General features: G+C 57.8%; 48 protein-coding genes, 3 tRNA genes and 2 pseudogenes. 15 read left to right on the top strand and 38 right to left on the bottom strand.

The features are described 5' to 3' along the window. Positions 1 to 148 precede the first annotated feature (148 nt). Positions 149 to 514 carry a helix-turn-helix domain-containing protein gene (locus tag AAAU26_RS07105; RefSeq protein ID WP_113993110.1) on the top strand — a complete coding sequence of 122 codons (366 nt, stop codon included), beginning with the start codon at positions 149 to 151 and terminating at the stop codon, positions 512 to 514. Between the two features lie 2 nt (positions 515 to 516). Next, positions 517 to 2004 carry a tyrosine-type recombinase/integrase gene (locus AAAU26_RS07100; protein ID WP_227619289.1) on the top strand — a complete coding sequence of 496 codons (1488 nt, stop codon included), beginning with the start codon at positions 517 to 519 and terminating at the stop codon, positions 2002 to 2004. A gap of 62 nt (positions 2005 to 2066) precedes the next feature. Here AAAU26_RS07100 and AAAU26_RS07095 read toward each other — a convergent pair. Beyond that, positions 2067 to 2145 (bottom strand) — tRNA-Leu (locus AAAU26_RS07095). A 533-nt stretch (positions 2146 to 2678) separates the two neighbouring features. Between AAAU26_RS07095 and AAAU26_RS07090 the strand changes: the two genes are divergently transcribed. Further along, a complete protein-coding gene (locus AAAU26_RS07090) occupies positions 2679 to 3158 on the top strand; it encodes a hypothetical protein (protein ID WP_227619288.1) in 480 nt (159 codons plus the stop codon). 322 nt (positions 3159 to 3480) lie between these two features. Further along, positions 3481 to 3783, top strand: a complete 303-nt coding sequence (locus AAAU26_RS07085; RefSeq protein WP_158394958.1) for a DUF6465 family protein — start codon at positions 3481 to 3483, stop codon at positions 3781 to 3783. Between the two features lie 59 nt (positions 3784 to 3842). Here the strand turns inward: AAAU26_RS07085 and AAAU26_RS07080 are convergent, their stop codons facing one another. Genes AAAU26_RS07080 through AAAU26_RS07070 form a run of 3 tightly spaced genes read right to left on the bottom strand, consistent with a single transcriptional unit; the run spans position 3843 to position 7969 of the window. Next, a complete protein-coding gene (locus AAAU26_RS07080) occupies positions 3843 to 5339 on the bottom strand; it encodes a carboxypeptidase M32 (RefSeq protein ID WP_227619287.1) in 1497 nt (498 codons plus the stop codon). Positions 5340 to 5364: 25 nt separating this feature from the next. Further along, on the bottom strand, positions 5365 to 6003 hold the full coding sequence (locus AAAU26_RS07075) for a metallophosphoesterase family protein (RefSeq protein WP_227619286.1): 639 nt from the start codon (positions 6001 to 6003) through the stop codon (positions 5365 to 5367). Positions 6004 to 6046: 43 nt separating this feature from the next. After that, the gene (locus AAAU26_RS07070; RefSeq protein ID WP_227619285.1) at positions 6047 to 7969 is read right to left on the bottom strand and encodes a BMP family ABC transporter substrate-binding protein; all 1923 of its coding nucleotides are present in this window, start codon (positions 7967 to 7969) and stop codon (positions 6047 to 6049) included. 168 nt (positions 7970 to 8137) lie between these two features. On the opposite strand from AAAU26_RS07070, the gene AAAU26_RS07065 reads away from it, so the two are divergent. From AAAU26_RS07065 to AAAU26_RS07050, 4 genes are all read left to right on the top strand, one after another. Then, the gene (locus tag AAAU26_RS07065; protein WP_227619284.1) at positions 8138 to 8704 is read left to right on the top strand and encodes a DUF1643 domain-containing protein; all 567 of its coding nucleotides are present in this window, start codon (positions 8138 to 8140) and stop codon (positions 8702 to 8704) included. Between the two features lie 21 nt (positions 8705 to 8725). Then, positions 8726 to 9265 (top strand): phosphatase PAP2 family protein, encoded by a 540-nt coding sequence (locus tag AAAU26_RS07060; protein WP_227619283.1) that lies wholly within the window; start codon positions 8726 to 8728, stop codon positions 9263 to 9265. Between the two features lie 135 nt (positions 9266 to 9400). Continuing rightward, positions 9401 to 9474 (top strand) — tRNA-Arg (locus AAAU26_RS07055). Positions 9475 to 9482: 8 nt separating this feature from the next. Beyond that, positions 9483 to 9559, top strand: a tRNA-His gene (locus AAAU26_RS07050). A gap of 266 nt (positions 9560 to 9825) precedes the next feature. On the opposite strand, the gene AAAU26_RS07045 is transcribed toward AAAU26_RS07050, so the two are convergent. The 14 genes from AAAU26_RS07045 to AAAU26_RS06980 form a co-directional block, all read right to left on the bottom strand. Further along, positions 9826 to 11136, bottom strand: coding sequence for a cell envelope biogenesis protein TolA (locus AAAU26_RS07045; protein WP_227619282.1), 1311 nt, complete (start codon positions 11134 to 11136; stop codon positions 9826 to 9828). 13 nt (positions 11137 to 11149) lie between these two features. Next, entirely contained in the window at positions 11150 to 11338 is a 189-nt protein-coding gene (locus AAAU26_RS07040; protein WP_149794530.1) for a hypothetical protein, read from the bottom strand. Between the two features lie 2 nt (positions 11339 to 11340). Continuing rightward, positions 11341 to 13224, bottom strand: a complete 1884-nt coding sequence (locus AAAU26_RS07035) for a hypothetical protein (protein WP_227619281.1) — start codon at positions 13222 to 13224, stop codon at positions 11341 to 11343. 12 nt (positions 13225 to 13236) lie between these two features. Continuing rightward, on the bottom strand, positions 13237 to 13620 hold the full coding sequence (locus AAAU26_RS07030) for a hypothetical protein (protein ID WP_227619280.1): 384 nt from the start codon (positions 13618 to 13620) through the stop codon (positions 13237 to 13239). An 83-nt stretch (positions 13621 to 13703) separates the two neighbouring features. Further along, positions 13704 to 13919: a hypothetical protein gene (locus AAAU26_RS07025; RefSeq protein WP_015565805.1), complete on the bottom strand. Its 216-nt coding sequence runs from the start codon at positions 13917 to 13919 to the stop codon at positions 13704 to 13706. A gap of 21 nt (positions 13920 to 13940) precedes the next feature. Then, a complete protein-coding gene (locus AAAU26_RS07020; RefSeq protein WP_227619279.1) occupies positions 13941 to 14960 on the bottom strand; it encodes a N4-gp56 family major capsid protein in 1020 nt (339 codons plus the stop codon). Between the two features lie 28 nt (positions 14961 to 14988). Next, a complete protein-coding gene (locus AAAU26_RS07015; RefSeq protein WP_227619278.1) occupies positions 14989 to 15942 on the bottom strand; it encodes a ribosomal-processing cysteine protease Prp in 954 nt (317 codons plus the stop codon). After that, the gene (locus tag AAAU26_RS07010) at positions 15939 to 17711 is read right to left on the bottom strand and encodes a portal protein (protein WP_227619277.1); all 1773 of its coding nucleotides are present in this window, start codon (positions 17709 to 17711) and stop codon (positions 15939 to 15941) included. Before AAAU26_RS07010 ends, AAAU26_RS07015 begins: the two co-directional genes overlap by 4 nt. An 84-nt stretch (positions 17712 to 17795) precedes the next feature. Then, positions 17796 to 19244, bottom strand: coding sequence for a phage terminase large subunit (locus AAAU26_RS07005; protein ID WP_227619276.1), 1449 nt, complete (start codon positions 19242 to 19244; stop codon positions 17796 to 17798). After that, positions 19241 to 19525, bottom strand: coding sequence for a chemotaxis protein (locus AAAU26_RS07000; RefSeq protein WP_227619275.1), 285 nt, complete (start codon positions 19523 to 19525; stop codon positions 19241 to 19243). Before AAAU26_RS07000 ends, AAAU26_RS07005 begins: the two co-directional genes overlap by 4 nt. Before the next feature lie 228 nt (positions 19526 to 19753). After that, entirely contained in the window at positions 19754 to 22510 is a 2757-nt protein-coding gene (locus AAAU26_RS06995) for an insulinase family protein (protein ID WP_227619274.1), read from the bottom strand. Positions 22511 to 22654: 144 nt separating this feature from the next. Continuing rightward, entirely contained in the window at positions 22655 to 23908 is a 1254-nt protein-coding gene (locus tag AAAU26_RS06990) for an MFS transporter (RefSeq protein ID WP_227619273.1), read from the bottom strand. A gap of 12 nt (positions 23909 to 23920) precedes the next feature. Then, a complete protein-coding gene (locus AAAU26_RS06985) occupies positions 23921 to 24706 on the bottom strand; it encodes a zinc dependent phospholipase C family protein (RefSeq protein WP_227619272.1) in 786 nt (261 codons plus the stop codon). Positions 24707 to 24724: 18 nt separating this feature from the next. Next, positions 24725 to 25750 carry an NAD(P)H-dependent glycerol-3-phosphate dehydrogenase gene (locus AAAU26_RS06980; RefSeq protein WP_158394974.1) on the bottom strand — a complete coding sequence of 342 codons (1026 nt, stop codon included), beginning with the start codon at positions 25748 to 25750 and terminating at the stop codon, positions 24725 to 24727. A 338-nt stretch (positions 25751 to 26088) separates the two neighbouring features. Here AAAU26_RS06980 and AAAU26_RS06975 point away from each other — a divergent pair, with 338 nt between their 5' ends. Genes AAAU26_RS06975 through AAAU26_RS06965 form a run of 3 tightly spaced genes read left to right on the top strand, consistent with a single transcriptional unit; the run spans position 26089 to position 28459 of the window. Then, the gene (locus AAAU26_RS06975) at positions 26089 to 26772 is read left to right on the top strand and encodes an amino acid ABC transporter permease (protein WP_217212142.1); all 684 of its coding nucleotides are present in this window, start codon (positions 26089 to 26091) and stop codon (positions 26770 to 26772) included. Between the two features lie 18 nt (positions 26773 to 26790). Then, a complete protein-coding gene (locus AAAU26_RS06970) occupies positions 26791 to 27597 on the top strand; it encodes an amino acid ABC transporter ATP-binding protein (RefSeq protein ID WP_227619271.1) in 807 nt (268 codons plus the stop codon). A gap of 16 nt (positions 27598 to 27613) precedes the next feature. Continuing rightward, the gene (locus AAAU26_RS06965; RefSeq protein WP_227619270.1) at positions 27614 to 28459 is read left to right on the top strand and encodes a transporter substrate-binding domain-containing protein; all 846 of its coding nucleotides are present in this window, start codon (positions 27614 to 27616) and stop codon (positions 28457 to 28459) included. 206 nt (positions 28460 to 28665) lie between these two features. Here the strand turns inward: AAAU26_RS06965 and AAAU26_RS06960 are convergent, their stop codons facing one another. Further along, positions 28666 to 31143, bottom strand: coding sequence for an excinuclease ABC subunit UvrA (locus AAAU26_RS06960; protein WP_227619269.1), 2478 nt, complete (start codon positions 31141 to 31143; stop codon positions 28666 to 28668). Positions 31144 to 31346: 203 nt separating this feature from the next. On the opposite strand from AAAU26_RS06960, the gene AAAU26_RS06955 reads away from it, so the two are divergent. Next, positions 31347 to 32708 (top strand): GH1 family beta-glucosidase, encoded by a 1362-nt coding sequence (locus tag AAAU26_RS06955; RefSeq protein ID WP_207677501.1) that lies wholly within the window; start codon positions 31347 to 31349, stop codon positions 32706 to 32708. A gap of 177 nt (positions 32709 to 32885) precedes the next feature. On the opposite strand, the gene AAAU26_RS06950 is transcribed toward AAAU26_RS06955, so the two are convergent. The 3 genes from AAAU26_RS06950 to AAAU26_RS06940 form a co-directional block, all read right to left on the bottom strand. After that, positions 32886 to 33830: a LysR family transcriptional regulator gene (locus AAAU26_RS06950; protein ID WP_227619268.1), complete on the bottom strand. Its 945-nt coding sequence runs from the start codon at positions 33828 to 33830 to the stop codon at positions 32886 to 32888. A 35-nt stretch (positions 33831 to 33865) separates the two neighbouring features. Then, positions 33866 to 35101, bottom strand: coding sequence for a glycerate kinase type-2 family protein (locus AAAU26_RS06945; protein ID WP_227619267.1), 1236 nt, complete (start codon positions 35099 to 35101; stop codon positions 33866 to 33868). Positions 35102 to 35339: 238 nt separating this feature from the next. Further along, positions 35340 to 35855 carry a succinylglutamate desuccinylase/aspartoacylase family protein gene (locus AAAU26_RS06940; protein ID WP_227619266.1) on the bottom strand — a complete coding sequence of 172 codons (516 nt, stop codon included), beginning with the start codon at positions 35853 to 35855 and terminating at the stop codon, positions 35340 to 35342. Positions 35856 to 35935: 80 nt separating this feature from the next. Between AAAU26_RS06940 and AAAU26_RS06935 the strand changes: the two genes are divergently transcribed. Continuing rightward, positions 35936 to 36118 (top strand): hypothetical protein, encoded by a 183-nt coding sequence (locus AAAU26_RS06935; RefSeq protein ID WP_227619265.1) that lies wholly within the window; start codon positions 35936 to 35938, stop codon positions 36116 to 36118. 12 nt (positions 36119 to 36130) lie between these two features. Here the strand turns inward: AAAU26_RS06935 and AAAU26_RS14540 are convergent. The 16 genes and pseudogenes from AAAU26_RS14540 to AAAU26_RS06850 form a co-directional block, all read right to left on the bottom strand. Continuing rightward, positions 36131 to 37844: pseudogene (locus AAAU26_RS14540) on the bottom strand (recombinase family protein). A 130-nt stretch (positions 37845 to 37974) separates the two neighbouring features. After that, entirely contained in the window at positions 37975 to 39702 is a 1728-nt protein-coding gene (locus AAAU26_RS06920; RefSeq protein WP_227619264.1) for an ABC transporter ATP-binding protein, read from the bottom strand. 3 nt (positions 39703 to 39705) lie between these two features. After that, positions 39706 to 41475: an ABC transporter ATP-binding protein gene (locus AAAU26_RS06915; RefSeq protein ID WP_227619263.1), complete on the bottom strand. Its 1770-nt coding sequence runs from the start codon at positions 41473 to 41475 to the stop codon at positions 39706 to 39708. A gap of 74 nt (positions 41476 to 41549) precedes the next feature. Next, positions 41550 to 42326, bottom strand: coding sequence for a hypothetical protein (locus AAAU26_RS06910; RefSeq protein WP_227619262.1), 777 nt, complete (start codon positions 42324 to 42326; stop codon positions 41550 to 41552). 106 nt (positions 42327 to 42432) lie between these two features. Then, positions 42433 to 43389 (bottom strand): helix-turn-helix domain-containing protein, encoded by a 957-nt coding sequence (locus AAAU26_RS06905; RefSeq protein ID WP_217212157.1) that lies wholly within the window; start codon positions 43387 to 43389, stop codon positions 42433 to 42435. Between the two features lie 467 nt (positions 43390 to 43856). Next, positions 43857 to 44603 carry an alpha/beta fold hydrolase gene (locus AAAU26_RS06900; protein WP_217212161.1) on the bottom strand — a complete coding sequence of 249 codons (747 nt, stop codon included), beginning with the start codon at positions 44601 to 44603 and terminating at the stop codon, positions 43857 to 43859. 20 nt (positions 44604 to 44623) lie between these two features. Then, complete coding sequence (locus AAAU26_RS06895; protein ID WP_217212163.1) at positions 44624 to 45226, bottom strand: L-2-amino-thiazoline-4-carboxylic acid hydrolase; 603 nt, start codon at positions 45224 to 45226, stop codon at positions 44624 to 44626. Positions 45227 to 45232: 6 nt separating this feature from the next. After that, positions 45233 to 45865 carry an L-2-amino-thiazoline-4-carboxylic acid hydrolase gene (locus AAAU26_RS06890; protein ID WP_158394986.1) on the bottom strand — a complete coding sequence of 211 codons (633 nt, stop codon included), beginning with the start codon at positions 45863 to 45865 and terminating at the stop codon, positions 45233 to 45235. Next, on the bottom strand, positions 45862 to 46575 hold the full coding sequence (locus tag AAAU26_RS06885; protein ID WP_227619261.1) for a ketopantoate reductase family protein: 714 nt from the start codon (positions 46573 to 46575) through the stop codon (positions 45862 to 45864). Before AAAU26_RS06885 ends, AAAU26_RS06890 begins: the two co-directional genes overlap by 4 nt. 3 nt (positions 46576 to 46578) lie before the next feature. Continuing rightward, positions 46579 to 46788 carry a ketopantoate reductase family protein gene (locus AAAU26_RS06880; protein WP_227619260.1) on the bottom strand — a complete coding sequence of 70 codons (210 nt, stop codon included), beginning with the start codon at positions 46786 to 46788 and terminating at the stop codon, positions 46579 to 46581. Beyond that, positions 46785 to 46898: pseudogene (locus AAAU26_RS06875) on the bottom strand (class I SAM-dependent methyltransferase); the annotation flags it as partial. The gene AAAU26_RS06880 and the pseudogene AAAU26_RS06875, both read right to left, overlap by 4 nt. Continuing rightward, positions 46891 to 47376 (bottom strand): hypothetical protein, encoded by a 486-nt coding sequence (locus AAAU26_RS06870; RefSeq protein WP_217212165.1) that lies wholly within the window; start codon positions 47374 to 47376, stop codon positions 46891 to 46893. The gene AAAU26_RS06870 and the pseudogene AAAU26_RS06875, both read right to left, overlap by 8 nt. Then, positions 47361 to 48077: an L-2-amino-thiazoline-4-carboxylic acid hydrolase gene (locus AAAU26_RS06865; protein WP_217212167.1), complete on the bottom strand. Its 717-nt coding sequence runs from the start codon at positions 48075 to 48077 to the stop codon at positions 47361 to 47363. Before AAAU26_RS06865 ends, AAAU26_RS06870 begins: the two co-directional genes overlap by 16 nt. Then, the gene (locus tag AAAU26_RS06860) at positions 48074 to 48937 is read right to left on the bottom strand and encodes an MBL fold metallo-hydrolase (protein ID WP_217212169.1); all 864 of its coding nucleotides are present in this window, start codon (positions 48935 to 48937) and stop codon (positions 48074 to 48076) included. The genes AAAU26_RS06865 and AAAU26_RS06860 overlap by 4 nt, the downstream gene beginning before the upstream one ends. A 101-nt stretch (positions 48938 to 49038) precedes the next feature. Continuing rightward, positions 49039 to 49806, bottom strand: coding sequence for an alpha/beta fold hydrolase (locus AAAU26_RS06855; protein ID WP_217212171.1), 768 nt, complete (start codon positions 49804 to 49806; stop codon positions 49039 to 49041). Between the two features lie 475 nt (positions 49807 to 50281). Then, positions 50282 to 50437, bottom strand: a complete 156-nt coding sequence (locus AAAU26_RS06850) for a hypothetical protein (RefSeq protein WP_217212173.1) — start codon at positions 50435 to 50437, stop codon at positions 50282 to 50284. A gap of 759 nt (positions 50438 to 51196) precedes the next feature. Here AAAU26_RS06850 and AAAU26_RS06845 point away from each other — a divergent pair. Together AAAU26_RS06845 and AAAU26_RS06840 are read left to right on the top strand one after the other, a co-directional pair. Continuing rightward, positions 51197 to 51631: a plasmid mobilization protein gene (locus tag AAAU26_RS06845; RefSeq protein WP_227619259.1), complete on the top strand. Its 435-nt coding sequence runs from the start codon at positions 51197 to 51199 to the stop codon at positions 51629 to 51631. Continuing rightward, on the top strand, positions 51603 to 52060 hold a 458-nt coding region (locus AAAU26_RS06840; RefSeq protein ID WP_349180976.1), incomplete at its 3' end, for a relaxase/mobilization nuclease domain-containing protein. The genes AAAU26_RS06845 and AAAU26_RS06840, both read left to right, overlap by 29 nt.

The following is a 52060-nucleotide window of genomic DNA, read 5'->3' as shown; positions in this document are numbered from 1 at the left end:
GTGCAGGAAAGACGCACTGCCGATGAAGTTCTAAGCTCAAATATCTCCTTTGGCAAGGGCGATGGTACCCGAAAAAGACCATTTGCTCTTTACATATAGTATTTTCTGCTGAATAATCGACATATTGAACTAGAAAGAGAGGACAGGAATGAGCGAGATCGCAGCCTGCACTTTGATTCAGGAAGAGCCTGACCGAAAGACGGAGAGGTATCTGACGATGTTCAAGGACTACCCGGATGTGGTGACGGTGGAGCATCTTCAGGAAATGCTTGGCATCTGCCGGAAGAATGCGTATCTGTTGGTCAAGCAGAATAAGATCCACTCGGCGCGTGTAGGACGCAGCTATAAGATACCAAAACTCTGCGTGGTAGAGTACCTGCTCGATCAGGATCGGCAACTTGGAGGGATGCACCTTTCAAACTCCCTTGTGCCATCCTTGCAAAACACTCCAGAATCTTCTAAACTTATGATGCCTAAGCAAAGGACGTTTGGCTGCGAACAGAAAGGAGCATAACTATGACAAATGTGGCCGGACATTTAAGAGAACAAAACGGTATGTATCAGATGATTCTGAGCTGGAAAGACACAGATGGAAAGCGCAGAACCAAATCCATCAGCACAGGACTTCCTGTTAAAGGAAACAAAAAAAGAGCTGAATCTCTGTTGCGTAAAACACAAAAAGAGTTTAACCCTGAAACGATGCAGCAGGTTTCCGACCTGCCGGTATCGGAATATCTGAACCGCTGGCTTCGAGAAAGCGTGATGAACCTTCCGCCCGAAACCTATGGCAGTGATCTGGGAAGAGTAGTTGTCCCATACTTTGAAAAGAAGCGGCTGTCTTTGAAAGCACTCTCTCCGCGCGATCTGGAAACGTTCTTCCGCTATGAGCGTCAGCAGGAGGAGGCCAGTGTACAGCAGCTTCTGGATTGGCACAAGGAGTTGACCGATGCCCTACAATATGCCGTTGACAATAATTGGCTGAAGGTCAGCCCCATCAAAGAAGTTGACCCCTGCCTTGATAACTCCCCGGTACTTTTCACCGACTTCATCACGGACTGGTTGAAAATGATGAAGTCACGAGTGGAAATCACAACCTATACCAGCTATGAAAGAGCAATCGTTCACAAGATCGTCCCATATTTTGAACCGCTCCACTATACATTGCAGGATATGGAACAGCATCCCAAATACATCCAAGACTTCTACCAGCATGAGTTGGATCGTGGCCTTACGGCAAACACCGTCATTCACTATCACGCCAACATCCGCAAATGCTTGCAGTACGCTTTTCAAATCGGCATGATCCGTTCCAACCCGGCAGATCGCGTTGAACGTCCTCGTAAGGAAAAGTTCAAGTCGGAGATTTACAGCGGTGAAGAACTGGAGCAGCTTTTCAAAGCGATTCAAGGTGACCCTTCGGAGTTTGGCGTTATCATGGCTGCATTCTACGGCCTGCGGCGCAGTGAAGTTGTTGGCTTGAAATGGGATGCCATTGACTTTGAAAACAAGAAAATCAGCATTCAGCATACGGTTGTGACCGCAAAGGTCAACGGAACGCTAACAGAAATCGCACGAGATAAGACAAAAACAAAGTCGAGCTGCCGGACACTTCCCCTAATCCCTGCCTGTGAGCAGATGCTCAATAAAATGAAAAAGGAGCAGGAGCAGAATCGGAAGGTCTGCGGCAAAAGCTATTGCACCGATTATCTTGACTATATCTATGTAGACCCGATGGGAAAACGGATTCGGCCCGATTTCCTGAGCCAACATTTCCCGGATTTTCTGGTCGCACACCAGATGAAGCGTATCCGCTTTCACGATCTGCGCCATAGCTGCGCCAGTCTGCTCTATGCCAATGGCGTGAGCCTGAAGGAGATTCAGGAGTGGCTGGGGCACAGCGACATCAGCACGACAAGCAACATTTATACACATCTGGATTTCTCCAGTAAGGTATCTTCGGCGAATGCAATCGTCAATATCTTCCCAGAAAACGCCAAAGTATAAAAAATGGGCAAAAAAGAAAAACAGCCTAAAATCTTTCGATCCTAAGCTGTTTTATGATGAAGTGCCGATGGTGGGACTCGAACCCACATGGTTTCCCGAACGATTTTGAGTCGTTTGCGTCTGCCATTCCGCCACATCGGCTGATATTCAATTTTGAGACATTCGTACCGGTTTCTGAAGATTGGAGGGATGTTCAGGAGGGATGTAAGAAATCCTGCTTCGACAAACCTTCAAAATTCAACGCACAATCGTGAATTTCTCGTACAGACAAGAAAAATCACGAAGCGGATTTTGAGTCGTTTGCGTCTGCCATTCCGCCACATCGGCTTATATTCAATTTTGGGACATTAGTACCGGTTTCTGAAGATTGGAGGGATGTTCAGGAGGGATGTAAGAAATCCTGCTTCGACAAACTTTCAAAATTTAACGAGCACTCGTGAATTTCTCGCACAGACACGAAAAATCACGAAGCGGATTTTGAGTCCCCCTCGTCTGCCATTCCGACACACCGGCGTATTCTGTTTTACAGACAACATAGTTATTATAGCGGATTTTTCTCTCAAAATCAAGATGCAGCTCACAACTCATCAAATTTCTGCAGATTTCCTCTCCCTTTTTGGGCCGCGGGCGTGTATACTGAGAGAGACAACATCGTACCCAAAGGAGTACTCTCTATGAATCATTTTCTTTCTGCCCCCGTTACCGACGCCCAGCGCCAGCGCGACGCGCTGTTAGGGGCGCTGGTGGGACTGGCCCGCTCCACCGTCAACGAGCCGAAGACCGAGGATACCGACCGTGTGCTGGCCTCCGGTCTCCGGCTGGCTGCAGACCCGGACGCTGCCGAAGACGCGCTGCGCCGGATGTACAGCATCGTCGAGACAGAAAAGCACCGCGTCGCCCCCAACTGCGCCACCTGCACCATGCGCTGCGGCAACACCGACAACTACGACTTCGCCCGGCTCTGGGCCGCGCCGGAGGACATCCGCGCCCTCAAACTGCGGCTGCTGGCAGCAGTATTCCGGCTGGCACAGGGCTGCCCGGACGCTTGCGCACAGGAGGTCATTGATCAGGCCCTTTTTGTCCTCGCCGAAGACTGGGACGAGGAACTTCTCGCCCCCGTCGTGAAGCGGGCCGAGGACTGCTGTGCCGGGTAATTCCCCGGAAATTTCTGCTTTTCCCCGTGCGCTGCATTTCTTTTCTCTCCGCTGCGCCGCACACAAATCCGGACAGTTTCTTTTTTCTAGGGCATTCTTCCCCCTTTTTGTCAGAATTTAGTGCTCCGGGCGCAGAAATATGGGGATGATTTTTCCAAAAAATACTTTACAAACGTCAAAGAAATAACTATTATATAAGTATAGTGCTCCAAATCGTTGGCACGAACAGAAAGCGGTCGGACTGACCGGTAATACAGCTTCCGGCCCGGAAATCATCCACGTTTCCAATTTGCAGTGGAATACAGGAAAGAAGGTATAAGCTATGTCTGAGAAAAAGTCTGCTGCCCCTGCAGCTGTCGCTGCTCCTGAGGCTCCTGCGGCAGAGCCGAAGAAGCGCAAATCTTCTGGTGCTGCACAGCGGCGCGGTCGTCCCCCGCTCTCCCCGGAGGTTTATGTCGAGTTCGGCACCAACCAGTACAACATCACCGATGTCATCGAGCGCGCCAAGGCCGACTACCGCGCCACTCATAAGGTGGGCGTCCAGTCCTGCAAGGTCTACGTCAAGCCTGAAGAGGGTATGGCCTACTATGTCATCAACAAAGTCTCCGGCAAGCTGGAGCTGTGATGTTCCTCAACACGAACAAAGGCGTCTGCACAGTCATTTGTGCAGACGCCTTTTCTTTTTTATAAGCCGTACAGTTCGGTGTACTTTCGGGTAAGGTACTGGATATAATCCTCAGCACTGAAATCACCGCAGGCGTTCTTCACCACGTCGGCAGGCTCCATCAGCCCGCCGTACTGGTGGACTTTTTCCCGCAGCCACGCCGTGATGGGTGTGAGGTCGCCCTTTGCCGCCGCGCCCCAGACGTCCACGTCCTGTTCCATCCGGCGGAGCATCTGAGCGCCGTAGGCACTGCCCAGCGCGTAAGACGGGAAGTAGCCGAACGCGCCGCCCGACCAGTGGCTGTCCTGTAAACAGCCATCCCGGTCATTCGGCACCTCGATGCCCAGATATTCCTTATAAAGCTTCGCCCAGACAGCCGGCACATCTTTTGCTTCCAGCGTGCCGCCGATGAGCTGCTTTTCGATCTCATACCGTACCATGACGTGGAGGCAGTAGGTCAGCTCGTCGGCCTCGGTGCGGATGAGGCTGGGCTGAGCCTTATTGACAGCGCGGTAAAACTGCTCTGCACTCACGCCGCCCAGCTGCTGGGGAAAGAACTCCTGCACCTTGGGATAGATAGCTTCCACGAAGGGCCGCGACCGCCCAATGAGGTTCTCATAGAAACGGGACTGGCTCTCGTGGACGCCCATTGAGACTCCGCCCGCAAGACAGGTGTACTGCAGGTCATCCCGGATGCCCAGTTCATACAGAGCATGGCCGCCCTCGTGAAGGACAGAGTACATCGAGGATGCCACATTGTGCTCGTCGTAGTTGGTGGTGATGCGGACATCCTTATTGTTGAATTCCAGCGTAAAGGGATGCTCCGTCTCACCCAGACCACAATGGCTGCGGTCGAGGCCCATCACCTCCATCAGATAGTCGGCGAAGGCCTTCTGCTGTGCTGCCGGATACTCCTGATGGAGGAAGCTGTCGTCGATCTGCGGCTTCTCGCCGATTTTGTGGATGAGCGGCACCAGCCCCTCCCGCAGCGTCGCAAAGAAGCTGTCCAGCATCTTCCTATCCACGCCGCGCTCATACTCGTTCAGCAGAGCGTCATAGGGCGCTTTCGAGGCGTCATAATAACCGGCAAAGCGGCGATTGTAATCTACAAGCTCCTGCAAGACGGGGCAGAACAGGGCGAAATCGTCCTGTGCCTTGGCCTTGTGCCAGACGTCGTCCGCCCGGTTGCACAGCTCTTTGTAGGCCATATATTCGTCCGCCGGGATGCGGGTCAGCTGCTCACAGCTGCGGCGCAGCTCCTCCACTTCGCGGTGGTGGACGAGGTCCAGCTCCCCGGCCCGGGCGCTCAGCTCATCCAGCAGCGCTTTCGTCTCGGGGCAGGTCATCAGTTTCTGGCTTTCTCCCGCCAGAATGCTCATGGCCACGCCCCGGCCCTCGGAGGTATCGCTGGGCGCGGTGGTCACAGCGTCCAGATAAAGGGAGCTGTCCGCACAGTGGTAGGCGTACAGCTTCTTTTGCAGCAATTCCAGCTGCTGCAAGGCGCGTTCTATCTCCATTGTCGTTCTCCTTTTTCTTTGATTTTTATCCCCGCCCGAACAGCTTCCGCTTCGGCACCTGAACGGGGTCGGGTATCTCAAACTCGTACCGCTCGGTAGCGTTGATGACCGTCGTGCCGCCCCGGGTGCAGACACGGGGCAGGTTTGCCCCATAATTCAGATGCATATGCCCGTGGATGAACCACTTGGGCTGATACAGGTCCATCAGATCGTTGAACACCTGAAACCCCTTGTGGGCCTTGTCGGTGCCGTCGTTGAGGCCGGATGCCGGGGCATGGGTCAGCAGGATGTCGATGCCGCCCGCCCGCCGGGCCGCGAGCCAGAGCTTCCGGGCGCGCCGCCGCATTTCAGCCTCAGTGTACTGGAAGGTATCGTCCCTGTTGTACCGATTGCACCCGCCCAGGCCCATGATGCGCAGTCCCTTCCAGACATAGACCGCATCGTCCACACAGATACAGCCACCCGGTTCTGACTCCTTGTAACTGCCGTCGTGGTTGCCGTGGACGTACAGGATGGGGACGGTGGTGAAGTTTGTGAGGTATTCGAGATATTTTTTCGGCAGATCACCGCAGGAGAGGATAAGGTCGATGCCTTCCAGCCGCTTGCGGACGCTCTCGTCCCAGAGCAGTTTGGACGGCACATCCGAAATCGCAAGTATTTTCACGATGCTTTTGCTCCATTCTTTTCTATCCTTGGGTCTTTGCCTGTTACTGCGGCGTTCCCTTTACGTTGTCCAGACCATTGATGTTCAAAAGGCTGCGGGTCTTGGCGTCCAGTTCGTCGTAGCTGGGCAGTTCGCCCTCCACGCACTCTTCCAGCCAGTCCATCTCCATCAGTTCCTTGGGCGTATAAATGCCGGAAGCCGCATGGTGAAGGGCATGGCCCTGACTGTAGCTCTCGGTCGGGAAAACCTGTATCTCCCCATCGCAGAGCTGGCGCTCTGCCATCTTGAGCAGCTGCATGGTGCCGTCGTTCAGCCGGGTGGGGTATTCCACCCGCTCGGCACCGCTCTTGAGGCCCCACCAGTAGTTGATCGCCCTGCCGCCGGGGGCGCTGTCCCATGTTCCGGCAAACACGGAGCGGACGATCTCGGTGAAGAACACGTCCCACCGCCACTCCGGCAGGCCCAGCGGCTGCAGAACGCCGTCGGGCAGGCGGCGGCAGAGGCCGTAATCGCGGTAGGTGCCTTCCGGCTCCCGGAAGTCCTGACTGTAGAAGACTTCGATGTCTTTCCTGTCAGAGAAATCCTGCGGGTGTGCCGCATCGCACAGACAGGCCCAGCGCAGCACCACCCGGCTGTCGGGCCGGACGGCACGCACGCCCTGAGCAAAGGCATTGATGGCCGCAGGCACACCGTACACCGGGTTTGCAGCCACATAGCCCACCTTGTCGCTGTGGGAGACGATGCCCGCCAGCATTCCCAGCAGATAGGTCACCTCATAGGTGCGGGGGTAGTAGGTGCGCACCAGCGGATGAGGCGCATTGAGGGAACAGTTCAAGAAACGGGTCTTGGGGTGCTGGGCCGCGACCTTCAGGCAGGCGGTGTGCATCCGGGCGCTGGTGGTGAAGACGATGTCCGCATGGTCATGGGCCACCTCTTCCAGCACCTGCTCTGCATCCACCTCGGGGTTGACGTTCTCCCGGCAGCTGACATAGAGCTTATCCGGGAAAGCTTTCACCAGCGCGGCGCGGCCCTTGTCCTGTCCGCGCACCCATGCGCTGGTCTGGGCGTTGTGCTCGTGGAGGAACACCACCCGCAGCTCGCTGGGGCGGGAGCTGAAAATGTTCAGCTTGCTCAGCAGCGGCTCAGAGCTTTGCTTCGGCTCCAGCAGCAGTTCCACAGCGTGGGGCTCTGCCAGAATTTTCACCTCGTCCCAGAGGCGGGCCAGATTCTCCCGCACCTTGGTCGGGGTGGACTCGCAGGCGTCGGCGTAACGGTACACCGACAGGTACACCAAAAGCGCGTCGCCCGGCGTCAGGCCCAGTGAGCCGCCGCCCAGCGCATAGAACTGCTGGCTGAACATGGTGTAGAGGGACGAAAAATTCAGCCGGTCGTCGTCCGTCCACGCCTCGCCCGTGGCCTTACAGGCCAGCGTCTGCAGCTTTGCATAGCCCCCCAGCCGGGAGAAGCTGACGTAGTTGATGCGGGAAAACTTGTAAAAATCAAGGAACTCGTAATAGAGCTTATTCTCCAGCGTGTCATTCTTTGCCGGGATGAGCCGGGTGACAGTGCCGGGAATTTTCACGGCCTCATAGTATTTGAGGACGGAGACACGCTTATTGCCCTCCTGCACATAGAATTTGTTCAGGTATTCGAAGGCAATAATAGGGGTGTGGATGCCCTCTTCCAGATGGGCGTCACAGAGGTTCGACCACTTGACTGCAAACTCGGTGTCGTCTTCGAGAAGAGGCATGAAATTGGAGGCAAAGGCGGTGTGGCGTCCGGCGGTCTTGGTACCCACGATGCTCTCGGCCGGGATGTCCACCAGCCCCAGAGGCTCCTGCGCCACGATGTCCACATCGGTGAGGATGTCGTCCAGCACCGCGAGATAAGGCGACTGTCCCCGGGCCACATTGGCCCGATAGGCACGCTGGCCTGCACGCTGGGCGCTGCGGTAATCTTCTATCATAAACAAAACTCCTTCTGCTTTTTCAGCAAGCGAAGAGGGATACTTTCCTCTAAGGGATAGTATAGCATGAAAATCGAAATTATGGGAGACTTTCTCGCCGCAAGGTGTTGCTTTCACACAAATTTTAAGGTACGATAAAAGAAACACACGTTTCTTGTGAGGTAAGCTATGCTTTGTGAAACTCTTCCCCGGCTGGAAGCCGACGAATATCCCGGCGGTCTGTGGTACTACGAGCCCCACACCTACCAGCCCTACCGCTATGTGCTGGGGCGGGTGGGCCGCCGCCCGCTGGTGTGCATCGGCATCAACCCCAGCACCGCCCAGCCCGGTGCGCTGGACCCCACTCTGAAGAGCGTCGAGCGTCTGGCCAACGCCAACGGCTTCGACAGCTGGATCATGTTCAACGTCTACCCCCAGCGGGCCACCAACCCCAACGACATGGACAAAACGCCTGACCGCACCCTCTGCGACGAAAATCTCCGCTGGCTGCAGGCCGTGCTGGCCCAGACCGAGCCCACCATGTGGGCCGCATGGGGTACTCTTATTGAAAAGCGGGACTATCTGCCCGGCCTGATGCGGGAGATGGTTGCCCTGACGCGGGAAAAGAACATCCCCTGGGTGACCTTCGGCCCCCGCAGCAAAAAGGGCCACCCCCACCATCCCCTCTACCTGCGCAAGGACTCCACGCCGGAGCCTTTCGATGTAGAAAACTATCTCAACACCTGTTTTGACTGAATCTCTCAGGGAGGGAATTGCATGACACCGGAACGATATAAAAAACTAACAGACTGGCTCGAGGGACATCCCGCCCTGCGGGAGGGCATCATTCTGCTCAACCGCTGGCTCCCCCTCGTGCCTTTCGTCTGCTATCCGGTGCTTCTGGTACTGCTCAACCTCCGGTGGTTCACGATGCTCACCATCGGACGGGGCGGCGGCGCTCTTGATTTTATGCAGGTCATTGCCCGGGCCATTCTCGTTCCGGGTCTGGCTTTCGGGCTGGGAACCATCCTGCGGGCGAGGCTCAACTTTCCCCGCCCTTATGAGCAGCCGGGCTTCGTGCCGCTGGTATCTAAGGAGACCCACGGCAATTCCTGCCCTTCCCGCCACGCACTCAGTGCCGCCGTCCTCGGGATGGTGTGGCTCTACTTCTACCCTGCCGTCGGCGTCGTGATGCTGGCCATCGCCGCCCTCATCTGTCTGCTGCGGGTGCTTTCTGGGGCGCACTTCGTCCGGGATGTGCTGGCAGGCGCAGCCTTCGGGCTTACGTTCGGCTTTGTGGGGATGTGGCTGCTGTGAGAAGCCTTTTGCAAAAAGCGCAAAAAAGTTTCAAATTTCTCTTGACAGAACCCCGGGGCTATGGTATTATACTTCTCGCAGCGTGCTTCGACTTACAGCTGCGAACCATATCAGAACCCAATGGGATAACAACGTGCGCCCGTAGCTCAGGTGGATAGAGCAACTGCCTTCTAAGCAGTGGGCCGGGGGTTCGAGTCCCTTCGGGCGCATTGATGTGGTGCCCATAGCGTAGTCGGTTAACGCGCCAGATTGTGGATCTGGAGACCGTGGGTTCGAGTCCCACTGGGCACCCCACTAAAAAGACCCGCGAGCATATGCTTGCGGGTCTTTTTCTATTGTGGGGATGCCCAGTGCAGCCGAACCGACCGCCGCCTGCGGCGGAAACAGGGAGGTGAGGCTGGGGCCGCGCTCTGATTTTTCAAGGCCCCGCCAAGGGGCTGCGGAAAAATCAGCAAGCGCAACTCGTGAGCTACTCTCCCTCCTCTTCTACTTTATAAACAAACCAAGGCCGCAGCCCAGAGCACCTTTCCGTGTTCTACGCTGCGGCCTTTTCGTATTTTTCAGCTTCCCAACTGCTTTAGGATATTGGCGACCTCATCGTTGGAGTAGCCCTCCTTCAGCAGTTCGCTGCGGATGGCCGTGTCGCTCCTGCCCTGCCGGTAGAGGCGGGCTGCGCTGTAAGGTACGATGGTGCCGCCTCCGGACGACAGCACCGACCCGCTGCCCGAGCCTCCCGAACTGCCCGCACTCTTTGCCCCGGCGTTTGCCGCAGCCTGCTGGGCGCTCTGGGCTGCCTTGGACTGCTTGAGCGCCCATTCGCCCTTGGCGATATTCAGCTTTTCGCTGGTCACATTGTTGTTGAACTCCTGCTGGCGCAGGGTGTCCTGATACTGCCGCTCCGCCTGCTCGTTCTTGTACTTCTGCTGGGCAAGGCTGTCCTGCCGCTGGGTCTCCTGCATCTGTTGGTCCCACGCAGCGTCAGCACGCTCGGCCGCGTAGGCGCGGTCTTTGGCATACATATTATACCCGGTGTTGGCCAGCGTACCCACCAGCGAGCCGATGCCGGTGGTCCCGGTGATGGCCAGCTGCACCGCGTCGCCGATAACGCCCAGAATGCTCAGCACATTATTGAACGTCTGCTGGCGCTTGGCGATGGCCTGCTGCTCCTGATTGGAATAGTAGCCGTACAGGGTGTCCAGCCGGCCCAGATAGTCCTGATAGCGACCATAGTCCTGCTCGTAGGCAGCATTGTAGGCGCTGCCCTTCCGGTCGAGCTGACTGTAATAGTCCGACAGCTCCGCGTTATACTGCGCCTGTGCGTTCTGCTCCTGCGTGTTGAGCTGGTCGATTCGGGTCACGACATCGTCGCCCTCACTGTTGTAGGTGTCCAACGCCAGCCGGTAGAGGGACGGCAGGGCGTCGTTCAGCGCGCCCATCTGCTGCTGGTACGCCTGCTGGGCCACACTGGCCGCATAGCTGGAGCCGTAGCCGCCGGTGAGGGCCGCAGCCTGTGCGGCGGCGTCCGCGCTGGCGTTGCGGGCGTTCTGGGTGTACTGCTGGGCATACTGGCGGTAGAGCGGGTCCTGTGCATAGCTGTACTGGAAGCTGTTCCGCTCCAGCAGCTGACCGATGAGGTCTTCGATGCGGCCCTGATAGGTGCTCTCATACTTGCCCGGACGGTTCTGCTGCCAGTTTTTCAGGTCCGCTGCTGCGTCGGTGACGCTCTGGCCGGGGGTGTACACCGCATTTGTCAGTGCATTCTCCACCTCTTTGCGGCTGTTCAGTCCCGCCGTGCTGTAGGAGGACTGGACTGCAGGCTGGGCAGTCACATCTTCCAGCAGCTGCTGTTCTTTCTTTTTCTCGGTGCTCATAAATTCTCCTTTCTCACTGGATGCTGTTCAGCCGGGCGCGCAGCGGCTCCGACATATTTTCCACGTCCAGATTGCAGAGCACATATTGTAATTGCTCCTGCATCTGGTATAAGTAGTTACGGATGGCGCGGGCATCCTCCGCGTCCATGTTCTCGCTCAGATGGGGCAGTCCGATCTTCGAAAGTCCCGTGACACTTGCCATGTTCAGTTCACCTCCTGTGCCAGAATGCCGCCCTTCGCGGCGGCGCTCGTCCGGGTCAGGCTGCGCAGGGTGAGCTGACCTCTGCCCTTCAGCCGGAACCGCAGGCTCCCGCACCGCCTCGGCACAAACGGAACATCGAAGCAGCGCCGCCCGTCGGCGGTCAGCTGGGCCAGTGTCTCCCACGCTCCGCTGTCGTAACTCACAGCCACCTCGATGCGGCTCTTCACCTCGGCCTCGAGCCGGAGCGTCAGCCGGGAGAGATACAGCTCTTCCGGGCTGTCCAGCCCGATGTTCCCGCTGACGAGCTCGAAGCTCACGCCGTCCTCGATACCGCCCGCCTGCTGCCAGTTCTCCTCCCGGTCTGCATCTGCGGCCCAGATGGCCTTTCCGTCCCAGAGATAGAGCTGCCCGCCGCTTCCGGCCATCTCGTAGGAGCAGACATCTTCCTCCTGCCAGAGCCCCCGCTCGGTGTCGTAGACCAGCAGCCGCACGGCCTGGGCTTCGCCGCTGCCCCGCACGAGGTGCAGATAATACCGCCCGTCCAGCGCGCCGCCCAGCGCCGACTTCACGTTCCGCAGCCGGGCCGGGTCGAGGGCCGTCGAGACTTTGGTGGGGATGCTGCCGTCCCAGGCCATCACGCCGTCGGGCGAGAGATAATAAAGTGTCTCGTTGATGACGCAGAGGCTCCGGGCAGCGCCCTTTGCCACTCCCCGGCAGCGCAGGCTGCTGAGCTGGAAATCCGAGGGCTTGGAGCCGTAAAGCTTGTGAAGGGTGTTTTCCTTGAAGAAAAGCGCGTATCCCATACAGGTAGCCGCGCCGGTAAATGCCCCGTCGCTGCCCACGGTCACAGCATAGCTGTCGGCGGCAATACCCCGGTAGGAGAACCAGTTGGTGGGGTCGCCCAGCTTGCAGGCGTAGATGACGTTCTCCTTGTTGGAGCATCCCCACACCCGGTTGTCGCACTCGGTCAGGTAGTCCATATCCGGCACCCGGCGTTCCAGCTCCACCACCTCTGCCGAGACGAACTCCCGGCTGACGCTGCCGTCCAGACTCACCCATCTTACCGCTGCGCCGGTGCGGGTCAGACGGCCATAGAACCACTCGCCGCCCGGGTCGGCCTTGACGCGCAGAGCATCTGCGCCGGCGTCGTAGACGATGCGGTCGCCGTCCAGCTCGTTCCACTGCCCGGCCTGTTCTGCTGCAGAGCCGGTGAGGGTCACGGTGTCCTCTGCTGCAAAGTCTGTTCCCACCCCCTTTGCCGAGATGCGGCAGTAGTCCAGCACCACCGCCGACCAGTTGCCGGACGCCTCACTATATACTTCCAGCGTGCTCTCGCTGCTCCATGGCTTTTCCGGGTCTTCCACCCGCAGGAAAAGCTGGCCGTCCGTCGGCTTGTCGGGTTCAGCAGGGCCGCAGCCACTCACCTCGTAGACCTTGCCTTCCGCGTCGCAGGGTGCAAACTCTACGCTGGTGTTTTTGCCCGACCACACCGCGCCCAGAGCGCTCACCTTCCGGCTGGCAGTGTCGAAAGCCAGCTTGTCCGGGAAGATCAGGATCTTCGTTCCGATGCCCACCAGCGTTTTCCTGCCGTTCTCCACGGTGTCTTTCAGGGTCACTTCCATCTCATCAGCATCATCCGGCGTGTAGACGAGGTCTCTGCCGCAGACGGTCAACAGGCCGTTCAGGTGATACATCCCGTTCAGGTCTGCTTCCTCCCGCAGCTTCCGCCGGGGCAGACGGGTGCTCAGGGCCGGGAAATTCCGGGCCGAAAAGTTGATGCCCGCGCTGTACTCTGCCTCGGTGCAGCTGTACGTCTCGTTCAGCCCGCCGAACACCCGCAGCATGTTCCGTGTGTTTTTCAGGCCGTTCCGGTTCGAAAGTATCATCTTTCTCCCTCCTTACCAACGCCAGCTGCAGCCCCGGGTGGGCAGATTCTTCCGCCGCAGCCACGCGGCCAGTTCGGCTAAGATGCCGTTGTACTGAGCCTGCTCACCGGCGTACCGGTCGTTCTCGCCCAGCGCGGCGTCCGTCATGGCGCACAGATAGTGCGGGTACAGGCTGTCGAAGGGCGGCGGCACCAGCAGCACGTCGTCATCCCGCAGGCCGTTGTCCCACGCAATGTCCGCGCCCACGCCCTCCCGGCTGTCGGCGCTGCTGGGCCGGAAAAATTTCTCCCGCAGCATCCCGTCCACCTCGCACAGCCAGCGCTGCCGGGTGCGGGCCGCGACACGGCTGCCCGGGCGCAGCTCTTCGGCTCGCTCCATCGCTTCTCCTACCGTCATAAAAAGCCTCCTTTCGCTTTTTCCAAAAAGGCCCGGCAGAAGCGGCCTTCTCCGCCGTTTCTGCCGGGCCGCGTTGTCTTATTTTACTGGGCCGCAGTCTCTGCCGCAGCGATGCGGGCGGCGGTGTACTCGTCCTGCTGCTGGCTGTGTTCCAGCACCTCGGCCACTTCAGGCGGCACTTCCACCTCCACGCCCCGGCGGATCTTGTAGTTCACGCCGTTGACGCTCACGAACAGATCGCCCTTGTACCGGCTGTTGTCCTTGAACAGCCGGATGCGGACATTCTTCTTTTCTGCCATAGCTTCTCCTTTCCGGCCGGCTCAGTTTGCCGCCGCAGTGGTGGAATAGCTGGACACGCTCTCGATGCGCACCATGTACTGCTCCACCAGACGCTCGGCGGCGCGCATACCCTTCCAGCCCACAGAGGCGCGCTGGTTCAGCGGATCGTCGCCGTAGCCCAGCTGCTTGACGATGTGCTCCAGGCCGCCGCCTTCCAGCTCGGTGACGCCGTAGGCGTGGGCGCCCAGCACGAGGGTGCCAAAGACGGCCAGACCCTCCGGACAGGTAGCGTCCTTCCAGATCTTCGCCTCGCTGGTCTCGATGAAGCGGATGTTGCCCAGCTTGCCGATCTCGCCGCGGTACATGGTGTCGGGGTCGGCGTACTTGTGGGCCTCGATGAACTCCTTGCAGGTCTTGAGGTCGTAGGCGGCGTAGGGATGGATGATGGCGATGTAGCTGTCGCCGATGGGGTCAGCGTTCATCGCGCCCAGCTGTGCCGCAGCCTGGAAGAACAGCTTCGGGGTCAGGGTGCAGCTCTTGTCCAGCGCCTTGCGGCTGGTGACGGCAGTCTCGGTGCCGTCTGCGGAAAGCTTCGGCGCATAGATGACGTTGGTGCCGCCGGCCAGCACATCGCGGGTGATGCTGTCCATGGTGCGGCCCGCCTGGCTTGCCAGAACGCGGGTGGCCTGTACCACATTGTTGTCGATGGCCGTCATCTGCAGCACATCGGTGAGCGGAGTCCAGCCGCCGTACTGGTGCAGGTCGCTGGTGATGGTGGTCACATTCAGGGTTTGGCCGTTGGGAGTCACGCCCTCGGTCAGCGGGGTATCGGCCTTGGGCAGGCTGTCGTACTTGCGGAACTCAATGGTCTTGCCGCCGTTCTGGGGTACGGGATAGTAGTCCGCGAACTGGTCATGCACCAGACGGGGCTCTGCCTGGTCGATAAGACGCTTCTCGTAGAAGGTCTTCATCTCGTTGGTCATGGTGCCGGTGGTGTTCTGCAGGCTGGCAGAAGGGTCGGCAAAGAGCTGGAGGTCCATCTTCAGGTTGTAGTTTTTCATGTCATTTGTCCTTTCTGTATCAAAATTTTCAAAAACTGATCTTCACCCCGTGCATCGCACGGCGTTCCAGTGCCTCACGCTGGGCGCGGGTCATGCTGGCCACATCGGCCCGGGTGATGGCCGCACCACCGGGGCTGGTACCGTTTTCCGCCGGGCGGGCCGAACGCTGGCGGATGCGCTCCACAACGCCCTGCTCCACGGTCTGGGCGGTCTGACGCAGAGCGTCGTTGTAGTGGGCCAGACGGTAGGCGTCACCCATCCGCATCCCGGGCAGCTCCATCAGGCGGCGCATCTCGGGGTTCGCCAGCTCCTGCTTGAGCGAAAAATCCGGCATATCCCGGCGAAGCATCGCCTCTTCCGCCGCCCAGCGGGCGTGGAGGGCGCGGACGGTGTTCGCGCCCTCTCTCAGGCCCGGGATGGGCGGGAGCGGCAGCGGCGCAGGGCGTTCGGGCGGTGCAGGACGCTCTTCCGGCTCCTGCACTGCCGCCGGTGTCGGCACATCCGAAGCTTCCCGGCCCTCATCCGCCTTCATAGTCCCGGAGGCGATGGCCTGCTGAGCCTGTGCATGGCTGAGGGCAGGAGCGGAGGGGGCGGCGGCATCGCCGCCCTCCGAGGCAAAGAGCTGCAGATCCACCATCGACTGTTCTCCCCGTCCGCTCAAATCGGCGAAGCGGACATTGTCCGGGTAGCGTTCTGCCAGCAGAGCAAAGCCCGCCTTTGCAAATTCGAACGCCCCCTCCACCCACGGCTTCTGGGGTGCTGCCGCCGTCACGGCCAGACGCGGGCCGTCCGGCTCATCCCACACGCCGCTCCTGGTGCCTTCCTCGCCCGCCAGCAGGGCGCAGAGGGTCTGCATCAGGGTGCTGGCCCCCGCACACACGATGTCCTGCCCGGCGGGGGCATAGCCCGCATGGCCCGAAGCTTCCAGCCGACAGGTGGGGCCTGCCGGGCCATCCAGCTCGGTGTAGTTTACTTTTATCATCTCATTTCTCCTTTCTGCGTCTTCATCGCCCTCGCCATTGCAGCCGTGCTCAGCTCCTGTGCCGGGCCGCTGAGCTTGGGGGCTTTGGACTTTTTCTGCACTTCCAGCAGACCCGTCAGCTGGGCCATCTGGGCCTGCATCTGCGCCAGCTGCTGGGCAAGGGTGCCGTTCTGACGCACCCTCTGGCGCACCTTTTCGATGCCCTCAAAGTCCATCATTTCCAGCGCCGCCAGCGCGGCGTCGGCGTTGGCCGGGGCGAAAAAGCCCAGCTGATAGCACTCCTTGGCCGTCTCGTTCTGCGACAGGCGGGAGAAGGTGGACTTTTTCTCCGCACTCACCACGATGTCGAACACCGGCTCATGACTGCCCAGCTCCACGCCGCCCACGACTCTTGCAGGCTGGGCGCGGAGCACCTGGCCCGAAAAGCGGACGAACTCGCTCTCGCCGCTCTTGCCGGTGATGCGGAAGATGCGCTCCTCGTCGTAGAACTGCCTCATCAGCTCGATGATAAGGTAGCACTCTTTGGCAAATGCCCTGTAAGCGCTCTTGAGCATATCCCGGCTGAGCTTCGAACCCGCCTCCTGCAAGGCCGCGATGGCCGAAGCTGCCGTCACGCCGCCTGCGGTGCCGCCCTGGGTCATGTCACGGTTTCCGCTGATCTCCTTCAGCTCCTCGATGCGGCTGTTGCGGTAGCTCAGGCTGTTGCCCTGCAGACCCGCCGTCTGCAACGGCCGGAAACTGTCGTCGTTCAGGCGCCCCACCACATGGATGATGTCCCGCGACAGGTCAGTCAGCTCTTCCTCATTGACGCCCGCCGTGTCGCTCAGCACATACCGCTGGCGGGACGAGAGCAGGACGTTCTCGTCCATGGCGTGGTTCATCTTGTCGATGGCGGTCTGGCACTCCTTCATCACATCGATGTACCCGAAGCCCGCCGGGCTGTCCTCTTCCATGAACAGCGCGTCGAACACAAAGGGATACTTGCCGTGGTCGTAGAAGCCTCTTTCGGCCAGCGCCGGGTCGTTCTCGCTGGCGTAGAGCACCACGCCATTGCAGAACTTGCAGTAGTGCAGGACGCTCCTGCCCTCGGGGGAAAGCTTTTTGTAGTACCAGTCCACCACGACGCTCTTGTCGCTGGTATCAAGGCCGCCGTCGTGGATGTAATGCGGCACGTCCAGCACGCTGGCAGTATGTCCGGCCAGCTGGGGCCAGCGGCTTTCCAGCTGAGCCGTGTCGGCCAGACTCAGCGAGAAAAAGTGGGGCGACGCCTGAATATTGTCCACGCCCGGCTCCCAGTAGAGCATCAGCAGGTTCATGGGCCGGATGGCGATCTCGCCCACACCGCCCCGCTGCTCCGAATCCCAGAACACGCCTTTGACTCCGGTTCCCTGCTTGAGCTTGCGCCACCAGGTGTCGCTGTACACCCGCTCATAGTCAGCCTGTTCCAGCACCACGGGCAGCACGCTGGAAAGCGCCTGTGCCGCTGCCTCGTCGTCCTCGGCACGGGGCAGGACGTTGGGACTGGGGTAGTTGTCCATCGCGTCGGCATGCTTGTTGGCGATGGAGTTGAACAACCAGCCGCTGGACGGCTGGGGTTTGCCCTCCATCATGGGGTTCTGGTAGTTCTTCCAGTGTCCCATCCGGAACCACAGTTCGTTGTCCACCAGGCGCTTGTCCAGCGCGGCCTTGCCCGCCTTGTACCGCTGCAAGATCTGCGCAGCCTCAGCCACCTCTTCCGGCCCGATGGGCAGTTTTGTTGCTTCATCCATAGTATTTGTTTTTCTCCTTCCTGCCCTCTGTTGCAGGGCGCTATCGTTTTTCTCCGCCCCCAGCCTCTCCCAAAGGGAGAGCCTTTACACCCTCAGAAATTTCGCCTTCCGATGCAGCTCCAGCGGGTCATCCAGCACCGGCGGGGCCGATGTATGCCGGGGCGGCGAGATGGGATTTTCCATCAGCACATAGCGGCACTCATCGTAGATGTGGTCTTCCTGCCGGGTGTCGATGTCCTCCACATTGCTCTCGTCGTACACGAGGTTCGGGATGGTGCGGATGAAGTGCTTGCAGGTATTGAACACCTGCAGCATCGGCCTGCCCTCGCCGTCAAAATTCAGCCGGTAGTGCATCTGCATCTTGCCCGCCAGACGGGTGTGGTCGCCGGGCATCCAGTGCAGAAAGTTCGGCCCCCGCTCCATCATGGCGGCGATGCTCTCGCCCCGGCTCTCGTCGAAGATGGCCGGGTCGGCGATGCCCTGAATGACTCTGCCCCGGAGCACCGGGTCGTTCTGCTCGGCCTCCCGGATGCGCCGTGCCTGCTCCACCGGGTCGATGCGCAGACCCTCGTTGGGGCGTCCGGTGCAGCCGTACAGCTCCTTGATGCGGTAGAGCCGCCCTTCCTCGTCCGCCGCGTACCACCCCACCGAGAACGGCTTCGAAAAGCCGAAATCGTAGCCCCGGTAGATTTTCCAGTGCTTCGGGATGGTGAACGGCGCGATGACGTGGGTCCAGCGCTGGTCTTCGTAGTGGTTCGGGTCATTCCGCCACTCGGTGAACACCTGCCCCGAAAAGCTGTCCCAGCTGCCGTAGAGCAGCGCCTGCTTTTCGGCCTCCGGCATGGCCGCGAGGCTGGCCAGATAGTCCGGGTCATTTTCCAGAAGGGCTGGGTTATCGAAGATGCTGGACGGGATGAACACCCGCGCCCGCCGCAGCACCTTTTCGGTGCCGTCCGGCATCCGCACCGGGTATTCCTCCACGATGGGGGTGCCGGGCGGAGCGGGCGTGATGAACCGCGCCTTCACCCAGCCGTGGCCCACCCCGCCGGGGTTGGTGGTGGCCCGCAGATACACCCGGGTGCCGGGGCCGGTGGGGCGGTTGCGGCTCATCATGTAGCTGTACTCCTCCCACTCGAAGTGGGTCAGCTCGTCGAACCCGATGAAATCGAAAGCTTTGCCCTGATAGTTCGTCCGGTCCTTGGTGTACTGCATCGAGCCGAAGTAAATTTTCGCCCCGCTGGGGAAGACCCACACATGGCTCGTGGCGTTGTACTGCGCCTCCGGAAAGGCCCGGCGGTAATAGCTTTGACTCTTGTCCACGAGGTCGGAAAGCTGCGGATAGGTCTTGCGGAGGATGAGCGCCCGGTAGTGCGGAATGTGTACCTGCCGCAGCGCCTCGATGACGAGGGCGTCGCTCTTACCGCCGCCGGCCGCGCCGCCGTAAAGTGCTTCCGGCTCCGGCCTCCGCATAAATTCCATCTGCCTCGGCTGAGGCCTCCACACGACGCCCGCATTCTTGTTTTCTGCCATCATACATCCTCCACCGGCGGCAGCAGCACCACGCCGCACTCCCGCCCTTCTGCGTCCACGCCCTGGTCGTTCAGGGTCTTCGACACGCCCGCCAGGTCTTTCAGCACAGCAGTCGCTTCTTTCAGTCCCTTCATGATTCCGGGGTCGGTGCTGTTCTCTCGGCGGGCCGTGCGCTGGCGGGCATTCAAATCTTTCACCTCCTGCGCCAGCATGGTGCTCAGGGTGTCGGTGGCTTTCCGGAGACTTTCCTGTCCCTTGGCCGCAGTCTGCTTTTCCTGCCCCATCCTGTGTTCTCACTTCCTTTCGTTCTGTCGCTGGCAAAAGGATACCACGCTTTTCTCCGCCGCAGGAGTACATACTTTTTGCCCTCAGATTTGTATTTTACTGTATATTTTATCCTGTAAGTAATATTTCAAAGTGACAAAAATCCCCTGCCTGTGTTCTTTTCCACAGACAGGGGATCTTTCACTCAATTTTCTGCGCAAAGTCTCCGGGAGACTCTCTGCGTATTTTTACAGGGTTTCCACCCGGTCAAACAGCTCCTTTGCGGCCTCCACAGCCTCCTTGCTGCCGAAGACCACCCTCACGCCCTTCTCCATCCGGGCCGACAGGTCCGCCGCCTCGGCCTTGAGGGCGGCAGCATCCACACTGCACAGGCTCTTGCGCTCGGCGGCAGTCATCTCGTCGGTGATGCCGCAAAAATATTTGCAGTCGGTAGACGCAGCCTCTTCCCGGGGCTTGCGCGGGGTGTCCAGCTTTGCTGCCGCGCCCACGATGAACTCGTTCATGTCCTTCTCGGTGTAGTCGCGGCCTGCCAGTTCTGCCGGCCCCTTTGCGAAAGTCTCATAGCTTTCTTTCAGGTGCGGGTCGCGGTAGGTGTAGAGATATTCGGTGTCGTCGTTCTGGGTCACCATGCCGGTGCCGTACGCGCCGCCCACCTCGCGGATATTGTGCCACAGATACTCGTAGCTCATCACCCGGGCCAGCACCTTCCGCTCCAACCGCCGCTCCATGGGCCAGACCAGCACATCGTAGTTCACGCCGCCGTCGATGATGAAGGCCTCGTTCACCGGAGCTGTCAGCTCCTCAGTGTAGGGCTTTGCCTCGCCGCGCTTTTCTGCCGCGAAGGCACTGCCCGGCAAAAGCTTTTTCAGGGTATCCAGCGCCGCGTCGCTGCCGTGGAGGCTGACGGTCAGGGCGTTCTTTTTCAGCACGCTCTTCCACACCTCTTCCATCTTTTTGCCCAGAGCGGTCCAGTCGGCCTTTTCCAGCAGCTCACAGAGATAGTGGTAGTAGCTCACGCCGTTGCAGCGCTCACTCAGTGCGGATTCCACCGAGAAATGTGCCGCCGCCCGCATGGCGGCGAAGGCGTGGCCCTCCCGCAGGAACTTCTGCTCCATGAGCAGCTTCTGCTGGCTTGCCACCCGCTCCATAGCAGCTTCGGCCTGCGGGCCGCTGAACTTTGTCTCATACAGCCACTCACTGCCCAGCTCCACAGCCTTTTCGAGGCTGCGTTCCAGCATACTCATCCCCACGATGAGCTTTGCGTGGCAGGGCCTGCCTTCCTGCCGTCCCGTCCAGCAGTCCATCCACGCACCACTGCTTCCCAGCCAGGTGTTCCGCAGAGTGTTCAGTTCCTGGGCCGTGTGCTTTTCGGTGTCCAGCTCATCCATGACATCCGTGAGCAGATGCAGGCAGGACATATCTTCCGGTGCCATGCCGCCCAGATCATAGTAAAGGTACAGGTAGGTATTGCCCGCCGAGGGGTGGTGCAGCAGTTCTGCACCCGCCAGCAGCTCCTTGCTGCCCGGTGTCTGCTTTTTGCCCTCGCCGAGGTCGGCGGCTGTCAGCGGATGGTCCAGCACCAGCTTGCCGTCGGTGCGGGCGGCGCGCCCCTCTTCCTCTTTCTTGGGCAGGGTCGGCACCTGGATGATCTCCACCGGCGCAGGCGCGAACAGCTCCCGCAGCAGCTCATTGAACCAGCCCTGTTCCAGCTTCTCCCGCAGGGAAGCGAACAGAGCGTTCGTGTGGAGCAGCAGGGCCGGGTCGCCGGTGTGGAGCCATCCGGTAGATGCATTAATGGCGTCCAGCACGCCGTCCGGGATGCTGCCCGGCCGCTCAAGGGAAGCGAACTCGGTGGAGTTGAGGCTTGCCATCAGCAGCTCCTCGGGGATGCCCTTCTCGAGGATGCCGTCCACGGCTTTGCGCACTGCAGCGGCAAACTTGCCCGCCGACTCTTCCGTCGCGCCCCGCAGCACAAGCTCCAAGGTCGGCTGCAGCGTGCTGTCATCGAAGCCCACGTCGATGTCCGCGCCCAGTTTTTCTTCCAGCAGAGCGGCTTTCAGAGGCGCCTGGTTCGTTCCCAGCAGGGCGTCCAGCAGGATCTCCACGCCCAGCTGGCGCTCCCGGTCGCTGAACGCACCGGTGTACCACGCCAGCGCACACTGAGCCTCGTCCGGCTCCGGCTTCTCGGTATAGTACGGGATATTCCGCTTCGCACCGGCCTGCTCGTCCTGCACCGTCAGGCGGGGGCGGCTGGCGCTCTTGGGCATACGGCTCAGATACTGCTCGTCGAGGAAGGCCAGCTTCTCGGCCATGTCCATCTTGCCGTAGAGGGTGATGCAGCAGTTATCGGCGCTGTAGTGGCGGCGGTAGACCCGCACATACTTCTCATAGGTCAGCGCCGGAATGGACGCCGGGTCGCCGCCGGAGACGAAGCCGTAAGCCGTATCCGGGAACATTGCCCGGCTCAGAGCGTTCTGCAGCTGTGCGTCCGGCGTCGCCAGCGCCCCCTGCATCTCGTTGTAGACGACGCCGCTCACCGTGCCGTCTTCGTCCCGGTGCCAGCCCTCCTGCTCGAACACGCCCTTGTCCACCATGGCCAGCGGGCAGAACACCGCGTTGAGATAGACGTCCATCAGGTTCTTGAAGTCCGTCTCGTTGGGGGTAGCGAAGGGATACACCGTCTTGTCCGGGAAGGTCATGGCGTTCAGGAAGGACGCCATGCTGCTCTTGAGCAGCTGCAAAAACGGCGACTTCACCGGGTACTTCTCGCTGCCTGCCAGCACCGAGTGCTCGAGGATGTGGAACACGCCGGTGTCGTCGGAAGGGAAGGTGCCGAAGCCGATGCCGAAGGCCTTGTTGTCGTCGTCGTTTTCCACCAGCAGGACAGCCGCCCCGCTGACGTCATGGGTCAGCACGGTCAGCGTTCCGTGCTGTTCGGGGCAGTCCTCGCGCTTGACGAGGGTGTAGCCGGGATATTGTTTCATGGTCTTGCTCCTTTGTATTTTCTGGATTTTGATTCTATTGTATCATCCTACCCGCCAAAACACAATGAATGGTTTGTGAATCATAACTCGCTGGTAAACAAAAAACTCTGCCCTGTCCGAAGACAAAGCAGAGGTCAAAACGATTTACACTGTCTCACCCTGACGGAACGACACTCTGAACAGCACGAATCCCACGATGAACAGCACGATGAGGGAGCCGACACCCACATTGGCGCTGCCGGTGAGCTGGCTTCCCACACTGACGATCATGGTGCCAAGGAAGGACGCGCCCTTGCCGCAGATGTCGAAGAGGCCAAAGTATTCGCCCGACTTTTCCGGCGGGGTGATCTTTGCAAAGTGGGAGCGGCTGAGCGCCTGCACGCCGCCCTGGAACATGCCCACGATGACGGCCAGCACCCAGAACTGCCACTGCTGGGTCAGGAAAAACGCAAACACTGCGATGCCCGCGTAGGCCGCGATGCACACCGGGATGAGTTTTGCCGAGGGGTACTTGTTCGACAACCGCCCAAAGATGAGGGCCGACGGGAACGCCACGATCTGGGTCACAAGAAGTGCCAGCAAAAGGCCGGTGGTGTCCAAACCCAGCGCCGTGCCGTAGGCCGTCGCCATGTCGATAATGGTGTACACGCCGTCGATGTAGCAGAAGAACGCCAGCAAAAACCAGAACACCTGTTTATCCTCCGGCAGATGCCGCAGGGTATGGCCGATGCGGGCAAAACTCTGCCGGACAGCGTGCTTTTCCACCTCCACATAGTGGAGCTGTTTATAACTTTTCAGCAGCGGCAGGGTCGTGAGCAGCCACCACGCCGCCGTCAGCAGGAGTGCCAGGTTCAGCGCCGTCATCTGGCTGATGCCGATGCTCCCCGCCCCCAGCACAAGACCGAGGCAGACCACGAAGGGTACACAGCTGCCGATGTATCCCCACGCATAGCCCCGGCTGGACACTTCGTCCATCCGCTCGGGAGTGGTCACATCCCCGAGCATGGAGTCGTAGAACACCAGGCTGCCCGAAAAGCCCACCTTCGCGATGACGAAGATGACCAGAAACGGCAGCCACGCCGACGCCGCGCCCATGGCGCAGCAGCCCACGATGCCCACGAAAACGCAGAGTATGAAGATAGGCTTCTTGAAGCCCTTCGTATCAGCCACTGTCCCCAAAATGGGGCTCAAAACAGCCGTGATGACGGTCACAGCCGAGCTGGCATAGCCCCAGTAAGCCAGATACTCCACCGAGCTCAGGCCCCCGGCCTCCGCCAGCGCATTGAAGAAAATGGGGATAAGGGTGGCCACCATCAGCACAAAGGCCGAGTTGCCCACGTCGTACAGGATCCAGTTCCGCTCCAAGCTCGTCAGGCGGAATTTACCGCTCTTTTCCATCCGGTGCTCCTCTCAGTTCTCCCCAAACGTATGCTGATACTCCGCCCCAAGCGGCTTGTTCTCTGCATACTCTTCGATGAGCCTTACCGCCAGCGGCACAGCCGTTTTATACAGCTCTTCGAGCTTCTGGCTGCTCTGGACGCATTTGGGGTTCAGCTGCGGATTCGCCACAAGGCCGTGCATGAACTCATACTTGCCCGCGACGCGCATCCCGGTCAGCACCACCCAGCGCTTGACGGGGTTCGCCGCCTGCAAAAAATGATGCACCGTTATCATCCCCTTCATCGCCGCCAGCGTCTCGTCCACCGTGACGCCTTCGTAGAAGGGCGCGATGACCTCGGCCCGCTCCCGGCTGGGTTTGATGTGGCTGGCCGTGAAGAACTTTATGGGGTCGAGGCCGTCTTCCCGCATCAGGGCGTTGTCAAACTCCGTCTCGATCTCGCAGTGTCCCACACCGCTCTCCCGGACATAGGCCTCCACATAAGGGTGACAGGTGCTGTCCAGCGCGAAGTGACAGACAAAGCCCAGCGCATAGGCCAGAGCAGCATCTTTGTCCGGCGCATTTTCCACCACGGTGCGGGCACGGGTGAAAAACACCTCGCCCTTCTGCTCGTGCATGGTATTACCCAGACGGTTCACCGGGTTCGACTGCAAGGCCTTGTAATAAAACATCAGGTCCGGCCCGTGGAGACCTATGTCGTAAAGCTCCCGGTGCTGTTCCAGCGTCGCGCGCAGACCGTCCGGCAGCAGGGCCAGAACATCCGCACCAAAGCGGCGGTGTGCGTAGGTAGAAGGCATGATACCGCCCCTTTTCGTTTATTTTTCGTAGCCCTGCGGCAGCTCGTTCTTCAGGCCGCGCTCCATCAGGGACTTGACAGCCTCTGCCGCACTCATGCCCTTGTTGACGATGGCGTTGACGGTCTGGACGATGGGCATTTCCACCTGATACCGCTCGGCCAGTTCCAGCGCAGCGGGCAGGGCGTTCATGCCCTCGACCACCATGCCGACTTCCTTGACGGCATTTTCCGGGGTCTCGCCCTTGCCGATGAGGATACCGGCGCGGTTGTTGCGGCTGTGCATACTGGTGGCGGTCACGATGAGGTCGCCGATACCGGCCAGACCTGCGAAAGTGTGGACATTGCAGCCCATCGCCACGCCCAGACGGGCGATCTCGGCGATGCCGCGGGTGATGAGGGCAGCGCGGGCATTATCGCCGTAGCCGAGGCCGGTGGAGATGCCGACGCCCAGCGCGATGACGTTCTTCATGGCGCCGCTCAGCTCTACACCCTTGATGTCCTCGTTGGTGTAGACGCGCATGACATTGTTGGTGAAGACCTCCTGCACATAGGCAGCGGCCTCCATATCCTTGCTGGCCGACACGATGGTGGTGGGCAGGTCGATGGCCACTTCCTCGGCGTGGGTGGGGCCGGACAGGGCCACAAGACGCACGCCCTTCGGGCCGCCTTCCTTGCCCAGCTCATCGGCCAGGATTTCGGTCATGGTGTACAGGGTGTCGGGCTCGATGCCCTTTGCCACGTCCACGATGATCTGGCCGTCGGCCACATAGGGCCGGGCCTTCGCCGCCGTGGAGCGGACGAACACCGACGGCACTGCGAACAGCAGGATGTCCTTGTCTTTGCAGACTTCCTCGATGCTCTTGGTGAACCGCAGCTCGTCGGGGATCTTCATCTGCGGCAGATTGGGGTGCTTGCGGGTGGTGGAAAGGCTGTCGATTTCCTTCTCGATGGCCGACCACACCAGCACATCATTCCCGCTCACAGTCAGCATCCGTGCAAGGGCCATGCCCCAGGTGCCAGCGCCCAGAATACCAATACGTTTCATCACGTTTGTCCTCCGTATCCGCCGCGCTCCCGTCTGGCGGGGCGTGCGGCCTGTTTGTACCTTTACAGGTCTATACAGTTCTATTGTACCCGAAAGCTTCTGCCGCGTCAACTACTCTGCCGTTCTGCACAAAGTCAGCACCTGTTTTTCATCCATTTCGTCTATACCATGCAATTTTTCGAAACCATTTGCGTTCATTTCCAAATCATGTTATAGTATTCTGGTAGGTTTTGTAGGATTTTCATTTTTTCCTCTTGACTTCGACCCTGCTTTAAGGTATATAATATGTCCACCCACTTGTCCTGTCTGTTTATTCAAATTTTGAAAAAGGAGTATCCATGCTGGAAACACTCTTATCCAACCGCACCGTCAGCGTGCTCTGGGAGGCTCTTCCCCGCATCCTCTCGGCGGGCCTCACCATGACCATCCCCCTCACCCTCGTCTCGTTCACCTTGGCAATGGTGCTGGCGGTGGCTGTGGCGCTGGTGCAGTACGCCCGGGTGCCGGTGCTGAGCCAGCTGGCCCGGTTCTACATCTGGGTCATCCGCGGCACGCCGCTGCTGGTGCAGCTTTTCATCATCTTTTACGGCCTGCCCAGCGTGGGCATCATGCTGGACGCTTTCCCGGCGGCAGTCATCGCCTTCGCCTTCAACGAGGGTGCATACTGTGCCGAGACCATGCGCGGCGCACTCGAGAGCGTGCCGCAGGGCCAGCTGGAAGCCGGCTACTGCGTCGGCATGAGCTGGTGGCAGATCATGCGCCGCATCGTGCTGCCGCAGGCCCTGCGCACCGCCGTGCCTGCCCTCTCCAACTCCCTCATCGGCATGATAAAGGACACCTCTCTGGCCTCCAACATCACGGTAGCGGAGCTGTTCATGGCCGGCCAGCGCGTCGCCGCCCGCACCTACATCTTCCTGCCCATTTACTGTGAGGTGGCCGTGGTGTATCTGCTGTTCTGTACCGTCATCACCAAGCTGCAAGGGCTGCTGGAGCGCCAGCTCAACGCCCACGGCTTCCAGTAAGAAAGGAGTGTGGCTGTTATGGCAATGTTAGAGATACGCGGCGTCCACAAATCCTTCCATACTTACGCAAAGCCCGGCGTCCATCCCGGCATCTTTGGCCGCGCCCCCAAGCCGACCAGCAGTCTGGACGTACTGCGCGGCGTCGATTTGACGGTGGAAAAGGGCGACGTCGTGGCCATCCTCGGCCCTTCCGGCTCAGGCAAGACCACCCTGCTGCGTTGTCTCAACTTCCTTGAGACGGCGGACGCAGGCCAGCTCACCTTCGACGGTGAGACCTTCGACCTCGCCCACGCCGATCGCGCCAGCATCGCGCGGCTGCGCCGCAAGACGGCTTTCGTCTTCCAGAACTACAACCTCTTCCGCAACAAAACGGCCCTGCAGAACGTCACCGAGGGCCTCATCGTCGCCCGGAAGATGCCCAAAGCGGAGGCTGATGCCGTCGGCATGAAGATGCTGGAAAAGGTCGGCCTCGCCGACCGTGCCGACTACTACCCCCGTCAGCTGTCGGGCGGTCAGCAGCAGCGCGTGGCCATCGCCCGCGCTCTTGCCTCCGGCCCGGAGATCATCTATTTCGACGAACCCACCAGCGCCCTCGACCCGGAATTGACCGGCGAGGTGCTGGCCGTCATGCGGCAGCTGGCACAGGAGGGCATGACCATGCTGGTCGTCACCCATGAGATGGGCTTTGCCCGCAACGTCTCGTCCCGCACCGTCTTTATGGAAAACGGCGTCGTGGTCGAGGAAGCCCCCTCGCAGGAGTTCTTCGCCCATCCCAAAGAGGCAAGGACCCGTGAGTTCCTTCAGAAAATTTCCCATACTGAATAAGAAAGGATCATCACCTATGAAACGCAGAACCTTTATTTCTCTCATGAGCGTCATGGCCGCTGCCGGTGTTCTCTCGCTGGCTGGCTGCTCTTCCAACACTTCCGCCTCCACTGCTTCCAACATCGCTGCTTCTGCTTCCGCTGCTGCCGCCAACAAGCTGGAGACCATCCAGTCCAACGGCAAGCTGGTCATCGCGCTGGAAGGCGCATGGCAGCCCTGGAGCTTCCACGATGAGAGCGACACCCTCGTGGGCTACGACGTCGAAGTCTCCCGTGCCATTGCCGAGAAGCTGGGCGTCGAGCCCGAGTACGTCGAGAGCGACTGGGACAGCCTGTTTGCCGGTCTGGACGCTGGTCGCTACGATCTCGTCTGCAACGGCGTCGAAGTCACCGAAGAGCGCGCCAAGACCTACGACTTCACCACTCCCTACGGCTACATCCACACCGCCCTCGCCGTCCGCAAGGACAACGACGACATCAAGAGCTTCGAGGACCTCGCCGGCAAGACCACGGCCAACAGCCTCGCTTCCACCTACATGGAGCTGGCCGAGAGCTACGGCGCGACCGTGCAGGGCATCGACACGCTGGAAGAGACCATCCAGCTGCTGACTGCTGGCCGCATCGACGCCACCCTGAACGCCAACGTCTCCTTCTACGACTACCTGAACGTCCATCCGGACGCCGACTTCAAGCTGGTCGCCCAGACCGAAGATGCTTCTCACGTTGCGATCCCTATTGTCAAGAGCGAAGACTCTTCCTTCCTCGACGCCCTCAACAGTGCCATCGACGAACTGCGCGCTGACGGCACCCTCAAGGAGCTGGGCGAGAAGTATTTCGGTCAGGATATTTCTTCCGAGAATTAACTTTTTGTTTTGATCGTCAGCAAAGCATCAGAAGTGCATCATGGTCTATCCCGTAGGTGAAACCGCAAAGCTTCCGGGAGTCGTCAAAAATATCCGGGAAGAAGATCTTCCCGAGCGTTTCCGTGCCGAACTGCGCGGTGTCCCGGAAAGCAAATAAGAATATTGACGAAGGGGGCAGGTGCCATGCAGCACCTGCCCCCTTTTTGTTATAAATATCTTCCGGTAATACTCTCCGGGTTTCCCTGGATCTCCTCCGGCGTGCCTGTTGCCACGACGCGGCCGCCGCTCTCGCCGCCGCCCGGCCCCATGTCGATGACATAGTCCGCGTTGCGGATGACATCAAGGTCGTGTTCGATGACAACGACCGTTGCGCCGTTGTCCAGCAGGGCTTGGAACACCCGCAGCAGCACCTGCACGTCCAGCGGGTGGAGGCCGATGCTGGGCTCATCGAAAACGAACACCGAGTCGGTCTGGGTGCGGCCGATCTCGCTGGCCAGCTTGAGGCGCTGGGCCTCGCCGCCGGAGAGGCTGGGCGTCTCTTCGCCCAGTGTCAGGTAGCCCAGACCCAGCTGCTGCAATGTCTGCAGGCGCTGGCTCACTGTCTTCATCCCGCCGCAGAACTCAAGAGCGGAGTTGACGTCCATATCCATCAGTTCCGGCAGGGAGACGGCCTGCTCCGCCTTGTTCATCAGCTTCACGCCGTAAGCCACCCGCGCGTAGCGGGAACCCCGGCAGTCGGGGCAAACGATGTTCACATCCGGCAGGAACTGCACGTCCAGGCTCACCTCACCGGTGCCGTCGCAGCCGGGGCAGCGCAGACTGCCCGTATTGTAGGAAAAATCGCTGGCCTTGAAGCCCTTTTGCCTGGCGTCCGGAGATCTGGCATAGAGCTTCCGCAGCTCGTCGTGGACGCCCGCGTAGGTTGCCACGGTAGAGCGCACATTGATGCCGATGGGCGTCGCGTCGATGAGCTTGACGTGCGCGATGCCCTCGGCGCAAATCTCCCGGATATGTGCCGGGAGGGCGCTGCCGTTTATCTTTGCTTCCAGCGCCGGCACGAGGCTTTCCAGCACCATCGTCGTTTTGCCGGAGCCGGACACGCCCGTTACCACGGTGAGCCGCCCCTTGGGAATGTCCAGCTCCAAAGGCTTGACCGTGTGGATGCTGCCGGTGGAGAGATGGATCCCCCCCTCTGCGAACAGCTCTCCTTCCCTGGCACACCGGCGCAATTTCGTCTCAGCTTTTCCGGAGAGGAACGGCCCGATCTGGGACTCCGGCTTTGCCTCCAAATCAGCTATCGTCCCTTCGGCAATGACATGTCCGCCCTTAGCTCCCGCTTCCGGCCCCATCTCGATCACCCAGTCGGCCTCTTTCAGGATCTGGGTGTCGTGGTCCACCAGAATGACCGAGTTGCCGTCGGCCACGAGGTCGTGCATCACGCCGGTCAGGCCCACGATGTTCGACGGATGCAGGCCGATGGACGGCTCATCCAGCACATAGAGCACGCCGGTGGTGCGGTTGCGGACGGCCCGGGCCAGCTGCATCCGCTGGCGCTCACCGGTGGAAAGGGTCGAGGCCGAGCGGTCAAGCGTCAGATAGCCCAGACCTAAGTCCATCAGCCGCTTGGCGGTACTTTCGAATGCCTCGCAGATGCTCTCCGCCATCGGGCGCATCTCTTCCGGCAGGCTGCCCGGCACGCCCTTCACCCACTCCACGAGGGCTTCCAGCGTCATCTGGCAGGCTTCGTCCAGCGAGATGCCTCGCAGCTTCGGCGCACGCGCCGCCGCTGAGAGCCGTGAGCCGTGACACTCGGGGCAGACATCTTCCCGCAGGAACTTTTCCACCCGCTTCATGCCCTTGTCATCCTTGACCTTTGCAAGAGCATTTTCTACAGTGTAGACGGCATTGTAATAGGTAAAGTCCAGCTCGCCGGCCTGATTCGAGTTCCTGGCGTGGTAGAAGATATGCTTTTTCTCTGCTGGACCGTGGTAGACGATGTCCTTTTCCTGTTCGGTCAGGTCGCGGAACGGCACATCCGTCCTCACACCCATCTCCCGGCAGACATCTGTCATCAGCGACCACATCAGGCTGTTCCACGGGGCCACTGCGCCGCCGTCGATGGTCAGCGAGTCGTCCGGCACCAGCGACGCCATGTCCACCGTCCGGACGCTGCCTGTGCCGCTGCACTTCTGGCAGGCCCCTTGAGAGTTGAAAGCCAGCTCCTCCGCCGACGGCGCATAGAAATGCGCACCGCACTCCGGGCAGACTAGCTCCTTGCCCGCCGCAACAGCCAGCGTCGGCGGGATGTAATGCCCGTTCGGGCAGCGGTGGCTTGCGAGGCGGGAGTACATGAGCCGCAGGCTGTTCAGCAATTCCGTGCCGGTGCCGAAGGTGCTGCGGATGCCCGGTACGCCCGGCCGCTGGTGCAACGCCAGCGCCGCCGGGACATACAGCACCTCTTCCACCGAGGCTTTCGAAGCCTGGGTCATCCGGCGGCGGGTGTAGGTGGACAGCGCCTCCAGATACCGGCGGGAGCCTTCGGCATACAGCACCCCCAGCGCCAGCGAGGATTTACCCGACCCCGACACGCCCGCAATGCCCACGATCTTGTTCAGCGGGATGTCCACGTCGATGTTTTTCAGGTTGTGTACCTTTGCCCCGCGCACGAGCATTTTGTCTATCATTATGGTTTCCCTTCCCTTTGGCTTTTTTGCGCCAGATGAATTCCATGTTCTCTGTTTTAGTATAGCGTATCCTGATGTGTATTTCCACAATGGTCACCAATAAAATGCTATTTGCACCGGCAGCCACAGAAGAGTATACTATAATCAGTAAGGATCTCAAGTTCCTGTACACATGTATCTGACGAGATAAAAGGAGAACGAACATGGCAGTATTTCCAAAAGAATTTGTATGGGGCGCTGCGACTGCAGCCTATCAAATCGAGGGCGGTGCCGTCGAGGATGGAAAAGGCCGGAGCATCTGGGATGTTTTCTCCCACACACCGGGCCGCACCTATCGGGGCGAGACCGGTGATACCGCCTGCGACAGCTATCACCGCTGGCGGGAAGACATCGAACTGCTGAAGTCGATGCACCTGAAAGCCTATCGCTTCTCTGTGGCGTGGACGCGCATCGCCCCCACCGGCGGCACGGACTGGAACGAAAAAGGCTTTGCCTATTACGATGGTCTTGTGAATACTTTGCTGGAAGCGGGCATCGAGCCATATATTACGCTGTATCACTGGGATTTGCCGCAGGCGCTGGAAGAAAAGGGCGGCTGGCAGAATGAGGACACCGCCCGGGCGTTTGCAGTCTACACGGCAAAAATGGCAGAACATTTCAAAGGCAGGGTCCACCAGTGGTTCACCTTCAATGAGCCTGCCTGTATCGTGAAAATGGGCTATGGGACAGGTGAGCATGCGCCGGGGCTGAAACTCCCGCTGGAAGGGCAGTTCACCTGCTGGCAGAATATCATCTATGCGCACTGCCTTGCCGCGCAGGAGCTCCGCCATACGGACGCCGAAAACAGAGTGGGCTTCGTCTCCACAGGCCGCATCTGCTACCCCGTATCTGAGGCAAAAGCAGATGTGGACGCCGCCCGGGCTCTGACCTTTGCCTGCCCGGACGAGGACTGGGCCTTTACCCACACGATGTCGCTCGACCCTCTGTGCCTTGGCCGCTGGCCCGGACCGGACCTCTGTGGGCCGCAGCTTTCCGCCTGCATCGGTGCTGTGCCGCAATACATCAACGACGCCCTGTCTCTGGGCAGACCGGATATGCTCGGGCTGAACATCTACAATGCCGCGCCTGTACAGATGGGAACGAATGGCCCCTGTTATGTGGAGCGCCCTGCGGGATACGCTCACACAGCCATGAACTGGCCGGTAGAGCCGGAAAGCCTGAACTGGGGTCCCCGTTACATCCAGGAGCGGTATGGACTGCCCATGTTCATCGCGGAGAACGGCTTATCCTGCACCGACAAAATCTATCGGGACGGCAAGGTGCATGACGTGGAGCGAATTGATTTTCTGGCGCGCTATCTGGAAAAACTCTCCGAGGGCATTCAGGCCGGTGCCGACGTGCGAGGGTACTTCCATTGGAGCCTGCTGGACAACTACGAGTGGCACAGCGGATACAGAGAGCGTTTTGGTCTGGTGTACGTCGATTACGCTTCCGGGCGGCGCATCCCGAAAGACAGTGCCTTCTGGTATGGCGAAGTTGCGGCGACCAACGGCGGGTCCATCTGACCTGTAAAATAAAAGGGCGGCAGTTTCTCCAATACAGAACGAATATTGCAGCCATATCCAAGATACGTCTTACCCATCCTGCAAATTCTTTTATAATAGCACTGCTGCCTGAAAGCGCTGCAACAAATTCCCATATCAAAAGGGAAGCTTTCCGGTATGGGACAACGACAAATCATTTTATTGGGATGCGAAAGAGACGTCCTCCGCCTGCTTCGGCGCTGCCGGATGGCCCGGCTCCGCTTTTGTCAACATCTGCTGGAACTTCCGGGCCGCCGTGTTCAGTGGACGGTGATGGTCGTAGACGAGGCAGATAGAGCGGGATGGAATGATCTCCTGCAGATGCAGCTCGACAAGCTCGCCGCGGGCCAGAAGCTCTTTCGTCATCGGTTCCGGCACGAAGGCAAGGCCCAGCTCACTTTTCACCAGCGTGAGCATCTGGTCGGTGGTGGCGGCCTCGGTGTCGGGCCGGAGCACGGCGTCGTGGTCGAGGAAGAACTGCCGGTAGAAGCTCCGGGTCATGCTCTCATCGCTGAGAGAGATAAGCGGATAGCAGCTCAGTTCTTTCAGCGTCAGGCGCTGGCTGGCCAGTGCAGTGAAGGTCTTTCCACCCACCAGCACTTCATAAAACGGTCTCAGTTCCACCGTCTTCAGGCCCTGTTCTACTTCCGCCGGGGTGGAGATGATGGCAAAATCCACTTCTCCGTTCTTCACAGCCTGCACCGCCTGGGGCGTAGAGTGGTTCGAGATGCGCAGCCGGATGCCGGGATACTCGGTGTGGAACGTCCGCAGCTTCTCAGCCAGATAGATGTTCAGCGCCGTCTCCGTCGCACTGATGCTGATGGAGCCATGCTCGAGGGTGGCGCTGGCGCTCAGCTCTTCCTCCGCGTCCTGTATCTGCACCGCCGCCGAGGCGATGCGGGAGTAGAGCATCTCGCCCTCCGGCGTCAGGGTGACGCCCCGGTTGGAGCGGGTAAAGAGCACACAGTTCAGCTGGCTTTCCAGCCGGTTCATCGAGTGGGTGATGTTGGGCTGGTTGTTGCCCAGCACCCGCGCCGCTTTCGTAAAGTTCTGATACTTCGCCACATAATAGAAAATTTTGTAGTATTCCCAATCGACGTACATGGGAGCCTCCCCTCTTTCATACCGGAATCACATTTTTACTTCTCCCCCACCAGCGCCACGGCAACATCATTGACATTCGTGCCAGTAGCGCCGGTCATGATAAGGCCGTCCACAGCTTTCAGTGCATGGTAGGCGTCGTTGTTTTGCAGGGTGTCGAACACATTCCAGCCCTTGGCGGTCAGTGCGGAGAGGGTGTCACCATCCACATAGCCGCCGGCAGCATCCGTGGGGCCGTCGGTGCCGTCACTGCCCGCCGAGAACACTGCTGCATCCAGCCCGGCCAGCGCCGGAGCCGCTGCAAGGGCAAGCTCCTGACTCCGTCCGCCGAGGCCTTTGCCGGTCAGGTGGACGACCGTCTCGCCGCCTGCGATGTAGGCCAGCTTTTTTCCCTGCCCCGCGTGGGTCCGGACGATGGAGCCAAGGAAGCTGCCCGCCTCCCGGGCTTCACAGCAGAGCTGGTCGGTCAGCAGGACGGGCTCATAGCCAAGCTCCCGGCAGGCGGAAGCGGCGGCGGTGCAAAGCTCCCGCACACTGCCAGTGATCTGGGTCGTCACATTGTCCAGCATCTTGGGCGTTTCCTGCGCCAGAAGAACTTTTGCCTGTTCCGAGAGCTTCAGGTGATACTTCTCCGCAATGGTAAGCGCCTGTGCGCAAGTAGAGGTATCCGGCACCGCCGGGCCGCTGGCTATCATATCCAGCGGGTCGCCCAGAATATCGCTCAGCACGATGCTGAATACCTGAGCCGGGGAGCATGCCTGCGCGAACCGCCCGCCCTTGACGCCCGAAAGCCGTTTGCGGATGGTGTTCATCTCCACGATGTCAGCGCCACTGGCAAGGAGCTGGCCGGTGATGTCCTGCAATTCTGTGCCGGGGAGCAGCGGTTTTTCAAACAATGCACTTCCTCCGCCGGAGAGCAGAAACAGCACGGTATCCTCCGCCGCCAGGCCGCGCACCAGCTCCAATGCCTTTTCGGTGGCCGCAAAACTGTTCTCGTCCGGCACCGGATGGCCTGCTTCATAACAATTTACTCCCAGAATTTCGCCCCTGACGTGCTTGTATTTGGTCACGACCACGCCGCCGTCCACACGGCCCAGCGCTTCCACCGCCGCGTGTGCCATCTGCCATGCGGCCTTGCCCGCTGCGACCAGCAGCACCCTGCCGCCCTTGGGCGCAAAGGCTTTCAATGCGCGGCGGACAGCTTCGTCCGGCAGGACAGCGTTCAGGCTGGATGCGATGATGGCATCGGCATCCTTTCGCAGCGTCAGATTCATGAAACAGACCTCCTTGTGGGGTATGATTTACAGCAGACCGGCTTCGGTCATGGTTTTTACAAAGCCCTGCCTGGCCGGGCCGTCCGGAATCATTATACAGCAAGACCGACGTTTCGGGAATACTTTCGGCAATGGTTTTGAAATTGCTGTACAGCTCGACATCACGGACTGTACCTTCCTTAGTTGGGTCTTGTATCTGATTTTTATACTCGCTCTCTACGAAATACAAAAATCTTGTTTACAAACATCCCCCATGCAGCCGCCGGATCACCTTAAATGCGATCTCATGTTCTGTTGTCAGCGGTTTTTTCAAAGCGAAGAAAACAACACCGCTGGTCGGACAGGTGATCTCTGCCTCCACCTCTGCAGTAAACGGGTCAAGGATCACGCCCGTTTTCTGACCATACTCCACTTCCTGTCCCGGCTCCACGAAGCGGCGGAAGATCCCGCCCGCCGGGGTGAGTACATTTGCCATCTCGTTTTCCTGCACGACGGTGGACAGATACCCGCTGTGGCAGTGGTATCGCAGTAAACCGACCCGGCTGAGATACCGCAGCACGGCGGCAACGGCTTCCTGTGCGCTCTGCTCGTCAGCTTCGTCCGTTTCCTTGGTATAAATGCTGAACGCATTGGTCTCCCAGATCTGCCAATTATAGTTCAGCGTCGTCGTATCAATGGGGGCCGGTTTACGCATGACCACATAAGGCAGGCCGAACAGATTGCCCAGGCTGGCCGTCTGATAGCCGGTGTTCATAATGCGAATGTGCGGAACAAAGTCACCGGGCAGATAGAAGGACGCAAAATGGATATGCCCACACGCAGGACAAGCCCCGGTTGGAGCTGACCGAGAAGATCGAAGCGAACTTCTATTCCCAAGACCTGACCCCGGCAGCATCCCAGATCCAGCAAAATAAAAAGCCGGCGGCAACAAAAATCTCCGGTAAGGAGATCCTTGAAGCCATCCGGCTGATGGACGCAGACGAACGCAGAGAATTGACGAGAGCCTTGTTCGCCTAAAATTTCTTCTTTTTATGCAAAGGAAAGCAGGCTGTGCAAACCTTGCGCAGAAAAGCCCCTGATTCGGGCAAATGTGCAAACGGTGTGCAGAAAGTGTGCAGCCGCTTTCCTACATAAAGAAAGAACGTCAAATCTTTCGATTTGACGTTCAAAATTTGGTGCACCTCGCGCACTCATATCCGAACTTTTCTCCGCTTTCACGGCTTCCCCGAAAGCGACCGTTTCTGTACCTTCCTTATAGTTAAAGGTAATAAGCACCTTATCATCGTAGAGATAGATGGCATTGATGAAGGTATCTACCAGTGCCTGCCGCTGCTCCGGCTGGGTCATATCCAGCTTACGGAAACGGAGCAGCCAGAACCGGACGAATTCTTCTTTCATCTTCGGCTTGGCCAGCCGTTCTTCTGCAATGCGGGCTTGCAGTTCCTTCCGCTGTTCTTCCAGCGCTTCCAGCCGCTCCTTGGTGGAGCTGGTCAGAATGCCCATCTGGATAGCGTTCAGCATATTGGTGATGCCGGTTTCCGTTTCCTTCAACTGCTTTTCGTAGATAGGCAGGTCAGTGCTTTCCTGATTTTGCAGCTCCATGACCTTGGCAATGATGGCATTCATGGAAGCATCATCTTCCACCAGCTTCATGGTTTCGGTCACTACCAAATCTTCCAGCCATTGTTTCCGCACTGCCTTTTTATCGCAGGTCTTTTTCTTCTTGGCGGCAGCACACTTGTAATAAGTGTACATCCTGCCGGTATGACTGACACCACTTTCGCCAAACATCAGCGCTCCGCACTTACCACAGTACAGCTTGGTGGTGAGCAGATAACTTTCCTCTGCCTTATGACGGGCAGGGGCCTTTTTCTTTTTCGCCAGCTTTTCCTGCACCTTGTTGAACAGGTTCGCGTTTGCGCAGCGAAGCGGAGCAATGAAAGCCCCAGTGGGGCTTTTAAGCGACAGAACGGTCTTGCGTAGCAAGATGGAGGGGCCTTGCCCCGACAAGTTCACCTGATACCAGTGCCGGGATCGCATTGGGCTGTACCACATCCCGCAAACGCAATTCGCCGATGTACCGGCGATTACTCAGCATCCGCTGAATTGTGTTATAGGACATCTCTCCGCCCATCGAATTTTTGATGTTGTGCGCCTTTAACCAATCCCGCAGGTCAGTCATGGTCGCACCGTCCGCATACTTCTGGAACGTCTGCTCCACATACGGAGCCAGCAGCGGGTCTGGCTGGTAATGCCGGGTCTCATCGATCATGTAGCCGAACGGAATCGTGCCACCATTATAAATGCCCTTGAGAGCGTTCTCGGTCATGCCGCGCACGACCTTTTCAGACAGGTCAGCCGAGTAGTATTCGGCGTAGCCTTCCAGCACTGATTCCAGAATAATGCCCTCCGGGCCAGCCGAAATGACTTCCGTTGCCGATACCAGTTTCACGCCGTTTCGCTTCAGCTGAGTCTTGTACCGGGCACTGTCGTAGCGGTTTCGGGCAAAGCGGTCGAGCTTCCAGACAATGATGATGTCAAAGATGCCACGCTCACTGTCTTTGATCATCTGTTGGAACTGCGGGCGGTTATCGGTCTTGGCGGAGATGGCACGGTCAATGTAATGCTTCACCACCGTGAAGCCGTTCTTTTCCGCATAGGCGGTGCATTCCCGGATCTGACCTTCAATGGATTCTTCGCGCTGACTATCAGTAGAATAGCGGGCATAGATCACGGCGGTCATGGCAGGCACCTCCCATTTATACATCATTGAACGGTGGAGCGTTCTTTCAAAACAGTGTTTCGTATAATGTATATGCCACAGTTTTTAACTGAATGCAAGACTTTTTCCAAAATAAAAGCCGCCCTCATTCTCAGATCGTCCAATTCTGGCTTGCCGATTGCAGATCCACCATGTGGGCATACAGTCCCTTCCGGGCGTACAGCTCTGCCGGGCTGCCCTGCTCGGCCACGATGCCGCCCGACAGCACCACCACCTGGTCCGCACCGGCCACGGTCCGCATCCGGTGGGCGATGATGAGGACGGTTTTGTTTTTTATGAGCCGGGATAGAGCCTCCTGAATGGCAGTTTCGTTTTCCACATCCAAGCTGGCGGTGGCCTCGTCCAGCAGGATGATGGGAGCATCCTTCAGAAAAGCACGGGCGATGGAAATGCGCTGACGCTCGCCGCCGGAAAGAGCGCAGCCATTCTCGCCGATATTGGTGTTCCACTTGTCCGGCAGCTTCTCGGCAAATTCCTCGCAGTTTGCCAGCTTTGCCGCCGCCAGAACCTCCTCGTCGGTGGCCCCCTTGCGCCCCAGACGGATGTTTTCGAGGATCGTGTTGTCAAACAGGGTCACATCCTGAAAGACGATGGAATACAGGCTCATGAGCTTTTCCGGGTCGATTCGGGAAACCTCCATGCCACCCACAGTGATGCTGCCCTTCTGGTAGTCCCAGAACCGTGCCGCCAGTCGGGAAACGGTAGTCTTGCCGCCGCCGGAGGGGCCTACCAGTGCCGTGACCTCGCCCTGCTTCGCGGTAAAGGAGACATCCCGCAGCACCGTTTCACCGGAGTTATAGGCAAAGCCCACATGGTCGAACACGATATCGCAGCCCTGATTGGTCAGCTGCTCGCTGCCGGTCTGCAAGGGAGCGTCCAAGATCTCATTCATGCGTCCTACATTGGTGCGCATGGCAATGACCGCCGCCAGATTCTGCAAAGCCCCCTGCATGGGGTCGTACATCCGGGATGCCGCCATCAGGAACAGAAACAGGGTCAGCACGTCGATGCCGCCCTGCACCAGCAGCACCGAACCGGTGAGCGCCACCGATGCAATGCCCAGCTTGAGCACCATGCCGGCGGAGGACACAAACAGCGCTGTTTCCAGCTCTGCCACAATAGACTGCTTTTCCACTGCCCGAATTTTGTCGGAAAGGCCAGACAGATACCACTGCTCCGCATTGCTGGCTTTCAGGTCCCGGAGGGTCTCGATGTACTCCTGAATGCCGTCCGCACAGGCCATTTTCGCAGCCATGGTCCTGGCCTGCACCTTATCCTGTACCCGATAGCTGCCCACCACGATGGCAGCGGATACCGGAATGACCCACAGTGCCGCCAGTGCCATCCGCCACTCAAATGCAAACAGGCTCAGGGCAATGAGCACCGTGGAAATGAGGGAACCGAACAGACCGGGGATGAAGTGGGAGCAGTCCTTTTCCAACACCTCACAGTCCGCCATGATGGTGCTTGTCAGGTCGGCAAGGTCCCGCTTGCCAAAAAAGGACAGGGGCAGCTTCCGCAGCCGCTCCGCAAGGGTCAGGCGGCGGGTGCCGCTCTCTTTATAGGTGGTAAAATAGGTGCCGTTGTACTGGAACCATGTGGTCAGTAAAATCAGTGCAAAGCAGGCAAGGCACCCCAGCAGATAGAAGGTGCTTCTCCCGCTCGTGGAGCCTGCCAGCAGGTCTTTTACCAAAAGATACAACAGCCCGGTGGGCAGCATGAACGCCATGTTCTGGAACGCACAGGCCAGAACGCCCTTCACAAGCCCCTTTGCGCCCTCCGGGGAGCTGGCTGTGGCGTGTTGAATTTTTTCGATCATTCCTTACCCCTCCTTTGCGACCTTCCACTGCACCGACGCCTGATACTCCTGCCACATCCGGGCAAACAGACCGTTCTGTGCACACAGCTCATCCTTTGTGCCGGATTCTGCGATCTGCCCATCCTGCACCACATAGATGCAGTCGGCGTTGGCGACTGTGGACAGGCGGTGCGCGATCATCAGCACCGTTTTGCCCTTGGCAAGCTGGGCAAAGGCTGCCTGCACCTTTGCTTCATTGTCCGGGTCGGCAAAGGCGGTGGCCTCGTCCAGGATCAGGATGGGCACATTTTTCAGCATGGCGCGGGCAATGGCAATGCGCTGCTGCTCGCCACCGGAAAGATACACGCCCTTGGTGCCGATGACCGTGTGGATGCCCGCCGGGAACTTCTCCACGATATCCATGCACTGTGCAGCTTTCAGCGCCGCCAGCACCTCGGCTTCGGTGGCCTGTGGCCTACCCAGACGGACGTTGTCCAGAATGCTACCCTTGAGCAGGCGGCTGTTCTGGAATACAAAGGAGATGGTGTCCATCAACTCTTCCTTGGGGATAGCCCGCACATCCGCTCCGCCCACCCGGATGCTGCCGCTCTGCACATCAAAGAACCGGCAGACAAGGTTTGCCAGCGTGGATTTGCCGCCGCCGGAGGGGCCTACAAAAGCCACGGTATGTCCCGGCTGAATCTCCAGCGAAACGCCCTTGATGACCTCGGTTTCTCCGTCATAGCTGAAATGTACATCCTGCAACGTGACAGAGGAATCCTTCGGGTACTGCGGAACAGCCTGCACCTGCATGGGCGCCGCCTCCAGCACCGAGTCGATGCGTGCCAGCGCATCCGCCACCACCATCTTGTTCTCGCTCATATACATCATACGGGTCAGAGTCAGGGAGATCACCGGCGTGATGATGATATAGAACAGCAGGTTCAGCAGAAACTCCGGGGTGACGCCGTGGGTCGTGAACAGCAGCCCGCCCGCGATCAAAAAGGCGAACACCCCGTTGACGGCGGCGGTATAGAACATCATGGGCAGTCGCAGATCTTTGGTGTAGGAGACGACCCACTTTTCGTACTCATCAATGGCGGCCTTGAACTTTTTGAAGGAAAACACCGACTGCCCGAAGGTCTTGACCACCGGGATACCCCGGACGTACTCCACGGCCTCATTGGACATAGCCTCCAAGGCGTTGCCGTACTGCCGCATTTTTTCAGCCATCCGCTTGCCAGTCATGGTCGTCATAATGAGAAAAGCCAGCACCACCGGCGCAAGGCTCAGCAGACCCAGCCGCCAGTCGAACACAAGCAAAAGAACCAACAGACCTATGGGTGTTGCCATTGCATTATATTTGTCCGGCAGCTGATGGGCGAGAAATGTCTCCGCTGCGCCAGTACTCTCGTGGATGATCTTGCGCAGCTTACCGCTGCCAAACGTCTCCGTAAAGCCCAGCGGCAGTGTGGCAAGGTGTTCGGAAACCTCCAGCCGCAGATTGGTCGCCACTCGGAACGCCGACAGATGGGAGCACATCAGTGCCGCAATGTAAATGAGGTAAGCCAGCACCGCAAACAGCACTGCCATCCAGCCGTAATGGGGGATGTTCACCGCCTGCGCATAGTCCGGCGCGGCGTTCAGCACATCCCGCAGGATCTTCCAGATGTACACAAAGGGCACCAGTGCCACCAGCGCGCTGACCGCAGACAGCACCCACGAAGCGTAGGTGAAATATCGGTAGTTCCCGGCGTAGCCCATCAGCCGGGAAAGATCGGACTGTTTTTTCACGGAAAGACCTCCTTCAAATAATTTTTATGCAAAAATGTGCCGTGGCGTTTTTGCTCCACAGCACATTCTGCGCATTAACCTGCTAGATTTTCAGTACAGAACAGCTCAATGCAGTTGTCGATCATAGTCTGGTCGCAATCCGTAGAAATGCCAGATGCCACCCAGTAAGCATATTCGCCTGCATCGTACTGGCTCAGAGCTTCTGCATCCGAACCATAGCGAAACTCAATGTGGTAGGTTTCCGCACTGGTGTCTGGCGCGAGGAAAAAGTAGGTGAACTCGCCGGAATCGGCATCATCACTTTCAAACTCATACAGTCCATGCACAGGCTCCATGCCAATGTAGTGATAGGTATGGGAGAACAGCACATTGCCGTCCTTATCGGTGCCGGAAATGGTAGAAGTTTCACCATCGAAGGTCAAGGTCGCAAGGCTATTGGTAAAGCCGCAGAAATAGGCTCCGCCGCCGTTGGCATACGCTTTGACTGCATCTTCGCCGTAAACATCACCTGTCACCATAGAGGACAGCTTCTCAAAAGCAGCTTCGGCATTGTCCTCGCCCACGAGAGCGGTACAATCATCCAGCCATGTCTGCTTATATTCGTCCGCCAGAATCACCGGCCACAGTTCCTGATAGCTGCCTGTTAGGTCGTTCAGCAGCTGTGCAGCGGCAGCTTCGTTTTCATCCACAGCAGAAGAGGCGGTCTCTTCTACGGAAGAAACAGTGCTTTCTGCGGCAGAACTTGCAGAAACGGGAACAGAGCTCGCCGTGCCGCTGCTGCAGCCAACCAGAAGAGAAGCAGACAGAGCTAGCGCAGCAGCTGCACTCAGAATTCTTTTCATCAAACGCATTATCAATTTCCTCCACAAAATCAGAATATCGGGGTTAGCTTCAGCTAATCACGATACTGATTTTACTGGAACCGGACTTTCTGCGCAAGAACCAAATCGACAGAATCTATCCAATCGGACGCATCTTCCGATACTCCGTAGGCGTCATGCCGGCTGCTTCCCGAAATGCAGAAGAAAACTTATTCGGATTTTCGTACCCGACCCGATGGGCGATTTCAGCAACCGTGCAATCGGTTTCGAGTAGTAGCTTCTGTGCCAGCTGCAGCCGGTACTCTTTCTGATACGCATAGACCGAGCTTCCGTAAATGCCTTTGAAACAGCTTTTTAATGCCGTAGGCGAAAGGCCGACCTCCTGTGCAAGCTGTTCGATTGTACGGTGAACTGTCAGTTCCTGCGTGAGAAGAGCCGCAGCCTGCTTCACACACTCCACCTGATGCTGATTGAAATACTCTGTCTGCTGCACATCTTCCCTGTTTTTCAGCCGGGTCAGAATATGCAGCAACTCCAGCACTTTCAGCCGAAGATAGCCGGTGTCCGGCACAGAATGCGCTGTGTAAAGCTCTGAAAAAATATGGGCAATGGTCGGTTCTGACCGCAGGATACAGCAGCGGTTTTCCGTGCAGATGTACCGCCGTATGACATCAAGGTCTACGCCGTACCATTCCATTTGTTTCCGCATTTCCGGCGAGATCGCATCCAGATCCAGCAGAATGGTAATGCCGTGATAGTGCCGCAATGGGAAGCAGGAGGAGGATTTCTTGCGCGCTGCTGCACACACCGCAAAATCCCCTGCTGCCAGATAGCAGCAGCTATTTGCCCCAAAACTGCACTCGTAACGCCCAACGCGGCAGTGGTTGACCTCGATCACATTCCGCGCTGGTGCGGGAGTCTCGTCAAAGGAAACAAGATGCATATCGTTGTAGTACAGTTCTGCCCCCGAAAACAGTGGACAGATGGTCATACTCCCGCTCCCCGTTCCGTTGGAGAACACGACGGTGCGGGGCATCGCCGTGGAAGCAGTTTGCTCCGGGGGAAAATCAAAAAATGATTTATATATAGCCATTCTCTTTTCCTTAAGATTCGATTTTTCTTACTGATTCGCAGACGTGAACTGTCAAATTCCATTTCTCTGCAAAAATGTTTCCATCAAATCAAGATACCGTTCCGCCTGAACAATGAAGCTCACATGACCGCCCGGAACCGTGCGGATCTCTGCATCCAGTTTCCGGAACAGATCTGCGAACCGTTTCTGATTTTCTTTTTTGAAAATGTCATTTTCCGGGAGAAGGATCAGTATCCTCCCCCGCAGATATTCAAAATCATTTGCTCTGAAAGGCGAGTAATCCTTCAGCATATATACACACCGGAAGCTATGGATGCACTTTCTGCAAAAAACACAGACAATTCAGCAATCGCTGTCATCCTGCGAGGTGCGCAGAGTGCTTTTTCTCATACACCGCAGCCGCGATGCACCAGCGGATAAACTGCTTTGTTTCTGCTTTCTTCATTTTCTTCGCTTCCTGTTCGTAATCATAATAGCCAAAAGCGTTCCAGCTCCGACGCAAGCAGCGCTGGATGATTGATGATATCGCCATGGCCGAAACCGGTGAAGCAGCGGACGATCAGGCTCGGATATGCCGTCCGCAGCCGCTGGATGGCCTTTTTCATGTGCCCTTCTTTTTCTCCGTACCAACAGGCGACCTTTGCATCGGGCTGTACCAAAAAGTCCGTTCGATAGAGATAAAGTCCTGCCTCCCAAGTGGCCCGGACGGATTCCAAGCTGATATGATCCGGGATACGGCGGAGCATAGTCTGCATTCCCTGCTCCGTCTGCCCCATAAAGCGCAGCGCCCATGCAGGCATGTACTTTTCGTGTGCCGTTCGATATTGCTTTTGCGGCATGACCTTCAAAATCAGTCGATTCAGCACTCCGAAATCCAGATACTCCGGCCCGCTGAGGATCATCCGATCGATCTGAACGGTTGGGGAAGCCTTCAGAAAAACAGCCGGTCCGCAGCCCAGCGACTCTGCAAAAAGCAGATCCAGCCGTCCGTCAAGCTCTTTCTCAATATAACCGGCCAACTTGTCCGCCTGATTCTGGGCGGTCGTGTAGGTTGTTTTGCCTGTTCCGTCAAAGCCATCGAAGCTGACGGCATACACGCAGAATTTCCTTTCCAGCAGCGGGATCAGATCCTCAAACTGCCGCCAGCACATAAGATTTCCGTGCAGCAGCATCATGGTCTTTCCCTCTATATTGCCGAATCGTTTGATCTCCATGCCAATATGCCTCCCCGCTATTATCTGACCTTCATGCAAAAATCGCAGCGGTCATTTCCACGCCCCAGCGTCATGGTTCTCTCCCAGATCAGCTTCGGATGCAGCCCGGTATAGCTGATGTCGTCGCTGTCGCAAAAGCAGCGGCACAGCTCCGGGCAGCCGTATTCTGTGCAGGTGTCGTGATAGGGACACTCCATCATATCCACACGCCAGACGCCGTTGCCGGTCTGCAGTTCTTTTGGGGCAAAGCCCGCCGCCGGGCCGAAAACACTCCGGGTGGATTTGACGAAAACGCCGGGAACAAGGCGGTAAAGCCCCGGTATGTGCAGCAGGGCGGCAAGCTGTTTGTGGCTCGTTCTCGCCAGCCGCTCCACATAGCCGTGAACGGTTTGCAGTGCCTCCTCTTTCGGCATGACCCGCTGCAAGGTCTCGTAGGCCGCAATGCCCGGTAAGATTTGCCGCTTGAGGTGGTATTGCTTTTCCTTGCTTGCATCTGCATTTTCAGCCAGCAGCGCACTCAGGCGCATATCGAAAGCGGTGTTCAGTTCCTTTGCCTGCGCGGGAAAGCGCAGTGCCACAGTCTCCCGGAAATCACGGGAAAGATAGGTTTCCTTCCTCTTCATCGTCCGTTACCCCTTCTTTTTGTACCCGCAGTCGCAGTAGGGTCCGCCGGAGGCAAGGGTGTACTGCCGCACAAAATTTGTCACACCGCCTGCTTCGCTCATGGTGTAGTCCAGATGGCACAGGGCAGGGGTCAGGTCGTACAGCCCCAGCTCCTTCATCAGCACACAGATGCCGCATTTGGTGAAGCGTCCCTCGTAGCCGCTGCCGTCGGGATATTCGTAAAACTCCATGTTCCACGAATATGGGTTGCGGTCGGCGGCTTTCAAGGTGGCGGTCGCCTTCATGCCGGAAATATCTTTGGGGGTAAACTTGCTTTTTCCGCTCTTGCGGCAGAACCACTGCATGGGCTTTGTCATCATGGACTTTGCGTAGTAATCCGTCAGCCTGTCCACCTCCGGACGTTGCGGCATGGAGAGGATGAACGCGCCGAGCATTGCGCAGTTGACGATGTTCATCTTGAAGCGGTCCGCTTTTTCAAACTCCGGCAGCCTGCGGATGATCTGCCGGTATTGCGACTTTGCCTTTTTCGTGATGGCTCTTGCGGTGGCTGCATCATAGCCCAGCACAGCGGTCAGCTGCTTTTGAAAGGAGCCAGCAAACAGCACCCACATTCCAAAAGGCATTCCGGCATACTTCATTGCAGATACCTCCCAGCTTCCGCTTCCAGTGCCTGCCACACCGGGTAGGCTGCGCCGTTCGCATCGAAAAACTTTTTGAGATCCCGGTTCAGTGCGTTCATTTCGTCGATGGCGTTCATGGCGTGGTCGGAGGCGCAGAGTTTCCCCAGCGAAGTGGCACACATCAGCTTGAAAAAGCGCAGGCAGGTCTTGCGGTACTTTTCCCCTTCAAAATCCGCATCCTCCTTGGGCAGAATGGCGTGCCCGGCATTTCTGATGGCGCGGTATCCCTCGATGTTTGCATCCAGCAGACGGTTCAGGTATGCAGTATCTCCCCTGAGCTTTTTCAGGTCGCCGTCTGTCTTATAGCAAGCAAAAGCCGCAGGCATCACAAACGCGGCATGGCAGAGCAGATAGTCCTCCATGTTCGGCTCGTAAACAACCTTATATTTCGTGCCATAGAAGATGCGCCCGATCAACTGTTTATTGGAGGTTGCATCCGGCAGCTGTCCGATGGTGATCTTTTTCAGGTCGATGGAGACCACCCGGTCAGCCTCCCGATGCCCGGCAGAAAGCGCAAAGGAAAACAGGACGTTCTTTTCCGGCAGTGCCGCCGCCAGCGCCCTCGCCTGCACATTGTTCCCCACAAAAACGACGTTCTTCGTCCGGTTCGCCCGCAGCGTGTCCAGAACGGAATCCAGCTGTGTATAGCGCAGGACCACAAAGATCACATCTTACATTGCATCCGGTGCAAGTTCCGTCACCACCGGAATGCGGCTGACCGAAGTGCGGAGCGAAAATTTGTCCTTGATCCGCAGGCCGTTCTGCTTGATCTCCGCAGCCCAGTTTCCCCGCGCCAGCAGAGTGACATCCTTTCCGGCGCGCAGCAGATTTCTTGCTAAATTGCACCCCAGAACGCCTGCACCATATACCAGAATTTTCATAGCTTGCCTCCAAATCCGATCCTCACGATCTGCATTTTCATCCCGTTGTCCCCGACCTTGGCGAGAAACCGGAAAAAGCCGCTGACGGAAGGGTCTTTCCGATTACTGTACTGTCATCATTGCCGCCAGCACCGCCGATATGACTGCCATGCCCACCGTGCCGAACAGCCACTTTTTCTGCTTGTCTTTTGCGGTGATGTACGGCTTCAGATCTTCTGTTCCGGGGATCGTCCATGCGTTCGTGTGCCCCACCCAATAGCCGTCAACCAACAGGCGGTCCATGAGATTCATAACGGACAAGATAACGAGTAACTGCCAGAAGCCCGCCGCAAAGCTGCGCGCACCGTTTATCCCATAGACACAGACCAGCACATAGCTGATATAGCCGGGGACGCAGACGGCTTTAAAAAGTAGAGAATTGCGCTTGATTTTCTCGTGTGTTGTAAGTCCCAGTTTCACGCACCGCTGCTGCACCGCCGGGCTGTAAAGATGCACCATCCCAACAGCCCCCTTACGGATGCCCGCAGCGCAGATCAGAACCAGCAGAACTCCCAACCCAAGACCTTCCAGAATCACCTGTAAGAGCATTCCCTGTTCCTCCTGTATCCGTTTTCATCCCGGTATTCTGGATGCTCCTTTAAGTACGGATCCTTGTCGCCGCAGATGGTATAGTCGCATCGGCAGCCGTCCACGCAGGTGGTCGTCCGCACGAGCTTGGCATGGAGCAGTTCCATGGACGCATAGTCCACATTGCACAGGGCGGGCATAATGTCCGCAAATCCGAACCGCTTGGCAAATTCCGCCGCCGGACACGCCGTAAATTCATAATAGATGGGCTTGCTGTTTTCGTAAGGCGTAACATCCATCTCGTAATCATGCCATGTGTCACAGTGCTTTTGGGCGGTGCTGAATGCCCGATACATCAGCTTTTTCCAGAATGGCTTGTTGATGTCAACGAATCGCAGCTTCCGGAAGGACGGCAGGATCAGATTTTCTTCTATCTCTTCCATTTCGCGGAATGTGACCACATCCCGGCACACATCGTAAAAGCACATGATGGCGATGCAGTCGTAGGTGCCGCCTACGCCGTTGTGAAAATTCTTTTTACCGCCGAGGTCGGTGCGCCACTTGGAAAGAAGCTCTGCGTATCTCAGCTGCACCTGCCCCCAGACAGCCTCGCGCTCCACCTCCGGATAGTGCAGAGTGATTTTCGCCAGAATTTCCTTTTTGCAGGGTTTGGAATATAGCACATGGCAGCTACGGTCAATTTGTAATTCGCTGTCCTTCATCTTCCCACGCCTTTCAGAAAGCCGCTCTTTGCATTTTCTTCGGTGTCGTCCGATTCGTCGTAGGCATCATAGGGTGCCGATGGGTCGTGTACTCGTTTTTTGAATGGTGAACAGTGCTTGCCTTTGTGGGCAAACGCAAAGGCAAAATTGTCCGTCCATCCCGTGTGACCGGTGATGAAATATGGATGCAGCCCACGTGCGCGCAGTTTCCGCTCCAGCTCCGCCAGTGACTGCACAGCCAGCTTATTGTCCTCCGCCAGCGAGGAAATGAAGCTGTAGCCGCCGTCCGCGCCAAACCACAGCGTGTCGCCGGTAAAAAGGTACTTATCGTCAATGAGGTAGACCATATGTCCCCATGTATGACCGGGAACCAGAAAACACTCGATTCTGACGCCGTCAATGTCAAGTACCTGCCCATCGTGCAGCAGTACCTTTTCGTTGTTGATCGTGACCTGCGGCAATTTATAGAGATGATAGATGACTTTTCGCCGCACCTCGCCGGTGAGATACCGGTTCTCGATCTCGCCGATGTACAGATTCGCATTCCGGAACAGCCCCGGACTGTCTGCTTCCACCGCACCCACATGGTCGGTGTCCTGATGGGTGATGAGGATATGGTGTATCGACTTCGGATCAATCCCAAGCCAGCCCATTTTTTCGGCAAGGCGGTCGTAGTTATATCCCGCATCGACCATAATGGTCGTATCGCCTTTGCGGTAGAAGAAGATGTTCGCCACCCATTCGCGTACGCAGGCAACATTCTCGTCGATCCAGCCGGTGTTCAAAGGCTTGAAGATTTCCTTGCCCCGGTACATCCAGCTCATTGCTTTTCTTTGAAATTCCGTTGCTTTTTTCGACATGATTACACCTCATTTCTGTGCTGTGATGCACAGCCAGCCCTTTTTATTTTTGTGGTTCTGGATCTTACAAAATCCTGCTTGCTCCAGATACGTTTTACCGTTCACAATGCAATGCTTTTTACCAGATGCGCCCACTGCACCGGATGACAGGCCAGCAATTCCTCGTGCTGCAAGTTCTGCTCATGGAGAACAGGATGTGCAAAATGCTGCTGATACCGGACACGGTATTTTTTGCCCATCTTCAGGGCGTAAAAGATATGGATCTCGGTACCGGGCACATGGATCTTATCCGGCAGCGGAGTGATAAGATCGGAGTAGAACTGATTTTTACAGCTCTGCATGGTCACATAAGGGCGGGCATCGCCAAACATTTTCAGAAAGGCTTTGACATAATCCCCCGGCTCTTTAGCACACTTGTCCAGACGTTCTTGGAGAAATTTCGCCTTAATCTTTCCGTCCCGCACCACAGGGTAGATCAATGGCAGCAGAAAATCAGTCTGCAATCTTGCCGCCAGCGGCGATGCCTGATCCAGATCGGAGCTGCCCAGAATGCCACAGTCCATGTGGATGTTCTGCCGTGCCGCCAGCAGCCCCACAAACGAGCCGCCCAGAGAGCAGCCGTAGGCCGCCCGGATGTGACCGCCGCAGTGGGTCTTGAGGTAGGCCTCGATCTTTTCGGTCTCCTCCAGCATGGTGGGAAATTCGGTCTGTTCAGTCTCATCAAAGCCATCGTAGCTGACGCACAGCACCCGGAAGCTGTCAGCCAGAAGCGGGATCACGGCACCGAAATTGCTTTTCCAATGGCAACAGGTGCCCGGCAGCAGCAACAGCACCGGGGCATCCTCTGCACCAAAATAGTAGATCTTCATCCTGATACGCTCCTTCTCTATTTATTTTCCACCTGTAAATAGAAGAGATATATTTCTTCGTATAGGGCAGAGTTTAGAGTTAGGTGGAACTAACTTTTGGTCTTATAAAAAGCCGCTTCTCAGCGGTCCTTCTGCCAAAATAATACGCCCTGCCGTCTCCTCTGTCAAGGAGTTTAGCCATTTTCGGAGATTTTGAAAAAGATTTCGTTATTGGAGCCTCCCCTGCGGCATAGAGGAAGCAAAACGTTTCCCGCATCGAAAAAAATTCGCCCCTGTAAACTTGTCTGTCTCTGCTTGACAACGCCCGGTGGGAGTGCTATTTTTACTTCGTGAATTTGTTTTGCCTAACCATCTGAGGGGTTTTTTCCCTGCATTTTTTTGCATCGATTGTTAGACAATGGTCAAAAATGCAACATCCTGTTGCTGCCGGCAATAGAAAGATCTACCGCAGACAGAAAATGGGGTTTGTTCTGATTCACATAGCGTATTTTTTCCCAAAGCTACAAGATGTGTCATACTTTTCTTGCTTCACTTCAATAAATTTTTCAAAACCCTCTTGACGCATTTTACATGCCGTGGTATTTTTCTTGTAAATCCCATTGATTTTGTGGATTGGTTCAAATTCATCCACAAGATGTGGTCGTGTTCATTTTGAACACAGCCACAGAAAGTGGTTGGTTATCACCGTGAGACCCACCACTTCCGTGAGGAAAAGTCCACGAAGAATTTACCGCCCCGCAACACACCCGATTCATTTTGCCGCCGATTCCCCCGACAAAATCCATCGCTGCGCTGCGTGGGCGGTATTTTTCTTTTTCACAAATAAAATCTTATGTGGTTGTACAATTCTCCGAAATTCTCTTTCGGTTGTTGGCAGCACAGCCTCAAAGCGTTATTTTTGTGCTTGAAAGAAGCAGAACGTAGTGTCCGCACTGCGCCCAGCTTTCTTCATACTGTACCTTGAATCCTTCATAAGCCGTCCGAACGTGATACCGTGCCATGACCTCACACTTTCCGTGAGCGAGCCGGACAACGCCGCTGCATAAACAGGGGCAGGAACTTCGTTCGGGTCAAACGGCGATCCCATCACATGAGCAGAGCCCCGCTACTTATTTTTTGCGTCTTAACAATTCGGAAACAATTACCCAGAAACGGTTTTGAGCGCAGCGGTAGAGGGCAAGAACCGTCCTGTGGCCACAAATTTTCAATTCTTGAAAATCTTGTGTTCCACCGGGACTTCACTTCTGCAATGCGTCTGCATTTCCGAAGTGATCTTGTTGGGGCGTGCCTGCCCCAAACCCTGCTCATATTCGCACCTTGCGGTGCGAAAGAACGGCGTGTCGTGCTTACATAACTTCACCGAGGAGTTATCGAACAGACAGGAGGTTCAATGAACAAAACGAATGTCAAAGCGAATCCCAGCACGACCCACCGCCACGACACGCCGAACAACAAAACGCACATCATCAAGTTCCGAGTGACGGAAACTGAAAAGATGGAACTCCAATGCACAGCAAAACTCCTTCATCTCTCCCTGTCCACCCTCATCCGCCGTGCGCTGCACAGTGCGAAGATCGAGCGCACTGTTGTCGTTACCGGCGGCGGAGAAGAAACCCTGACTGCCGTTTCCACCCTGCTTGCCCAGTGCAGCAGGGTGGGCGGAAATTTGAACCAACTCGCACGACACTTCAACTCCGGCGGCGCAGACACTGAACAGCTGCGGGCGAAACTCCTTGAAGAACTTGCAGACCTGACCGCATTTCGGCTGCACGCCGAGAAAGTTCTGGGTGAACTGTATGGCAACGCTCAAGCATATCGCCTCTAAGAACTCGGACTACACCGCCATTGAAGCGTACCTGATCTACCAACACGATGAGTTCACCGGAAAGCAGCTTCTGGATGAACAGGGCAAGCCGAAGCTGCGGGAATCCTACCTGCTCGACACCCTTGAGTGCGGTGATTTCTCATTTGCAACGGCCTGTCTGCTGGCAAACCGCAAGTATGGCAAGAACACCCAGCATGGTGATATTAAAAGCCACCAGTATATCATCAGCTTTGACCCAAGAGATGCAGCCGACAACGGCTTGACCATGGAAAAGGCACAGGCACTTGGCCTGAAATTCTGCGAAGAAAACTTCCCCGGTCATCCCGCCATCGTCTGCACTCACCCCGATGGGCACAACCATTCGGGAAATATCCATGTCCACATCGTAATCGGCAGCATCCGAACACGAGAGGTGGAACGCAAGCCCTA

The sequence above is a fragment of the Faecalibacterium longum genome (assembly GCF_040094125.1).
Taxonomy (GTDB): Bacteria; Bacillota; Clostridia; order Oscillospirales; family Ruminococcaceae; genus Faecalibacterium; species Faecalibacterium longum.
This window is presented reverse-complemented; position numbering and strand designations above follow the sequence as displayed.

Bases quoted from the DNA above. Each gene is read 5' to 3' on its own strand.
- AAAU26_RS07020 (WP_227619279.1), bottom strand. From the start codon at position 14,960: ATGAAAAACTACAACCTGAAGATGGACCTCCAGCTCTTTGCCGACCCT.
- AAAU26_RS06955 (WP_207677501.1), top strand. From the start codon at position 31,347: ATGGCAGTATTTCCAAAAGAATTTGTATGGGGCGCTGCGACTGCAGCC.
- AAAU26_RS06920 (WP_227619264.1), bottom strand. From the start codon at position 39,702: ATGATCGAAAAAATTCAACACGCCACAGCCAGCTCCCCGGAGGGCGCA.
- AAAU26_RS07015 (WP_227619278.1), bottom strand. From the start codon at position 15,942: ATGATAAAAGTAAACTACACCGAGCTGGATGGCCCGGCAGGCCCCACC.
- AAAU26_RS06990 (WP_227619273.1), bottom strand. From the start codon at position 23,908: ATGGAAAAGAGCGGTAAATTCCGCCTGACGAGCTTGGAGCGGAACTGG.
- AAAU26_RS07065 (WP_227619284.1), top strand. From the start codon at position 8,138: ATGCTTTGTGAAACTCTTCCCCGGCTGGAAGCCGACGAATATCCCGGC.
- AAAU26_RS07025 (WP_015565805.1), bottom strand. From the start codon at position 13,919: ATGGCAGAAAAGAAGAATGTCCGCATCCGGCTGTTCAAGGACAACAGC.
- AAAU26_RS07105 (WP_113993110.1), top strand. From the start codon at position 149: ATGAGCGAGATCGCAGCCTGCACTTTGATTCAGGAAGAGCCTGACCGA.
- AAAU26_RS06995 (WP_227619274.1), bottom strand. From the start codon at position 22,510: ATGAAACAATATCCCGGCTACACCCTCGTCAAGCGCGAGGACTGCCCC.
- AAAU26_RS06870 (WP_217212165.1), bottom strand. From the start codon at position 47,376: ATGCTCTTACAGGTGATTCTGGAAGGTCTTGGGTTGGGAGTTCTGCTG.
- AAAU26_RS07070 (WP_227619285.1), bottom strand. From the start codon at position 7,969: ATGATAGAAGATTACCGCAGCGCCCAGCGTGCAGGCCAGCGTGCCTAT.
- AAAU26_RS06940 (WP_227619266.1), bottom strand. From the start codon at position 35,855: ATGAACACCGGCTATCAGACGGCCAGCCTGGGCAATCTGTTCGGCCTG.
- AAAU26_RS06985 (WP_227619272.1), bottom strand. From the start codon at position 24,706: ATGCCTTCTACCTACGCACACCGCCGCTTTGGTGCGGATGTTCTGGCC.
- AAAU26_RS06980 (WP_158394974.1), bottom strand. From the start codon at position 25,750: ATGAAACGTATTGGTATTCTGGGCGCTGGCACCTGGGGCATGGCCCTT.
- AAAU26_RS07085 (WP_158394958.1), top strand. From the start codon at position 3,481: ATGTCTGAGAAAAAGTCTGCTGCCCCTGCAGCTGTCGCTGCTCCTGAG.
- AAAU26_RS07010 (WP_227619277.1), bottom strand. From the start codon at position 17,711: ATGGATGAAGCAACAAAACTGCCCATCGGGCCGGAAGAGGTGGCTGAG.
- AAAU26_RS07060 (WP_227619283.1), top strand. From the start codon at position 8,726: ATGACACCGGAACGATATAAAAAACTAACAGACTGGCTCGAGGGACAT.
- AAAU26_RS07005 (WP_227619276.1), bottom strand. From the start codon at position 19,244: ATGATGGCAGAAAACAAGAATGCGGGCGTCGTGTGGAGGCCTCAGCCG.
- AAAU26_RS06910 (WP_227619262.1), bottom strand. From the start codon at position 42,326: ATGCGTTTGATGAAAAGAATTCTGAGTGCAGCTGCTGCGCTAGCTCTG.
- AAAU26_RS06900 (WP_217212161.1), bottom strand. From the start codon at position 44,603: ATGGAGATCAAACGATTCGGCAATATAGAGGGAAAGACCATGATGCTG.
- AAAU26_RS06895 (WP_217212163.1), bottom strand. From the start codon at position 45,226: ATGAAGAGGAAGGAAACCTATCTTTCCCGTGATTTCCGGGAGACTGTG.
- AAAU26_RS07080 (WP_227619287.1), bottom strand. From the start codon at position 5,339: ATGGAGATAGAACGCGCCTTGCAGCAGCTGGAATTGCTGCAAAAGAAG.
- AAAU26_RS06945 (WP_227619267.1), bottom strand. From the start codon at position 35,101: ATGAATCTGACGCTGCGAAAGGATGCCGATGCCATCATCGCATCCAGC.
- AAAU26_RS06865 (WP_217212167.1), bottom strand. From the start codon at position 48,077: ATGAAGGACAGCGAATTACAAATTGACCGTAGCTGCCATGTGCTATAT.
- AAAU26_RS06855 (WP_217212171.1), bottom strand. From the start codon at position 49,806: ATGAAGATCTACTATTTTGGTGCAGAGGATGCCCCGGTGCTGTTGCTG.
- AAAU26_RS06970 (WP_227619271.1), top strand. From the start codon at position 26,791: ATGGCAATGTTAGAGATACGCGGCGTCCACAAATCCTTCCATACTTAC.
- AAAU26_RS06905 (WP_217212157.1), bottom strand. From the start codon at position 43,389: ATGGCTATATATAAATCATTTTTTGATTTTCCCCCGGAGCAAACTGCT.
- AAAU26_RS06860 (WP_217212169.1), bottom strand. From the start codon at position 48,937: ATGTCGAAAAAAGCAACGGAATTTCAAAGAAAAGCAATGAGCTGGATG.
- AAAU26_RS07035 (WP_227619281.1), bottom strand. From the start codon at position 13,224: ATGATACTTTCGAACCGGAACGGCCTGAAAAACACACGGAACATGCTG.
- AAAU26_RS07045 (WP_227619282.1), bottom strand. From the start codon at position 11,136: ATGAGCACCGAGAAAAAGAAAGAACAGCAGCTGCTGGAAGATGTGACT.
- AAAU26_RS06845 (WP_227619259.1), top strand. From the start codon at position 51,197: ATGAACAAAACGAATGTCAAAGCGAATCCCAGCACGACCCACCGCCAC.
- AAAU26_RS07030 (WP_227619280.1), bottom strand. From the start codon at position 13,620: ATGACGGTAGGAGAAGCGATGGAGCGAGCCGAAGAGCTGCGCCCGGGC.
- AAAU26_RS07100 (WP_227619289.1), top strand. From the start codon at position 517: ATGACAAATGTGGCCGGACATTTAAGAGAACAAAACGGTATGTATCAG.
- AAAU26_RS06965 (WP_227619270.1), top strand. From the start codon at position 27,614: ATGAAACGCAGAACCTTTATTTCTCTCATGAGCGTCATGGCCGCTGCC.
- AAAU26_RS06880 (WP_227619260.1), bottom strand. From the start codon at position 46,788: ATGAAAATTCTGGTATATGGTGCAGGCGTTCTGGGGTGCAATTTAGCA.
- AAAU26_RS06950 (WP_227619268.1), bottom strand. From the start codon at position 33,830: ATGTACGTCGATTGGGAATACTACAAAATTTTCTATTATGTGGCGAAG.
- AAAU26_RS07040 (WP_149794530.1), bottom strand. From the start codon at position 11,338: ATGGCAAGTGTCACGGGACTTTCGAAGATCGGACTGCCCCATCTGAGC.
- AAAU26_RS06890 (WP_158394986.1), bottom strand. From the start codon at position 45,865: ATGAAGTATGCCGGAATGCCTTTTGGAATGTGGGTGCTGTTTGCTGGC.
- AAAU26_RS07090 (WP_227619288.1), top strand. From the start codon at position 2,679: ATGAATCATTTTCTTTCTGCCCCCGTTACCGACGCCCAGCGCCAGCGC.
- AAAU26_RS06975 (WP_217212142.1), top strand. From the start codon at position 26,089: ATGCTGGAAACACTCTTATCCAACCGCACCGTCAGCGTGCTCTGGGAG.
- AAAU26_RS07000 (WP_227619275.1), bottom strand. From the start codon at position 19,525: ATGGGGCAGGAAAAGCAGACTGCGGCCAAGGGACAGGAAAGTCTCCGG.
- AAAU26_RS06960 (WP_227619269.1), bottom strand. From the start codon at position 31,143: ATGATAGACAAAATGCTCGTGCGCGGGGCAAAGGTACACAACCTGAAA.